Annotated in this window: 49 protein-coding genes, 1 other RNA gene, 1 pseudogene and 3 riboswitches (1 of these 54 running past the window's edge); of the genes and pseudogenes, 11 read left to right on the forward strand and 40 right to left on the reverse strand. The window is 38.6% G+C overall.

Going from position 1 to position 57,671, the window contains the following annotated elements:
• Nucleotides 1-153: 153 nt before the first annotated feature.
• Nucleotides 154-702, reverse strand: a complete 549-nt coding sequence (locus M3206_RS10475; RefSeq protein ID WP_251312474.1) for a GNAT family N-acetyltransferase — start codon at nucleotides 700-702, stop codon at nucleotides 154-156.
• A gap of 199 nt (nucleotides 703-901) precedes the next feature.
• On the opposite strand from M3206_RS10475, the gene M3206_RS10480 reads away from it, so the two are divergent.
• From M3206_RS10480 to M3206_RS10495, 4 genes and pseudogenes are all read left to right on the forward strand, one after another.
• Nucleotides 902-1,051 carry a winged helix-turn-helix transcriptional regulator gene (locus tag M3206_RS10480; protein ID WP_251312475.1) on the forward strand — a complete coding sequence of 50 codons (150 nt, stop codon included), beginning with the start codon at nucleotides 902-904 and terminating at the stop codon, nucleotides 1,049-1,051.
• 243 nt (nucleotides 1,052-1,294) lie between these two features.
• Nucleotides 1,295-3,283, forward strand: a complete 1,989-nt coding sequence (locus tag M3206_RS10485; protein WP_251312476.1) for a bifunctional 2',3'-cyclic-nucleotide 2'-phosphodiesterase/3'-nucleotidase — start codon at nucleotides 1,295-1,297, stop codon at nucleotides 3,281-3,283.
• 241 nt (nucleotides 3,284-3,524) lie between these two features.
• Nucleotides 3,525-4,849: pseudogene (locus tag M3206_RS10490) on the forward strand (gluconate:H+ symporter).
• An 83-nt stretch (nucleotides 4,850-4,932) separates the two neighbouring features.
• On the forward strand, nucleotides 4,933-5,823 hold the full coding sequence (locus M3206_RS10495) for a virginiamycin B lyase family protein (RefSeq protein ID WP_251312477.1): 891 nt from the start codon (nucleotides 4,933-4,935) through the stop codon (nucleotides 5,821-5,823).
• Nucleotides 5,824-6,028: 205 nt separating this feature from the next.
• Here M3206_RS10495 and M3206_RS10500 read toward each other — a convergent pair whose 3' ends face one another.
• Nucleotides 6,029-6,472 (reverse strand): hypothetical protein, encoded by a 444-nt coding sequence (locus M3206_RS10500; protein WP_251312478.1) that lies wholly within the window; start codon nucleotides 6,470-6,472, stop codon nucleotides 6,029-6,031.
• A gap of 944 nt (nucleotides 6,473-7,416) precedes the next feature.
• Between M3206_RS10500 and M3206_RS10505 the strand changes: the two genes are divergently transcribed.
• A complete protein-coding gene (locus tag M3206_RS10505) occupies nucleotides 7,417-8,661 on the forward strand; it encodes a YeeE/YedE family protein (protein ID WP_425590727.1) in 1,245 nt (414 codons plus the stop codon).
• A 59-nt stretch (nucleotides 8,662-8,720) separates the two neighbouring features.
• On the opposite strand, the gene M3206_RS10510 is transcribed toward M3206_RS10505, so the two are convergent.
• Nucleotides 8,721-9,533 carry a serine hydrolase gene (locus M3206_RS10510; protein WP_251312480.1) on the reverse strand — a complete coding sequence of 271 codons (813 nt, stop codon included), beginning with the start codon at nucleotides 9,531-9,533 and terminating at the stop codon, nucleotides 8,721-8,723.
• A 138-nt stretch (nucleotides 9,534-9,671) separates the two neighbouring features.
• Between M3206_RS10510 and M3206_RS10515 the strand changes: the two genes are divergently transcribed.
• Nucleotides 9,672-10,853, forward strand: a complete 1,182-nt coding sequence (locus tag M3206_RS10515) for a styrene monooxygenase/indole monooxygenase family protein (protein WP_251312481.1) — start codon at nucleotides 9,672-9,674, stop codon at nucleotides 10,851-10,853.
• A 115-nt stretch (nucleotides 10,854-10,968) separates the two neighbouring features.
• Here M3206_RS10515 and M3206_RS10520 read toward each other — a convergent pair whose 3' ends face one another.
• The 13 genes from M3206_RS10520 to M3206_RS10580 form a co-directional block, all read right to left on the reverse strand.
• Nucleotides 10,969-12,399, reverse strand: coding sequence for a serine hydrolase domain-containing protein (locus M3206_RS10520; RefSeq protein ID WP_251312482.1), 1,431 nt, complete (start codon nucleotides 12,397-12,399; stop codon nucleotides 10,969-10,971).
• A 5-nt stretch (nucleotides 12,400-12,404) separates the two neighbouring features.
• The gene (locus M3206_RS10525) at nucleotides 12,405-12,962 is read right to left on the reverse strand and encodes a TetR/AcrR family transcriptional regulator (protein WP_251312483.1); all 558 of its coding nucleotides are present in this window, start codon (nucleotides 12,960-12,962) and stop codon (nucleotides 12,405-12,407) included.
• 314 nt (nucleotides 12,963-13,276) lie between these two features.
• On the reverse strand, nucleotides 13,277-16,732 hold the full coding sequence (metH, locus tag M3206_RS10530) for a methionine synthase (protein ID WP_251312484.1): 3,456 nt from the start codon (nucleotides 16,730-16,732) through the stop codon (nucleotides 13,277-13,279).
• The gene (locus M3206_RS10535) at nucleotides 16,725-18,578 is read right to left on the reverse strand and encodes a bifunctional homocysteine S-methyltransferase/methylenetetrahydrofolate reductase (RefSeq protein ID WP_251312485.1); all 1,854 of its coding nucleotides are present in this window, start codon (nucleotides 18,576-18,578) and stop codon (nucleotides 16,725-16,727) included. The genes metH and M3206_RS10535 overlap by 8 nt, the downstream gene beginning before the upstream one ends.
• Nucleotides 18,579-18,637: 59 nt before the next feature.
• Nucleotides 18,638-18,750: riboswitch (SAM riboswitch) on the reverse strand.
• Between the two features lie 6 nt (nucleotides 18,751-18,756).
• Entirely contained in the window at nucleotides 18,757-19,380 is a 624-nt protein-coding gene (locus tag M3206_RS10540; RefSeq protein ID WP_251312486.1) for an NAD(P)-binding protein, read from the reverse strand.
• A gap of 22 nt (nucleotides 19,381-19,402) precedes the next feature.
• Nucleotides 19,403-20,155, reverse strand: coding sequence for a sirohydrochlorin chelatase (locus tag M3206_RS10545; protein ID WP_251312487.1), 753 nt, complete (start codon nucleotides 20,153-20,155; stop codon nucleotides 19,403-19,405).
• Nucleotides 20,156-20,947: a uroporphyrinogen-III C-methyltransferase gene (gene cobA, locus M3206_RS10550; protein ID WP_251312488.1), complete on the reverse strand. Its 792-nt coding sequence runs from the start codon at nucleotides 20,945-20,947 to the stop codon at nucleotides 20,156-20,158.
• A gap of 12 nt (nucleotides 20,948-20,959) precedes the next feature.
• On the reverse strand, nucleotides 20,960-21,181 hold the full coding sequence (locus M3206_RS10555) for a DUF3906 family protein (RefSeq protein WP_251312489.1): 222 nt from the start codon (nucleotides 21,179-21,181) through the stop codon (nucleotides 20,960-20,962).
• Between the two features lie 13 nt (nucleotides 21,182-21,194).
• Entirely contained in the window at nucleotides 21,195-22,823 is a 1,629-nt protein-coding gene (locus tag M3206_RS10560; protein WP_251312490.1) for a nitrite/sulfite reductase, read from the reverse strand.
• A gap of 15 nt (nucleotides 22,824-22,838) precedes the next feature.
• A complete protein-coding gene (gene cysC, locus M3206_RS10565; RefSeq protein ID WP_251312491.1) occupies nucleotides 22,839-23,438 on the reverse strand; it encodes an adenylyl-sulfate kinase in 600 nt (199 codons plus the stop codon).
• Between the two features lie 11 nt (nucleotides 23,439-23,449).
• Nucleotides 23,450-24,601 carry a sulfate adenylyltransferase gene (gene sat / locus M3206_RS10570; RefSeq protein ID WP_251312492.1) on the reverse strand — a complete coding sequence of 384 codons (1,152 nt, stop codon included), beginning with the start codon at nucleotides 24,599-24,601 and terminating at the stop codon, nucleotides 23,450-23,452.
• A gap of 24 nt (nucleotides 24,602-24,625) precedes the next feature.
• Complete coding sequence (locus M3206_RS10575) at nucleotides 24,626-25,330, reverse strand: phosphoadenylyl-sulfate reductase (protein ID WP_285876907.1); 705 nt, start codon at nucleotides 25,328-25,330, stop codon at nucleotides 24,626-24,628.
• Between the two features lie 109 nt (nucleotides 25,331-25,439).
• Nucleotides 25,440-25,562: a YezD family protein gene (locus tag M3206_RS10580; RefSeq protein ID WP_425590728.1), complete on the reverse strand. Its 123-nt coding sequence runs from the start codon at nucleotides 25,560-25,562 to the stop codon at nucleotides 25,440-25,442.
• Nucleotides 25,563-25,672: 110 nt separating this feature from the next.
• Nucleotides 25,673-25,778, reverse strand: a riboswitch (SAM riboswitch).
• Between the two features lie 213 nt (nucleotides 25,779-25,991).
• Here M3206_RS10580 and M3206_RS10585 point away from each other — a divergent pair.
• Nucleotides 25,992-26,903: a sulfite exporter TauE/SafE family protein gene (locus tag M3206_RS10585; RefSeq protein ID WP_251312494.1), complete on the forward strand. Its 912-nt coding sequence runs from the start codon at nucleotides 25,992-25,994 to the stop codon at nucleotides 26,901-26,903.
• A gap of 41 nt (nucleotides 26,904-26,944) precedes the next feature.
• Nucleotides 26,945-27,049, forward strand: a riboswitch (SAM riboswitch).
• A gap of 118 nt (nucleotides 27,050-27,167) precedes the next feature.
• On the forward strand, nucleotides 27,168-28,475 hold the full coding sequence (locus M3206_RS10590) for a homocysteine synthase (RefSeq protein WP_251312495.1): 1,308 nt from the start codon (nucleotides 27,168-27,170) through the stop codon (nucleotides 28,473-28,475).
• A 369-nt stretch (nucleotides 28,476-28,844) separates the two neighbouring features.
• Here the strand turns inward: M3206_RS10590 and M3206_RS10595 are convergent, their stop codons facing one another.
• Entirely contained in the window at nucleotides 28,845-29,738 is an 894-nt protein-coding gene (locus M3206_RS10595; protein WP_251312496.1) for a LysR family transcriptional regulator, read from the reverse strand.
• 97 nt (nucleotides 29,739-29,835) lie between these two features.
• Nucleotides 29,836-30,444 (reverse strand): LysE/ArgO family amino acid transporter, encoded by a 609-nt coding sequence (locus M3206_RS10600; RefSeq protein WP_251312497.1) that lies wholly within the window; start codon nucleotides 30,442-30,444, stop codon nucleotides 29,836-29,838.
• Between the two features lie 34 nt (nucleotides 30,445-30,478).
• Here M3206_RS10600 and M3206_RS10605 point away from each other — a divergent pair, with 34 nt between their 5' ends.
• The gene (locus M3206_RS10605; protein ID WP_251312498.1) at nucleotides 30,479-30,652 is read left to right on the forward strand and encodes a hypothetical protein; all 174 of its coding nucleotides are present in this window, start codon (nucleotides 30,479-30,481) and stop codon (nucleotides 30,650-30,652) included.
• An 82-nt stretch (nucleotides 30,653-30,734) separates the two neighbouring features.
• Here the strand turns inward: M3206_RS10605 and msrA are convergent, their stop codons facing one another.
• Entirely contained in the window at nucleotides 30,735-31,265 is a 531-nt protein-coding gene (gene msrA / locus M3206_RS10610; RefSeq protein WP_251312499.1) for a peptide-methionine (S)-S-oxide reductase MsrA, read from the reverse strand.
• A 142-nt stretch (nucleotides 31,266-31,407) separates the two neighbouring features.
• On the opposite strand from msrA, the gene M3206_RS10615 reads away from it, so the two are divergent.
• Nucleotides 31,408-33,240, forward strand: a complete 1,833-nt coding sequence (locus M3206_RS10615; RefSeq protein ID WP_251312500.1) for a terpene cyclase/mutase family protein — start codon at nucleotides 31,408-31,410, stop codon at nucleotides 33,238-33,240.
• Here the strand turns inward: M3206_RS10615 and mqo are convergent.
• The 8 genes from mqo to M3206_RS10655 form a co-directional block, all read right to left on the reverse strand.
• Nucleotides 33,230-34,747, reverse strand: a complete 1,518-nt coding sequence (mqo, locus tag M3206_RS10620) for a malate dehydrogenase (quinone) (protein WP_251312501.1) — start codon at nucleotides 34,745-34,747, stop codon at nucleotides 33,230-33,232. The two genes, M3206_RS10615 and mqo, sit on opposite strands and share 11 nt — an antisense overlap.
• A gap of 375 nt (nucleotides 34,748-35,122) precedes the next feature.
• A complete protein-coding gene (locus tag M3206_RS10625) occupies nucleotides 35,123-35,638 on the reverse strand; it encodes a type 1 glutamine amidotransferase domain-containing protein (protein ID WP_251312502.1) in 516 nt (171 codons plus the stop codon).
• Between the two features lie 92 nt (nucleotides 35,639-35,730).
• Nucleotides 35,731-36,237 carry a metal-dependent hydrolase gene (locus M3206_RS10630; RefSeq protein WP_251312503.1) on the reverse strand — a complete coding sequence of 169 codons (507 nt, stop codon included), beginning with the start codon at nucleotides 36,235-36,237 and terminating at the stop codon, nucleotides 35,731-35,733.
• A 69-nt stretch (nucleotides 36,238-36,306) separates the two neighbouring features.
• Nucleotides 36,307-38,751 carry a DNA topoisomerase IV subunit A gene (gene parC / locus M3206_RS10635; RefSeq protein WP_251312504.1) on the reverse strand — a complete coding sequence of 815 codons (2,445 nt, stop codon included), beginning with the start codon at nucleotides 38,749-38,751 and terminating at the stop codon, nucleotides 36,307-36,309.
• Nucleotides 38,752-38,764: 13 nt separating this feature from the next.
• Nucleotides 38,765-40,723: a DNA topoisomerase IV subunit B gene (gene parE, locus M3206_RS10640; RefSeq protein WP_251312505.1), complete on the reverse strand. Its 1,959-nt coding sequence runs from the start codon at nucleotides 40,721-40,723 to the stop codon at nucleotides 38,765-38,767.
• 211 nt (nucleotides 40,724-40,934) lie between these two features.
• Nucleotides 40,935-41,342, reverse strand: coding sequence for a CoA-binding protein (locus M3206_RS10645; RefSeq protein ID WP_251312506.1), 408 nt, complete (start codon nucleotides 41,340-41,342; stop codon nucleotides 40,935-40,937).
• A 161-nt stretch (nucleotides 41,343-41,503) separates the two neighbouring features.
• Nucleotides 41,504-43,024 carry a carboxypeptidase M32 gene (locus M3206_RS10650; protein ID WP_251312507.1) on the reverse strand — a complete coding sequence of 507 codons (1,521 nt, stop codon included), beginning with the start codon at nucleotides 43,022-43,024 and terminating at the stop codon, nucleotides 41,504-41,506.
• Nucleotides 43,025-43,116: 92 nt separating this feature from the next.
• The gene (locus tag M3206_RS10655; protein WP_251312508.1) at nucleotides 43,117-43,296 is read right to left on the reverse strand and encodes a hypothetical protein; all 180 of its coding nucleotides are present in this window, start codon (nucleotides 43,294-43,296) and stop codon (nucleotides 43,117-43,119) included.
• Nucleotides 43,297-43,467: 171 nt separating this feature from the next.
• Between M3206_RS10655 and M3206_RS10660 the strand changes: the two genes are divergently transcribed.
• Nucleotides 43,468-43,986: a DUF2269 family protein gene (locus M3206_RS10660; protein ID WP_251312509.1), complete on the forward strand. Its 519-nt coding sequence runs from the start codon at nucleotides 43,468-43,470 to the stop codon at nucleotides 43,984-43,986.
• Nucleotides 43,987-44,039: 53 nt separating this feature from the next.
• Here the strand turns inward: M3206_RS10660 and M3206_RS10665 are convergent, their stop codons facing one another.
• The 13 genes from M3206_RS10665 to M3206_RS10725 all read right to left on the reverse strand — a co-directional run.
• A complete protein-coding gene (locus tag M3206_RS10665; RefSeq protein WP_251312510.1) occupies nucleotides 44,040-46,151 on the reverse strand; it encodes a DUF5054 domain-containing protein in 2,112 nt (703 codons plus the stop codon).
• 82 nt (nucleotides 46,152-46,233) lie between these two features.
• Nucleotides 46,234-46,383 (reverse strand): hypothetical protein, encoded by a 150-nt coding sequence (locus M3206_RS10670; protein ID WP_251312511.1) that lies wholly within the window; start codon nucleotides 46,381-46,383, stop codon nucleotides 46,234-46,236.
• A gap of 9 nt (nucleotides 46,384-46,392) precedes the next feature.
• Nucleotides 46,393-47,520, reverse strand: coding sequence for a CehA/McbA family metallohydrolase (locus M3206_RS10675; protein WP_251312512.1), 1,128 nt, complete (start codon nucleotides 47,518-47,520; stop codon nucleotides 46,393-46,395).
• A gap of 21 nt (nucleotides 47,521-47,541) precedes the next feature.
• Nucleotides 47,542-48,393 (reverse strand): carbohydrate ABC transporter permease, encoded by an 852-nt coding sequence (locus tag M3206_RS10680; protein WP_251312513.1) that lies wholly within the window; start codon nucleotides 48,391-48,393, stop codon nucleotides 47,542-47,544.
• Nucleotides 48,394-48,397: 4 nt separating this feature from the next.
• Complete coding sequence (locus M3206_RS10685; protein WP_251312514.1) at nucleotides 48,398-49,318, reverse strand: carbohydrate ABC transporter permease; 921 nt, start codon at nucleotides 49,316-49,318, stop codon at nucleotides 48,398-48,400.
• Nucleotides 49,319-49,377: 59 nt separating this feature from the next.
• On the reverse strand, nucleotides 49,378-50,700 hold the full coding sequence (locus tag M3206_RS10690; protein ID WP_251312515.1) for an ABC transporter substrate-binding protein: 1,323 nt from the start codon (nucleotides 50,698-50,700) through the stop codon (nucleotides 49,378-49,380).
• A 112-nt stretch (nucleotides 50,701-50,812) separates the two neighbouring features.
• Nucleotides 50,813-51,832 carry a LacI family DNA-binding transcriptional regulator gene (locus M3206_RS10695; RefSeq protein ID WP_251312516.1) on the reverse strand — a complete coding sequence of 340 codons (1,020 nt, stop codon included), beginning with the start codon at nucleotides 51,830-51,832 and terminating at the stop codon, nucleotides 50,813-50,815.
• Nucleotides 51,833-52,239: 407 nt separating this feature from the next.
• Complete coding sequence (locus M3206_RS10700) at nucleotides 52,240-53,385, reverse strand: THUMP domain-containing class I SAM-dependent RNA methyltransferase (protein ID WP_251312517.1); 1,146 nt, start codon at nucleotides 53,383-53,385, stop codon at nucleotides 52,240-52,242.
• A 116-nt stretch (nucleotides 53,386-53,501) separates the two neighbouring features.
• Nucleotides 53,502-53,909, reverse strand: an RNA gene (gene rnpB / locus M3206_RS10705) — RNase P RNA component class B.
• A 76-nt stretch (nucleotides 53,910-53,985) separates the two neighbouring features.
• Nucleotides 53,986-54,297, reverse strand: a complete 312-nt coding sequence (gpsB, locus tag M3206_RS10710; RefSeq protein WP_077364143.1) for a cell division regulator GpsB — start codon at nucleotides 54,295-54,297, stop codon at nucleotides 53,986-53,988.
• A gap of 74 nt (nucleotides 54,298-54,371) precedes the next feature.
• Entirely contained in the window at nucleotides 54,372-54,932 is a 561-nt protein-coding gene (locus M3206_RS10715) for a DUF1273 domain-containing protein (protein WP_251312518.1), read from the reverse strand.
• Nucleotides 54,933-55,339: 407 nt separating this feature from the next.
• On the reverse strand, nucleotides 55,340-56,602 hold the full coding sequence (locus M3206_RS10720; RefSeq protein ID WP_251312519.1) for a ribonuclease H-like domain-containing protein: 1,263 nt from the start codon (nucleotides 56,600-56,602) through the stop codon (nucleotides 55,340-55,342).
• A protein-coding gene (locus M3206_RS10725; protein WP_251312520.1) for a DEAD/DEAH box helicase crosses the window boundary here: on the reverse strand, nucleotides 56,586-57,671 show its final stretch. The gene runs 1,197 nt beyond the window's last position; the window shows 1,086 of its 2,283 coding nt (coding positions 1,198-2,283); its start codon lies beyond the right edge, outside the window; the stop codon is at nucleotides 56,586-56,588. The genes M3206_RS10720 and M3206_RS10725 overlap by 17 nt, the downstream gene beginning before the upstream one ends.

Consider the following 57,671-nt stretch of genomic DNA (forward strand, 5'->3'; position numbering starts at 1 on the left):
GCAAACTGGACATGGCGAGGGCCATGTCCAGTTTAATCCAGGTGTGTTTATTCAAAAATAATACTTAAAAACAACACAAACCCCATTTTCAACAAAGTTGAAATGGGGTTTGTCTACGTTCTGAAACGTTCCTATTCAGGAACGTTTTTTTTATTATACGGTGATCATTTCATTTCTATTATTTCGCAGTACCGTTATAAACCCATCTAAAATATCATGACTGGCAGAAAATCCTTTTCGTTTATAGAACTCTAAAGCATCTATGTTGCCATTTGACACAAAGATAAAATAATCTTCTACATCGACAAATTGTTTCATCCATTCCATAGACATCGTAAAAAGCTTTGAACCGATTCCATACTGTCTGTAATCCTCTTTAATATAGAATTGAGAAAGACAGCCGACATGATCTCTACGGACAGAAGACATAGCAAAGAAGGTGGCAAACTCATTGGAGTAGGTTTCTTTAGGAGAAATGTTGGAATATACATAAGCAACAATCTGATCCTCATCTTTTACGACAATCGTATGGTTATGAACCGCTTTGTTCACGGAAGGGACAAGCCTTGTTTCAAAGTTCATGTTATCAAATAGCTCAGGTTTTATGTACGCCTTTGAATTCTGATAAACCATAAGTTCATTGCAGAGATCTTTACAGCATTCAATTTTTTCACCAGGTATGACTTCAAATGTAAGATTCAATCTTACCACTCCTCCTATGATAAAAATTCTCTACACCTTAACTGATTACGATATAATTTTATTACAATATAAAATGAATACAAGTATGCAGTAATTTATGAGTAAGTCAGAAAAAACTGAGTAAAGGGGAAGAGGGCGTTATCCTATCCATGAGCAGTGAAGTGAGGAAATATGGAAGAAAAGAAGATGGTCCTTTAACATGGCGTTGTGGAACGGCAAAACTCTGCGCTACAACGAACTTAAACGCAGAGTCGACGGCATTACAAACATGGTATTGTCTCAATCATTAAAAGAAATGGAGAATCAAGGACTTATTTTCAGAAAACAGTATTTAGAGATCCCGCCGTGAGTAGAATATTCTCAAAAAAAAAGCGGGAGAGAATTTAATTCCATCCATAGAATCCCTGGCAAAATGGGGGAAAGAGATGCAAAAGATTAAAAAAGAAGATTGATCAAGTCCCGACAAATGCGACTTGATTTTTTTAATTGAAACTTTTAGTTCTTTTGGATGATATGGAGAAAATAGAGGAATGGTATTATTACTTTGTGTCTAAGTGAGTCAGAATCAAATTAAACTGAGGGGTTAGAGGATATGAATAATAATCATAAGAAATTTGTTTCATTTTCATTAGCTTTGAGTCTTTTATCTTTGCCCGTTGCCGAGAACGCATTAGCTAAAAAGCCAGCTCCAGCAAAAGTAAACCTTCGTATTATGGAAACCACAGATGTTCATACCAATCTCTTAAACTTTGATTACTATAAAAACGTTGCTTCAGAAAAAGTCGGTCTTGCTAAAACGGCTACACTTATAAAACAAGCTAGAGAAGAATCGAGAGGGAAAAACAGTATTTTAGTAGATAACGGTGATCTCATTCAAGGTACCCCTCTTGGAACATTCAAAGCAAAAATTGAACCATTAAAAGAAGGGGAAGTTCACCCTGCTATAGCTGCCATGAACCTAATGGGCTATGACATGGCGACACTTGGAAATCATGAATTTAACTATGGTTTAGAATATTTAGATGAAGTTTATGACGATGCGAATTTTCCGTATATAAACGCTAATGTTTATGTAGATGATCATGATAACAATCCGAAGAACGATAAAAACAAATATACGCCATACAAAATCGTTAATAAAAAAGTAAAAGATGAAAGTGGTAAAACAAAAGTAATTAAGATCGGCTATATTGGTTTTGTACCACCTCAAATTAATGAGTGGGATAAATCCAACTTGGATGGCAAAGTAGTAACAAAAAATATTGTTGACTCTGCACAAAAATTTATTCCACGGATGAAAAAAGAAGGAGCAGACATCATTATTGCTCAAGCTCATTCCGGATTTAATGGAAATCTTTCAAATACAGAAGATGTTATATATGCATTAAGTAAAGTTAAAGACATCAGTGCCATCACTTTCTCTCATACTCATAAAGTCTTTCCAGCTACAGATGAAAAGAGCCTTGATGCCTTGTTCAAGGATTCAACCGGAAAGGTGCTTCCTGGTGTAGATAATGAAAGAGGAACGATCAACGGAATCCCCGCTGTACAAGCAGGTTACGGAGGTGGTTCATTAGGATTAATCGATTTAACACTTGTAAAAGAAAAAGGAAAGTGGAAAGTCACTCATTCACAATCCTCTGTAAGAAATGTGGAAAGTGTTAAAGCCAACGAAAAGGTTGTAAAAGCGATAACGAAAGTTCATGAAAAAACGATTCATTACGTAAACACTCCTATTGGAACGACGACAGATGATATTCATAGCTTCTTTGCACTCGTTCAGGATGATCCGTCCGTACAAGTCGTAACAAATGCTCAAAGATGGTACGCTGAAAAGTACATTGCTCTTAACAAACCAGAATACAAAGATCTTCCTATTCTCTCAGTTGGTGCTCCTTTTAAGGCAGGTAGAAACGGTGTAGATGAATACACTGAAATACATAAAGGTGATCTGACCATTCGAAGTGCCGGTGACTTATATCTTTATGACAATACCCTTAAAGCTCTTAAAGTGAAAGGATCAACCGTGAAAGAATGGCTTGAAATGTCTGCAGGTAAGTTCAATCAAATCAACCCAAACAAAACAGAAGAGCAAGAGCTTCTCAATGCAGGGTTCCCCGTATATAACTTTGATGTGATCGATGGAGTGAACTATCAAATCGATATTACACAACCTGCTAAATATGATAAAGATGGCAATGTCATTAATCCTGGAAGTAGTCGAATTAAAAATCTTTCTTATAATGGACAACCCATTGATCCGAACCAAGACTTTATCGTAGTAACCAATAATTATCGTGCCGGTGGAGGAGGAAACTTCCCAGGAATAAAAGGTAGTGAATATGTCGTTGATTCTGCAGATGAAAACCGCCAGATTTTAATGGACTATATTTCCGAAGTGAAAGAAATTACACCTACTGCTGATGACAACTGGTCATTCGCGCCAATCAGCGGCAATGCTAATGTAACTTTTGTTTCTTCACCTAATGGCCAAAACTATCTTAGTGAATATGGTAAAATCACATATACCAATCAGCTCGATGTAAATGGGTTTGGTATTTATAAAATTGATTTGAATTAATCATGAGAAGAGAGCCAAGATTTATGGCTCTCTTTTTTAATTACGATAATAACCTTTAGTAATCCAAGATAGATAAAAAATTAGTGACATGAAATTGTGATGATTTATCAATGGAAATGTAATGAAATATCGTTATCATATAAATAAACGCATCGGTCTATTTTTTTGAATTTACGTATAGATATTACTTGTAATGGTTCCTTTAATGGTTCCTTAACAAGGGAAAGGTGGGATGATTATTTTGGATATTTATTTACTCCTTGTCACCTTAGCCGCCATTGTAATGGTTATCTTAACGGTGTCCTGGCTGAAATGGCATGCTTTTATCAGCCTGACAGTTGCCAGTTTGTTTTTAGCGGTTATGGCTGGATTACCCTTAGATAAAATTATATCCGCTTACGAAATGGGTATAGGAGATGTTTTAGGACATCTGGTTGGAATACTAGCACTAGGAACAATTTTAGGGAAGATCCTTTCTGAATCAGGGGCGGGACTACAGATCGGTAAATTTTTTGTACGATTTTTTGGTGAAAAACGTTTACCATGGGCGATGATGCTTTCAGGTTTCATCATTGGGATTCCAATCTTTTTGAAGTTGGCATATTAATTTTATTGCCTTTAGTCATTTCGTTACACAAAACTACAAAGCAAAATATTTTATTAATCGCTCTACCAGTCCTTGCAAGTCTATCGATTGTAGACGCAATTGTTCCGCCACGGCCGGGTGCCCTTGCTGCAATCAGCATCTATGATGCCAACCTTGGAATGGTTCTTCTTTATACCCTTGTAATCGCATTTGTTGCTGCCGTTCTTGCTGGACCATTGTTTGCAAAATGGGTACATAAACGCGTTGTTCCGAAAAAAGAACCGGAATTAATTCACATCAATACGGCAGTAAATGATCTTCCAAGCTCAAGGTTGTCTTTCTTAATTATTTTACTTCCAGTCATTCTCATGATTCTCGCTTCATTAGCCCCTTATATTCCACATTCAGAAAGCACGATGAACCTCATTGCTCTTATTGGAAATCCAGTCATCGCGTTATTAATTGCGGTATTTACTGCTTACTGTCTTCTTGGTTTCCGTAAAGGAATGGATAGGGAACTTATTAAAAAATTTACAGAAGAAAGCTTACTCCCAGTAGGTTCTATCTTATTAATTATTGGTGCAGGCGGGGGATTCAAACAAATTCTGATCGATAGCGGTGTTGGTGAGACAATGGGCAGGTTATCTGAAAGTCTATCAATCTCTCCGCTCGTAATGGCTTTTGTCATAGCATGCTTAATTCGAATTGCGACAGGATCTGCAACGGTCGCTTTAACGACAGCCGCAGGTATTGTCTCTCCAATTATCACGAACATACCTGATGTCAATTTAGAATTACTAGTCATTGCTACAGCTGCAGGATCCATGATGTTTTCACATGTAAACGATCCAGGCTTTTGGATGGTAAAAGAATATCTTGGATTAACGGTAGCAGAAACCTTTAAGACACTTACCGTTCTTGAAATCATTCTTTCTTTAACCGCATTTGCCAGTGTTTTGCTGCTAAATATCTTTTTATAAATTATAAAAGGAATCGCAAATCTGAAAAGGAAGTTATTTGAGGGATAATGAGTAGTTTAATAAATTTTTTGGAGGGGAATTATATGAGATTTGAGCAGAAAGAAATAAATATTTTACATCCTGATTCAGGACCTTACGGAATCGCAGTCACACCAGATAGAAAAGTTTGGTTTTCACAACATAAAGCAAATAAGATCAGTTGTCTTGATCAAGAAGGAGAGATCAAGGAATATAAAGTTCCAACTCCAGATGCGAAAGTGATGTGTTTAACTGTTTCTTCAAAAGGTGATGTTTGGTTCACAGAAAATGGGACAGACAAAATAGGAAAGATTACAGCAACAGGAATCATTCAAGAATATCCTTTGCCACACTCGAATTCAGCCCCATACGGGATTACAGAAGGCTCCAATGGAGATATATGGTTTACCGAAATGAACGGAAACCGTATAGGTAAACTGACAGAGAAAGGTGAGATTCATGAATATGAACTACCCAATCAAGGATCTTTCCCAGCATTCATTACGCTTGGCCCAGATCGTTCACTTTGGTTCACTGAAAACCAAAACAATGCAATAGGAAGGATAACAGAATCGGGAGAGATAACAGAGTATCCATTACCTACAGCTTCAGCAGGACCAGTGGGTATAACAAAAGGAAACGATGATGCACTTTGGTTTGTAGAAATATTAGCAAATAAGATAGGGAGAATTACTATTTCTGGTAAAATAACAGAGTTTGATATCCCTACACCAAATGCACGCCCTCATGCAATCACTCAAGGGTTGGGTGATGACTTATGGTTTACCGAATGGGGTGCAAATAAAATCGGTAGGATAACAACGAATAGATCCATTGAAGATTATTCAATTCATACTCCGAACGCTGAACCTCATGGAATTGTTTGTGATAATGAAGGAACTGTATGGTTTGCTTTAGAATGTAACAAGATCGGAAAATTAAGCTTAATGAAATAAAACTTCAGTGGGAAATTAAGATACCTACGTTTAAACGATAATCTTGAATACATTGTTACTGGTGATTTGGTTAATAGTAATTTAAATAAATAGATTCAATTATATATCCTTAAGAGCATGATTTGAAAAGATTAATCAAATCATGCTCTTGTTAAAGTAATCATGCTAGTGGCATTCAACCTATTTCCTTTTAAAGTAGTATAAATTAATCATAGGCAATTACAGTAGAATTTCCGCCAGAATATTTCCTAAGATAAAATTCGGCTTGATTGTTAGTGCCATCGACATATTTATTTATATTTTTGAAGACATGACAGCCTTTTGAATCGAAATCTTTACTCTGGGCTGTTTTATAGTAAAGACCTTTAACACCATTGTCATAAACCACATCATCTCTGTTATATGGATCTTCTTCATATAACTCATAATAACCTGATTTACTTTTCTTACTGAGACAAATTTTAAAAGCGCCTCCACCTGATTCAAATATTTCACTTTGATTGGTGAATTCATCGCTTCCTATAATATCCCATTCTCCAGCACCGGCTAAAGTATAAGCTAAGCTAGAAGAGGGGGTGACTAAAAGCGAAACGACCAAAGCAGCGACAATCATTTTAAACTTTCTAATGATTATACCTCCTTTTAACAAGATTAACTATCATTCCAACACTTAACTATAACAATCCCTCCTTTGCTTCTTAACTTTAACAAGACAAAATCTGTATTACGATAACCTAAAGAACTATTCTAGAAAAAAGCTACTAAAGTATTAATTTTGATGAACTATTAAAAGATAGACTAATTTTTCCTTCTAAATTGTTATTTTCCGACTAGTGGAATCATTATAACTGCACTATAACTGGATTATGTTTTTTATTAAAAAGGGATTATAACTAAGAAACGAAGTTAATCAAAGATGATTCTTAGTTGCAAGATTAAGGAGGATATCGATTATGAGCTATGAGCGACATACAATCATTAGGAGACTCGCCACAGTTAGTTTTTGGACAACGATCTAGTAGAATCTGAACGCCGATCTATGGACATCGAACCGAACCATACTTCGAATGTCCTGAATACGTCGAGTGGCTAACCAGCACGAAGGGGGAAGATATAAAGATAAAGATGGATTATATTCTAATTATTTTTTAGTTAACATAATATTTATTATAGGTAGCTATGTAATAAGGAATGAAACATATCTCAAAACTTAAGATTACTTAAGATAGTGAGACAAAATGAAAATTTCGGAAAAGTTCATTTTTCACAACATTTTTTAAATAGTTTTAAAAAAATCATTTCACCAGGATCCAATTCCAGTTGAACACAAATTATTTTCATTTCAATCTCTTAAAATTTTTTCTTTCATGAAAATTTCTTCTTTATTATCTTATTTGTATTTCACATCTATTGTTTATCATTAATGTTTAAACTATCAATCATATTTATTACCTTCGTTTTACCATTATAATTTACTCTCATTATAAAACATGCATCATATCTCTTTATTTAGAATAGGATTCGTTGTATAATATTTTAATTAATTCCGATAAGTTTCATCGGATTAGGAGGGTTATTGTGGCTAATTCATCTATAGACACTCATTTTACTCAAACAAGTAAACGTCATTATACTACAGTTGTTACCGAATTAAGTCCCTTGCAAAAACCTTGGGCTACATTAGGGATTCTGGCAGCATTGATTTTGTTATTCGCGATTGTAAATGTTGCTGATTGGACTCAAGGAATTCTCTTTATTATAGGGATTTTGTTAGGAAACGCATTGTTATATGCTCGATTTGGTTTCACTTCAGCATTTAGACGATTAGTTTCCGTTGGTAATGTGCAGGGATTACAAGCACATATGGTTATGCTAGCCGTTGCATCCGTATTATTTGCTATAATCCTAAGTACTGGATTTAGCTTTACAGGTGCTGCCCCTGCAGGAAATGTGTCACCAGTAGGTATTAGTATTCTATTCGGTTCTTTTCTGTTTGGGATCGGGATGCAGCTTGGAAATGGCTGTGCATCCGGAACGTTGTATTCTTTAGGTGGCGGATCTTCTTCAATGATCTTAACATTGATATCTTTCATTGCAGGTTCTGTTATTGGTGCATATCATTTTACGTTCTGGATGGGCTTACCTTCCCTGCCTCCGATTGCATTTAACGAGATACCTGGATTCGGTTATTTAGGTGCATTGATCTTACAGTTAGCATTGTTTGGCTTAATCTATTGGGTTACGGTTCAAATAGCTAAAAAGAAAAATCCTCCAATGATGAAACCACTGCCAACGACGATTGGATGGAAAAAGATATGGCGTGGTTCTTGGCCTTTATTTACTGCAGCTATCGTTTTAGCCGTATTAAATGCATTAACATTAGCGGTAAAAGGAAGTCCTTGGGGAATCACTTCGGCATTTGCTCTTTGGGGTTCAAAAGCATTGATGGCTACCGGCGTTGATGTATCAAGCTGGGGTTACTTCGCAGGTAGCAAAGGTGACGCTTTAAATAAAAGTGTTCTGACTGATGCAACAAGCGTAATGAATTTCGGAATCATTCTAGGAGCATTCATTTCTGCAGCTTTCCAAGGAACATTTAAACCGGGAAAGATTAAACCAGGAATTGCAGGAGCTTCTATCATTGGCGGTTTACTGATGGGTTACGGTGCGCGATTAGCATTCGGCTGTAATATCGGTGCTTATTTCAGCGGAATTGCTTCATTCAGCCTACACGGCTGGGTTTGGGGTATCATGGCAATGGCCGGAACTTTCTTAGCTCTATTTATTCGTCCTCTATTCGGATTGAAAAACCCAAAACCTAATGATTCTGTTTGCTAAAAAACAAAAAGCTAGTGGTGTGAGATATTAATCTCAACCACTAGCTTTTATTTTTGTTCTCATTTTAAACCCTTCATTTCAAAAAGCAACGATCCTAACTTGTTCATCACTCGTATTGGTTCCTCTCTATTAGGCACGTTCTTACTTAGTACAGAAATCGCAAATGAATGGCCAGGTATATAAAATAATCCTACATCGTGCTCAACCCCTGGTACATATCCTGTTTTATGTGCCAGTTCCCAAATCGGAATAGTTCCGATTAATCCATCATGTTCTGGAAGCAGTTTTGGCAATAAATGATTAATCTTTTGCTGTTTCATAATTTTTATCATTTTTCGACATGCATTCATGGATACGATCTTGCCTAAAGCGAGGTTTTTTAAAAAATGGTTTATTTCTTTCGCTGTGATTAAGTTTGATTCACTAAGTTTCCTTGAAGGTTTAATTTGAAGCTTATGACGTAACTGAGATTGCTTAAAGCCCCAAAGGGTCATGTAAACTTGAATGTTCTCCATACCCACTAGGTCGATTAAAAGGTTTGTTGCCGTATTATCACTTTCTATGATCATAAGAACAACGAGATCATAGATCGTCCATTCCATACCAGGAGTCAGGTTTTTTAAGATACCATCACCTGAGACGATATCCTCTCGTCGGACTTGAATTTTATCAGATAATGAATGTTTCCCTTCAAACACTTGGGCAAAAACAGCTGACATGATCGGTAACTTTATGATGCTTGCCGCATAAAATTCCTCGTCTTGATTATAGACAAACTCTTCTTCCGTGTTGAAGTGGTAAATGGAAACCCCATACGTTCCTTTTCCTGACGCAATTAAATTTAACAGCTTGTTCTCCATCAATTTCAGCATACCCGCTTACCTTCTTTCTTAAATTCTCAATATGTGTTTATCTACCTATATGTAAATTACTTAATTCGTCGTATTTACAAGGATAACTTTTAAAAATAGACTGAGAGCGTTACGTTACTTTAGAAAGGAGAGAAAAACATGAAAAAGCAATTATGTATAGTTGGAAGTGGTATCTCAGGATTACAGCTTGCTTACGCGCTTAAAGAAGATTTTGATGTTACGGTCGTTCATGCTAACTCAACGGAAAAAGTTAGAACCGGACGAGTCATGTCTACTCAAGTGCATTTTGGTCCAACACGAACACGAGAGAGCCGCTTTCACATGCCAAAATGGGATGATCATCAGTCAATCAAGAGTATTCACATGACCATCGGCAAACAAAAATTATTTGCTGGAATGTTAAAAAAAGATGCTTTGTCTGTTGATCAGCGACATTACTATTCCACGTGTATGAAAGACCTTGCATCAAAAGGAGTTACATTTCTTCATTTAAAACTAACGAACGAGCACCTAGACCGGTTAATAGAAGATTATGACCTGGTCATTGATTGTACAGGAAAATCCGGCCCTCTCTTCCCTTTTCCCATTATTCAAGAGCTTTCCCCGTTTGATAAGCCCCAGCGAAAGTGTATCACTGGCTACTTTTTAGGTATTGAGCCAAACGAACCACTTGGAGTAAATGTAACCGTACTTCCAGGTTCCGGTGAAATGTTTGAAATTCCTGCTGTAACAGAGGAAGGTCCAGTCACAATCCTGTTCATCATGGCGGTTCCAGACAAAGAACTTGATACGTTTAAAGGGATCACAAGTTCTAATGAATTCACTATGCACATGAAACAGTGTGTTCAAAACTTCTTCCCTGACATATACAAACGATTGAATACAGAGGAATTCGCTCTAATCGATGAGAATGCCTTCCTTCAAATTGCAATTAATCCAAAAATCCGAAAACCTTATGTTACATACAAGGACAAGTTCGTTGTTGGATGTGGAGACAGTGTTTTTCTTAATGATCCAATCACTGGTCAAGGCTGTAATCTCTCTTCTTATTGTGTAGAACAGTTATTTGAGACGCTGATCGATTATAAGCATGATCAATGGGATGAAAACTTAGGCGAATCCTATTGGAATCGAACAAAAGATTTTGTTACAGAAATTACAGAATGGACAAATGCCATGACACAGCCCCTTCCAGAGCATGTTGTACAGATATTATTGAAAGGTGCAGAAAATCAAGAACAAGCTGATCGTATTGCAGAATGGTTTGAGAATCCGAAAAGAGCTCATGAGGCCTTTTTCCAGAAACAAGAATCTCATTGAATACAAAAACCACCTTTTAAAGGTGCTTCAGCTTGTAGACATGACTTTGTCTACAAGCTTTTTTATTATTCAATTGTAGTCTTTAATTAACCCTTCTGAGATAAGTGTGAAGCATTCAGACTTTTTTCACGAATTTTATAATCTTGTCTTGAAGAAAGAGAACGATAGAAAACACAACACATATAGCAATAAAACACTTGATTAGAATGGCTATATCGGATCCATATAAAGAGATTGTTCTACATGGAGAATCCACAATTAATTCAAGTATGGGGATAATTGTTAGAGCAAGAACCAAATAAATACTGCCTAATATTCTGTTCACAAAGGTAATTAACTTATGTTTACGCAAGTGGAACACCAACCAAAATGAAAAGAATGTAAAAATAATAATCGTTAATAAAGTTATCCATTGGAGCTTGTAATCAGCTGGAATGATATGAGAAACTCTATTTCTTTCAATAATGTTTCTAATACCTTCCCTTATATAAGTCGTGTGCATTACATCTGAAATGTTATTCTTGTTGGTTAGTAAAATAAAACCATACTGTTTACTTGGATGAATAAACAATTCAGCTCGTGAGTCAGGTGTTTCTCCACCATGAAAAAGATAAGAATCTTGCCTTGATGTAGAGATCCGCCAACCTAACCCATAATAAAATTCTTCTTTTCTATGAACCTGAGGAGAAGTATATTCTTTAAAATTTTTCTGATCTAATAATTTTTGATTACCGAGAAGGAACTTTATGAATTTAATCATGTCAGAAGAAGTTGAAGCTATATAGCCATAGGGTACACCACTATTATCGAAGTGGTTAACACTTTTGATAGGTTTTCCGAACCAGGCTTGATACCCAGGTGTATACCCTAACTTTATTGCTTGTCTATAATCGGCTACTGTATGGTCCATACCTAGTTTACTAGTAATCTCTTTTCGAATATATTCGGGAAACTGGAATCCACTAACTTCTTCAATGATCCTTCCTAACAAAAGGTAGTTTGCTGCACTGTATTGATGGATACTTCCCGGTTCATGATTAAGTACTACTCCATTCAGTATCTCTGTTGCTTTTTTGATTGAATCTTTTTCCCTTAGTGTTAGATCTGCTACCTCTAACCCATCTTTAGATGAAATACCACTTGTATGTGATAATAAATGTCTCACAGTTATTTCGTTCTCAAAGTTTTCCTTCTCGTAATTAAATGAGTGTAAGTAAGAATAAATAGATTCGTCTAAATTTATTTTCCCTTCTTGAACCAGCTTCATAATAGCTAAACTCGTGATAGGTTTACTAATTGAGCCGATGGTAAAGAGCGTGTTATTTGTGATTCTCTTCCCATCACTTTGTACTCCCCAATTCTCTTGAAAGACCACTTTACCTTCCTTAACAATGGCTAACGAAGCACCTGGAATCTGATACTCATTTATGGACTCATTCACAAATTGTTGGATTTGACTTTTTTGGTCATTTTCTTGACCATAAGCTGCTGATGAAATGGATACCCATAAAATAGAGGATATAAAGAATGAGAGGAATTTTTTCAACCATCTCACCTCTTATTTTTATGGTCCAGGTATTTTGTAATAATCGTTTCCAATAATTGATAGGAACTGTCCATATCAAAATCTGCATCCATGATCTTTTGAAGTGCTAATCCATCGAAACAGGCTAAAAGAATACTAGCCATTTCATTAGTCTCTTGTCCTCCCATCATTTGTAATGGTTTCGACAAACTCTGTCTTCCATTTTTCAAAATCTGCGCTGCTTCCATTTGAATCTCTTTATTTTTAAGTCCCATTGAGTAAATCTCATACCGAAAACGGTACCAATCCGGGTCATTCTTTGATCTGCTTTTTATTTCTTGTAGAACTTCATGGAGATGAATATCTTGTTTAGATTTTTCGACGTATTGTTTATGATACTTTTCTTGTAAATCGTTTTGCACGGAGAGAAAAAGTTCTTCTTTATTCTTAAAATAATAATGAATCAACCCTGGAGTGATGTTAGCTTCAGATGCAATATCTTTTATCGAAGCATTTTCATAACCTTTATGAGCAAATACTAGATAAGCCGCTTTCAGGATTATTTTTCGTTTACCTTCCTTCACTGTTATCCCTCCAAAGAATATTAATTGGTCAACCAACCAAATTGTAATTCATTTCCTTTTATTTCTCAATGGTTTATTTATAAAATAAGAGTGCCATTCTAAATGAAGTGTAATCTTTTTCGTTTTCAATAAACTAGTTATTTTATTAGAAAATGTGGCGGCGTATGGGCTCACTTTTACTACCCATAAAAAAAATTGTAATATAGCCACGGCAAAATCCATAAATAATGAACAAACCCCATTTCAAATGAAATTGAAATGGGGTTTGTCTAAGTTCTGAAGCACCTTTAAAATGTGCCTTTCTCGTTTTCTTCTTAACTTAACACATTGAAATACCTAGCTTCGGGATGTGCAAAAACGATCGCAGAAACGGAAGCTTCGGGTTCCATCATACAGCCATCTGTTAACTGGATCCCTATATCTTCCGGTTGGATCAACTTAAATAATTTTTGTTGATCTTCAAGTTCTGGGCATGCCGGATAGCCAAACGAGAAACGCTGTCCTTGATAACGTGCTGAAAAACGCTCTCTCATGGTAAAATCTACAGGATCAGGAAATCCCCAACGGTCACGCATTTGTTGATGGATAAGTTCTGCGAATCCTTCCGCTGTTTCAAGTGCCAATGCTTGAAGGGCATGACTTTCTAAGAAACGCCCTTTCTCCTTCATGTCCGCAGCAAGTTCTCTAATGCCAGTACCTGCTGTTACGGAAAAGAAACCAACATAATCCATCATTCCGCTTTCTTTTGACTTTAGATAGTCAGCTATACATAAATACGGTTCTTTGGTCTGACGCGGGAAATCAAACGTCTCGATGATGGTTCGATGATCTACGGGATCATAAATGAATACACGATCTCCATCAGACTGTGCCGGAAAGAACTGATACATAGCAGAAGGTTTTATTAAGTCCTTTTCTTTTGCTTCATCTAACAATGTATCGACGATTGATTTAATATGAAGCGTCTTTTCGTCTTTTTCCTCTAGTAATCTAGATATCTTTCCTTTAATGCCAAGATGATGACCTAATAGCATCTGTAAATTTATATAGGGCTGGATGTGAGACAATGAGTAATTTCTTAAGATATGCCTTTTTGTATCATTTGGTATAAAAACAGGTGTTGTTTGTGATACTTTTGATCTTACTTTCACAGCTGTCGCAGTTGCGGCACTTTCATCTGACCTTGCACCGTTATCTATTGCAATCGTTCGCTTTCTTTCACTAAAATCAGCTGCGAGTCTTTGATGATCCTCAGGCGTTTGAATCTGGTTCGCAAGTGATAAACCTTCCATCGCATCTTTGGCATAAAGAACCATTCCATCATATTCTTTAGAGATTTTGGTGTCCGTAAATTTTCTGGACAATGCTGCTCCACCCACTAAGATCGGTGTTGATATACTCGCTTCACGCATATCATTAGCCGTTAGTACCATCTGCTGCGCAGATTTTACTAACAATCCTGAAAGACCAATGATGTCAGGCTTATTTTTCTTGACAGCCTCGATCAATTTTAGAGGGGTTACCTTAATTCCTAAATCAATAACGTGGAAGCCATTGTTACTTAAAATAATATCAACAAGGTTTTTCCCAATATCATGTACATCCCCTTTAACGGTTGCAAGTAACACCTTCCCTTTCGATGAAGAGGTATCATTACTCTCCATGTAGGGCTCTAAAAAGGCTACGGATGCTTTCATGACCTCTGCACTTTGAAGGACTTCAGCAACGATAAGCTGATTCTCGTTAAAAAGTCTCCCTACTTCTTTCATGCCCTCCATAAGTGGCCCGTTTATGATTTTTAGAGGGGTTGGATATTTTTTTAATGCCAATTCTAAATCAGAGATCAACCCTTCCTTCGTACCTTCTAAAATGTAGTATTGAAGCCTCTGTTCAAGTGTCATATCAGAAAGTGCCGATTTTGTTTCTTTCTTTTTACCGCGATAAAACTCGGTAAACGTGGCAAGCGATTCGTCTGTTGTACGAAATAAAAGGTCTTCTGCCATATCGATCTCTTCTTTAGAAATAGAAGCAAATCGCTCTAGTTTTTCTGTGTTCACGATCGCATAATCCAGTCCCGCTTGTGTGCAGTGATAAAGGTATACGGCATTTAATACTTCTCGCCCTACAGGTGGAAGTCCGAATGATACGTTACTCACTCCAAGGATCGTAAGACAATGAGGAAATCTCTCTTTAATTAGACGAATTCCTTCAATGGTTGCATTCGCTGAACCAATATACTGTTCATCACCGGTTCCTACTGGAAAGACTAGTGGATCAAATATGATATCTGAAGGTGGTACTTGATACTTTTCCACTAAGAGATCATAAGATTTTTCAGCGATTTCAAGCTTTTTTTCCGCAGAAACTCCCATACCTTCTTCATCGATCGTTCCAACTACAACGGCTGCACCGTATTTATGCAGAAGCGGGATCACTTTTTCAAAACGTTCTTCTCCGTCTTCTAGGTTAATCGAATTTATAATGGATTTACCTTGTGAATATTTTAAAGCTAGCTCGATCACCTCTTCATCCGTTGAATCGATAACAAAAGGTATCTTAACCTTCTTAACGGCTTCCTTCATGAATGCTTCCATATCACTTTTTTCATCTCGATCGGGATCAGCTAAGCAGACATCTAATACATGCGCCCCACCTTTTACTTGAGCTCTTGCGATTTCAGAAGCTTCCTCAAACTTTTTCTCCGCAATAAGCCTTTTAAATTTCCTGGAGCCAATTACATTGGTACGTTCACCAACCATGATCGGACGTAAAGTTGGGTCATCAAAAATGAAAGGTTCAATTCCTGAAACCATATGCGTTTCCTCCGTTTGAATGGATCGCGGTGAATAGTCTTTCATGACTTGTGCTAAAGCTTCTATGTGTTTAGGAGTTGTACCGCAACATCCGCCTACAACATTCAACCAGCCTTTTTCTGCAAATCCTGTTAATTTTGCGGCTAAGGATGCTGGAGTCTCATGATAATTTCCTTCTTCATCAGGCAAACCTGCATTCGGATAGCAGCTGACTGCTGTTGTGGCGAGCTCTGAAAGGGAGCGAATATGATCTTGCATGAACTCGGGACCCGTCGCACAGTTTAGACCCACTGCTAGAGGCTTCATATGTTTTAATGAAATATAGAACGCTTCAATCGATTGCCCCGCTAATGTTGTTCCCATCGGTTCAATGGTCCCTGAAACCATAAGAGGAATGCGCTTTTTTGACTCATCGAACGCTCGTTCGATTCCTAGGAAACCCGCTTTAACGTTCAACATATCTTGGCTAGTCTCTAACAGCAGCAGGTCTGCACCACCGTCGATCAGTCCTCTTGCTTGCTCCGCATATGAGTCCTTTAAAGTATCAAATGTCGTTCCGCCCGTAACACTTAACGTTTTCGTAGTAGGTCCCATCGAACCAGCAACAAAACGAGGCCATTTTTCGGACGAAACGGCATCAGCCGCTCTTCTCGCAATTTCTGCTCCTAACTTATTAATCTCATAAGCTCTTTCGCTTAGATCATACTCGTCTAAAACAAGACTCGTACCTCCAAAGGTATTCGTTCCAATGATATCTGCGCCAGCTTGTAGATAGGCTGAATGAATCGATTCGATAACTTCTGGAGCTGTTACGTTTAAAAATTCATTACACCCTTCATATGCCTCGCCGCCAAAATCTTCTGCAGAAAGATTTCTTTCCTGAAGCATCGTTCCCATTGCTCCATCCATAATTAATATTTTCTTTTTTAATTGATCTTCTATTGATGTATTAGGCATTCATCGGCCTCCTTACTAAAAGGGATGGATGATTGGTACGAGCATAGTTTACCAACTCAACCGTTAGTTCATATCGCATAAATGGTGTGATCAGATAAATGCCATTAAAGAGATCCATAGCAGTATCAAGAAGAGACTTGGCTATTTTTAACCCTTCAATACTAGCTTCTTTAGGATTATCTTTATATTTTCCTAACTGTTCCCGTACGGTGTTCGATAATTTTATTCCTGGTACTTCATGATGTAAAAATTCAGCGTTTTGTGAGCTTGTTAATGGCATGATTCCTATGAAGATCGGCCGATCAATATGTTTGGTTGCTTCATAAGTTTCAATGAGCTTTTCTTCAGAAAAAACAGGTTGACTTATAAAATAATCCGCACCATATTCAATCTTCTTTTCCAAACGTTCGACTGCTTTATCGATCACTCTAACATTAGGATTAAAGGCTGCTCCTACACTAAAGGACGTTTTTTCGCCAAGTTCTTTTCCGGATAAGGATAATCCTTGATTAAACTGCTTGATGAGACTGATCAGTTCGAATGAGGTAACATCATAAACGGATGACGCTCCAGGAAAATCTCCAACACTTGCAGGATCTCCAGTCACTGCTAATAATTCACGGATTCCGCTTGTATGAAGACCCATTAAGTGTGATTGAAGTCCGATTAAATTTCGGTCGCGGCACGTTATATGAACGAGCGGGCGAAGGTTTAATTCTGATTTCACAATCGATCCTAGTGCAGCATTACATATTCGCGGGGACGCAAGCGAGTTATCAGCCATAGTAAGCGCATCAATTCCCGCTTTCTTTAATGCTTTAGCTCCTTCTATAAAGCGAGTCGTATCAAGCTTGCGTGGCGGATCTAATTCTACAATGATGGATTGTTTTTTCTTTACTTCTTCACTTAACGGAATATATTTAGACTTTGAATCTGATTCAATAACAAGATCTTGTTTTCTTTGTTTTACGTCTTTTTTCTGTACACGCGGTAGTTTCTTAATCTCTGTCGAGAACGCATATATATGTTCGGGGGTTGTACCACAGCAGCCACCTAGCACACTTACTCCTTGCTTTCTAAACATATGAGCGCACTCTTTAAAATACTCAGCATCACTTTCAAAATGGAACTTTCCATCTGAATAAGAAGGAAGCGAGGCATTCGGAAATGCAGATAAAAATGCTTTTTGAGGAATCGGTACTTCCTCAAGCGTCTTTAACATATGAAAAGGACCTAACCGGCAATTTAATCCCACTACATCAGCACCTAATTCTTCCAAGCGCAGCAAAGCTTCTGAAATAGGTGTCCGGTCTTGCAGAAAACCGATTTCCTGAAGAGAAACTTGAGCAATGATGGGAAGAGACGTTTCTTTTCTAGCAATCTCTAATACCGTTTCAATTTCTTCCAGATCGTAATACGTTTCAAGCTGTATGCCATCAACGTTTTCCATAAGTAAACAATAGAGCTGTTCACGAAAACTCCTTTTAATCTCATCCAGTGAACTACTGTTTGGTTTTATTCCACGAATACCGCCAATCGTTCCTAATACATACTTCTCGTTTTTAGCAGCTTTTCTCGCGATTTGAACCGCTGCTTTATTAATCTCTTTTACCTGGTCTTGGAGGCCATAACGTTCTAACTTTGAATAATTGGCAGCATACGTATTGGTTTGAATCATATCAGCCCCGGCATCGAGGTAAGCCCGGTGAATATTATAAATTTGCTCTTGCTGTGACAGATTTAATTCTTCGTAGCAAAAGTCTGAGCCGTAGGAATAAAGAAGCGTACCCATTGCACCGTCACCGATTAAAATTTTGTTTTGTTTTAAATCTGCAGTTAAGCTCATTTCAGCCTCCTTATATAAAATAAAAAGCCCTCAAGAAGAAGACTTTTTTAAGGTTGGTCTTCTTATCTTTACAAGTCCATAATGGTCTTGCAGGAATTAGCACCTTTTCAACTTTACGCTGTTGGTTGCTGAGGTTTCATAGGGCCGCTCCCTCTACCTCTCTTGATAAGGGTCATATTTAATTGAGTCTACTAGCTTCATTTCCCTTTAATAATGTCTCCAAATAACGCTCACGCTTCTTTTCATCCTGTAAATAAACAGGATCGGTGAGTTCCTTTAACAATGCCTTTCTTTTTATTTTCGAATACTCATTCTTAATAATCGTTCTGCATTCAAATAAGAAATCCAAGTAAGATTCATAGTCTTCCGTGTACGTTTCTTCTAGTTCTTTTTTTATTAAACTAGACAAGCTCGGACTAGCCCCAGAAGTGGAGACTGAGAGTACTAGTTTTCCTCTTTTCACGGCACTGGGAATGATAAAATTTCCGATTTCGGGCTGGTCAGCAACGTTAATCAGCTGGTTTTCTCCTATATTAGCAGCGATCTCGGCATTCACTTCGCTTGAATTAGTAGCTGCAACAACAAGAAAAGCTTTCTCGAAATCATTTTTTCTTACCTTTCTTGCTATCCAAGTGAGCCTTTTTTGCTCATGCAGTTTCTGAATCTCCTCAACGGCATCAATACTAATCACCGTTATGATTGCTTTTTCCTTCAATAGATCTCTTATTTTACGGTAAGCAACAGGGCCGCCTCCTGCAACCATTACTTGTTTGTTAGATAAATCTAAATGAATCGGGTACATAACATCCAACATCCCTCACTTATTACAAATATTCCAATTCTCTTGTTCCAAGTGTTTCATTGATACGAGTGAGAAGTACCTCTCTTAAAATAGGATGGTAGCCAAGCGTTTCACATAGGATTACATCTTGTTGGGTATCTTCTTTATACCGATTCACTGTAAGTTTCATTCCATTAATTAAAAGACCTGAAAACAATAAATAAGGAACGATAACGACTTGATCATAAGAATCTTTGCAACTCCACAGAGCTTCTTCAAAACTTGGGGAGGATCCGGTTAAAAAGCATGTTTGTATATTGGGTATGCCATAATGGTGCTGAAAGTTTGATGCGATTTGTGTTAGATCTCTCTTTACATCGGGATCACTGCTTCCCCTACCCACTAATAATACGTTTGAGTTCTTATTTAAAAGGGCTACTTGATTCCTAATCTTTTCCCACAACAAGTGAGAAAGGGCATCATGTACTCCGAGTTCACGACCGAACGTTACTTCTGTTTCTGGATACTGATTCATTAAATGCCCAAGTATTTTTGGAATGTCTATCTTCACATGGTTAGCTGATAATAAAAATACAGGAACAACGAATATACTCGTCGCTCCTTTTTGTATACATGTTTCAAATCCTTGTGAGATAGAAGGTTCAGCTAATTCTAAAAAGCATACCTCTTTGATTGGAACAGAAACTGAATCTAAACACTGGTTTACAAACTCTTCCGCTTCCTTTTGACCTTTTCGCAGCCTTGTGCCATGACAGATTAAAAGTAAAGCTTTCATTTATAGTGCCCCGCTTACAGCAGTCAGCTTAACGGGTTCTTCGACCTCGACAAGCTGTTCAAACCACTTAAGTTCATCACGTAATCGTACTACTTCTCCAACGATAATCATGCTAGGGTTCTCAATCTTTTCCTTCCGTACGATATTTTCAATGGTATCTAATGTACCTGTTACAGTTCGCTGCTTTTCTAAAGATCCCCATTCAACTAAAGCCACAGGAGTATTCTTATCTTTTCCGTGTTTTATCAGCTGTTTACATATATAAGGAAGGTTGGTGATACCCATATAAATAGCTAATGTATCAATCCCATTCACCAAGCTCTCCCATTTTAACTCTTCTTCTTGCCCCTTTTTTCTGTGTCCTGTCACAATCGCATAGCTTGAAGCGATGTTCCGATGTGTCACAGGTATACCTGCATAGGCTGGAGCGGCAATCCCTGAAGTGATTCCGGGGATAACTTCAAAAGCTATTCGGTTTTTTGATAAGGCTTCTGCTTCCTCTCCGCCTCGGCCAAATACAAATGGATCGCCGCCTTTAAGCCGGGTTACTGTTTTTCCTTTTTGTGCATGCTTGACTAAAAAGCTGTTAATGGTTTCTTGTTTCATAAAATGGTAGTTTGGCAATTTGCCGCAATAGATCAGATCGCACCCTTTTTTCGCATGCTCCAGTAGTTCTTTATTCACTAATCGGTCATATAGGATTACGTCTGCTTCCTGAATGCAGCGCAACCCTTTAACCGTGATCAACTCCGGATCACCAGGACCTGCTCCGACAAGATAAACTTTTCCCATCATCATCCCTCCTTACGAATTTAGTAGCGTTTCCCTTTCATATAGTACAAATCCATTACCGCTTCGGATTTTTTTCTTTTCATAGAGTGAAATCTCTTCAATATCTGGCTCTTTCAGAAAATACTTTTCAAGCTCAACATCCACTAGCTGAAATGCCTGCTCATCTGTGGAAGCGGCTATGACAACAGGTACCACTTCAGATTTTAAGTTGACTTCAAACCGGTATAGATACAAAAGAAGACCTCCTTTATGAAACTTTTTCTTCAAGTTGCTCGGATATTTGATTAAGTTTTTCTTGCAAAGGTTCAAGACCTACCCTGTTGACATAATCGAAAAATGTTTCAAGAGGAAGCTTTGTTTCTTTAAAATAATCCAGTAAACGGACTAGAACTTCATCAAGAAGATCGGCATGGAATTTCCCTTTTAACTTTTCATTAAACTTTCCGCCGCCATCAAGTGTTCCGCCAACATAAATCTCAAAAGCTTGAACCATCTTTCTCTCTTTTGTTTTTAACAATACGCCCTGCAGACCGATATCGGCGATTTGACGCTGCCCGCAGGAGTTAGGGCATCCGACCATATGAATCCTTACTGGGACATCTAGTGAGATTCTTTGATCCAATCCTTCCGCGATTCTACGCATTCTTTCTTTCGTTTCAACCAAGGCCAAATTACAATATTCAATACCCGTACAAGAAACAGAGTGCCCGATGAAAGAAAGAGGACGAGTTGTGATTCGTTTAAAGATCTCTTCATTTAAAAGAGATTCTACATTTTCATGTTTCACATTAGGAATAATTAAGTTTTGGGAGTTAACAGTTCGAATCTCACCGTTGCCGTATAACCTTGCAATCTCTGCAAGCTGCAACACTTCATCCGCATCTAATCGTCCAACCGGAACATTAAAACCGATATAGTTTAATCCCTTTTGCTTTTGAGGATGAACACCATAGAAATATCCGCCGTTCCAGCTTTGCAGGGCATCCGTTCCTTTTGATGGAAGCGGTCCTGTATATTCTAAAAGTTTCTCTTTGAATTTTTCTGGACCCCAGTCTGCCATCAAAAATTTAAGGCGAGCGAGATGTCTTTTTTCTCTATAACCGTAATCACGGAAAATGGTAGTAATCGCAATTGAAATTTCTTTTACTTGATGCGGTTCAATAAAAACGTCAAGCGGTTGTGCTAAGAACGGACGTGATGATAAGCCACCGCCTATCTTAATATGAAAACCAGGAACCTCCTGGCCATCAATTACTTTAAAAGCCGGTGTAAAAGCAACACAATTTATCTCTGCATGGGCACTGTTATTCACGTTGGAACTAATAGACATCTTATATTTTCTTGGAAGGTTAGAGAAATCTTCATTGTGCTGGAAAAATTCATATACCTCTTTAACAATTTCAGAGGTATCAAACAATTCATGAGGATCTAACCCAGCTATCGGATTACCTATGATATTCCTCGTAATGTCACCACAAGCTCCTGCACTCGATAACCCTGCTGCTTGTAATCGTTTAAAAATATCCGGAATTTCTTCAATCGTCAGCCAGTGGAACTGGATCGCCTGCCGTGTCGTGATATCAAATACGCCTCTTCCATAATCTTTGCTGATATGGGCAAGTGTCTTAACCTGTTCATAGTTTAAAATGCCTGAAGGTACATTTACTCTCATCATGAAGTAACCATCTTCCTTCGGCCGCTGCAGATATAGACCAGCCCATTTGAAACTGTCCCACTCTTCTTTTGGAATTGAAGAGAATCCATTTTCTGCGTAATAAGGGATATCTTCAAAGATTTTCAGCCCATCTTTTACAAGCTTCTTCTGCTCTGTTTTATTAAGCTTGGGGTTATCAGCCCACATTTTTTCATAAGCCATGTTCACAGTCTCCTTTTAGATAAGATTTTTTTCTTGCAAATAATCTAAAATAGCATCGACACTCTCAGAAACGCTTTTTTCATTTGTGTGAATGGTAAGTGAAGGAGACACGGGTGCCTCATATGGGGAATCGATTCCAGTAAAGTCAGGAATCTCTCCTTTTCGAGCTTTACTGTATAGTCCCTTCGGATCTCGTTTCTCACATTCTTCGATCGGACAGGAAACAAAGATCTCTATGAACTCTTCTTCTGATATGATTTCCTTTGCTCGTTCACGGTCTTGTATGAAGGGTGAGATGAATGCAGTCAGCACCACTGTTCCATTATCAACAAAAAGCTTAGACACTTCAGAAATTCTTCGTATATTTTCAGTGCGATCTTCATCAGAAAATGATAGATCACGATTTAGACCGTTTCTGATGTTGTCACCATCAAGAACATAGTTTCGGATGTTACGTTCATAGAGCTCTCTTGCAAGTGCATTAGCGATGGTGGACTTTCCTGATCCGGAAAGTCCTGTGAACCACAAGACAAAACTAGAATGGTTGTTTTGTTTTCTTCGCTCTTCTTTTGTAATGGAACTAACATGCCAGACGGTATTATTGTGTGTACTCATTTGCGGCTCCTTTAAGCTGATTTTTCTTTCTGTTTACGCAATCCATTGATCAATACTTCTACTACTTCCTTTCGGCTGAACGTACTCGGAGGTAACTCCCCGTTTCTTAGGAGTTCTCTTACTTTCGTACCTGATAAAATCACATGACTTTCGCTTGAATGTGGACACGTTTTAGAGGAAGCCATCCCTTCACATTTTGTGCAATAAAAACTGTGTTCAAAGAATAGAGTAGTGATTCCGATTTCCTCTTCGGAAAACTGCGAAAAGATCTCTTGAGCTTCATACGTTCCATAATAATTGCCTACACCAGCATGATCTCGGCCAACAATAAAATGCGTACAGCCAAAATTCTTTCTCACGAGTGCGTGAAAGATTGCTTCACGAGGCCCGGCATAACGCATCGCAGCAGGGAATACAGCAAGGAATACTCGATCGCTCGGATAATAATTTTCAAGAAGTACGTGATAACTTTCCATCCGAACATCAGCTGGTATATCATCTGATTTTGTTTCACCGACTAGCGGGTTCAAAAAGAGACCATCTACCGTCTCAAGTGCTGTTTTTTGAATATATTCGTGAGCACGGTGCACAGGATTCCTTGTTTGAAAACCAACAACAGTTTTCCAACCTAAGCTGCTAAACTTCTTTCTCGTTTCACTTGGGTCAAGGTGGTAGTTAATAAATGAATTTTTTTCAATCCGTTTTACAAGTGTGATATCCCCACCTACATATACCGTTGGTCGGTCAAGCAACTTCTTTACGCCTGGGTGTTCTAAATCAGTAGTTTTATAAACTTTCTCTGCTTCATCATGCTTATCTGGGAAAAAGGTATCGCCAACCTGCAATATTCCATAAGTCACACCCTTATAAGTGAGCCGAACGTCTTCACCTGTACTAAGAGATTCGGCAGATTCGTGAGTCACTGGCAAAGTGATCGGCAGGCTCCAAACCGTGCCATCACTCAGTCTCATTTGATCCACAACAGATTGATAGTCTGCTTGATTTAAGAAGCCTGTTAAAGGGCTGTATGCTCCGACAGCGATTAATTCAAGATCAGTTAGTGCTGTTAAATCTAATTCAATTTCTTTTTGAATATGTCCATATGGTGTTTCTGGTTTAAACCGATCAATTAATGTTCCTCCGTGAGGTTGTATTGTTGTCATTTTTCTCTCTCCTCCTATTTTTTCTTAGCTATGAAGACCACATTCTCTTTTTCCAGTTCCCGACCAGCGTCCGGAACGGAGATCATCCGCGTTTATAACTGCCTTTGTACAAGGAGCACAGCCGATACTTGGATATCCATTATCGTGAAGTTTGTTATATGGCAGATCATGCTTATGGGCGTACCGCCAGATGTCTTTCCATGTCCAGTGAATAAGCGGGCAGATCTTAATACTGCGGAAACGCTCATCTTTGTTAATAAACTGAGTTTGCTGCCTCGTTGGCGACTGTTCCCGTCGCAATCCTGAAAGCCAGGCTTTTACCCCTTTGAGCTCTTCTTCTAAAGGGATGATTTTTCTAATGGTACAGCATTGGTTTGAATCAGCCTTCCATAGTTCTTCACCATGCTTATGTGCCTGTTCCTCAAGCGTTAATGCTGGCGTCTTGAGCTTAAGCCGCAGCGATGGATACCTTTTTTTCGCTGCCTCAACCACCTCATATGTTTCTTGAAAGTGCAGCTGAGTGTCCAAGAAAACCACTTTAGCATCAGGTTTAACTCGGGTTACCAGATCGACTAATACACTTCCTTCGATGCCAAAGCTGCAAGCATATACAAGATCATCGCCGTACATTTCATACGCCCAATTCAGTACATCTAAAGCCCCTTTCTCAGGCGTATCGATATTAAACTCTTTGGTGTTGTTGTTATCCCATGTTTCATAAGTTAACAATCTCTTAACCTCCTTACACGAATCACATAGTCCAACAAAAAAAGCAGCCTTAACGATTTAAAGGACATGTTCCCTTACGTTAAAGCCGCCTCTAGTTTTCTAGTCAGCGCTATCTAATTCTTACTTTCTCGTTTTTCTCGAGTTGAATTACTTTTCCATCCTGCACGATTAAAGTTATGGATCCAAATTTGATGTTATTCAACATTTGTTGAAGCTGAGGAAGAAAATCGATTTCACACTTTTCATTCGCCACTCCACTGCCTCCCTTTTTTTACAAAATATCTCTTTACATAAAATAAAAAAAACTTTCCATTTCGGAAAGATAGTGGAGGTAAACGTATTACCTTATCTTCCAAAATGTAAAAACATTCTGCTGGAGTTAGCACCTTACAAATCGCAGGTTGCCGGGTTTCATCGGGCCAGTTCCCTTCACCACTCTGGATAAGAGTTTAATTTTTAAAAATCATATCACATCTGCAAAAGATATCAAACCCTAATTTTATATTTTTTATTTTTTCTGAAAAAATTTCAATCGGCAGTTGACAACTTGTAATCGTGACACATATAGTAATAACTAAAATTTCATCCGTATCGCTGATCGGAAAAACCGAAGGCTCTTAACATCTGGTTAAGGGCCTTTTTATTTTGGAGGAGGAATTTGATGGAAAAGTTAATCATTCTAGCTTTTATTGGACTTTTGGCACAATTGATCGACGGCTCGCTTGGAATGGCGTATGGGGTTACTTCCACTTCTTTGTTATTAGTAGCCGGGATTGCTCCTGCGGCGGCTTCTGCTTCCGTCCACCTGGCAGAAGTGGTAACAACCGCTGCTTCTGGCATATCTCATATTAGATTTGGCAATGTAGATAAGCGAGTGGTTCTCCGGTTGATTATACCGGGATCAGTCGGAGCATTCTTAGGCGCTTGCTTTTTGAGCAGTCTTCCCGGAGATATCGTAAAGCCCTATGTTTCTTTATTTTTAATTGGTCTAGGATTCTACATCTTGTTTCGTTTTCTTTCAAAGATCGGGAATGCAAATCCTAAACCCACACCTGCAGTTCATTCTCTTTCAAAGAAACAGCTCATGCCACTAGGCTTACTCGCTGGATTCCTGGATGCAACAGGAGGTGGCGGATGGGGTCCTGTAACGACACCTGTACTTCTTGCAAAAGATATGAAAGCTCGAAAAGTGATTGGTTCTGTTGATACGAGTGAGTTTGCTGTTGCCGTTTCAGCCTCAGTTGGTTTCTTTATTTCTCTCGGCTGGGCACAAGTTGAGTGGTTATGGGTCGGTGCATTGATGGCAGGCGGTATCGTTGCAGCTCCAATCGCAGCATGGCTAGTCCGAATCATTCCTTCACATATCTTAGGAGTTTTAGTTGGCGGCTTGATCATCATAACGAATGTGAGAACATTGCTCTTACCTTTTGGTTTTTCTTCTAACCTCATGTTTGCTATTTATTTTGTTCTTGCAGCGTTTTGGGCAGTTGGTATTATCTACACTGTTAAAAGTGTTCCAAATGCGAAGAAAAATAAAAATCCGAACTTTTTTAAAAATTCAGTTGACTATTGATTAAGAGGTATGTAATATAATCCTTAATTCAATATTCAATCTTCTTATCCAGAGAGGCGGAGGGACTGACCCTATGAAGCCCGGCAACCAGCAGAGATGCATGGTGCTAATTTCAGCAGAACAATTCACGTTCTGAAAGATGAGACTTCGATCGTTATGAAATCATCGGGACCTCTTCTTTTGGAAGAGGTTTTTTCTTTTGGATAAGTGGACTCTGGAATCGGTATTGAATAAAAAATTAAACTTATGAGGAGAGATTTGAAAATGAGTGAACAAAAAAGAGAGTATGGGTTTGAAACAATTTCATTGCATGAAGGACAAAAAGTAGATCCTGCAACAGGTGCACGAGCGGTACCGATTTATCAGACTACATCTTATCAGTTTAATAACACAGAACATGCGGCTAATCTCTTTGCTTTAAAAGAATTCGGAAATATCTATAGCCGTTTAATGAACCCAACACAAGATGCGTTTGAACAGACAATCGCTAAGTTAGAAGGCGGTGTAGGAGCACTTGCTCTTTCTTCCGGCCAGGCAGCCATTACGAATGCTATTTTCAATATCGCAGGGTCTGGTGATGAAATTGTTGCTTCTACCTCTCTTTATGGAGGAACGTATAATCTCTTTTCAGTGACTCTACCAAAACTCGGCATCGAGACTCGATTCGCGGACATCGATAACCTTCAGTCGTTTAAAGATGCAATTACTGAAAAGACAAAAGCAGTGTATGTTGAAACAATTGGAAACCCCAAAATTGATGTAGCTGACATTGAAGGTCTTGCTGAAATTGCGCACGAAGCAGGTGTCCCTCTAATCGTTGACAACACGCTTGCAACTCCATATCTATGCCGACCAATCGAGCACGGCGCAGATATCGTCGTTCACTCGGCAACAAAGTTCATCGGAGGTCATGGAACATCAGTAGGCGGAGTCATCATCGATTCCGGAAAATTTGATTGGAACAATGGAAAGTTCCCTGGATTAACAGAGCCAGATTCAAGCTATAAAGGTATCGTTTATACGGAAGCTTTCGGTCCGCTTGCATATATTCTAAAAGCTCGAGTTCAATTGCTTCGTGATTTAGGATCATCCATTGCTCCATTTAATTCATTTTTGTTTATACAAGGCCTAGAAACGTTATCCTTACGTATAGAAAGACACGTAGAAAACGCTCTAAAGGTAGCACAGTTCTTAGAAAGCCATCCTTCGGTAGACTGGGTGAATTATGCAGGTCTTCCGAGCAGTCCATATTATGAACTTGCACAAAAATACCTTCCTAAAGGAGCTGGAGCAATTCTCACTTTCGGTGTAAAAGGAGGAGTTGAAGAAGGGAAAAAATTAATCGATAACGTAAGCATCTTCTCTCATTTAGCTAACGTTGGAGATTCAAAGTCCCTAATCATCCATCCTGCGAGCACAACACACCAGCAGTTATCAGAGGAAGAACAGAGAAAATCTGGGGTATCTCCTGAATTGATTCGTCTATCCATCGGAATAGAGACAGTAGATGATCTCATTTATGATCTAGACCATGCCTTAAAAGCAATCTCGCTTTCTCCGAGCGGTTTATAATAAATAAAAGAAGGGGGTGAATCAAAGTGCAAAATCTTTGAGTTCACCCCCCCTATTTTATGAAAAAGGACGTTTTGATAAATCAAAACCACATTAGGGGGTAACTTTGTAAGATTATAAGCTAAAATGACTGAATATCAGGTTGTTTTAGTGTTTTGTAAAACTTGAAATTAGCGTGTAGGCGCGAATGGCTGACCATTTTCGCGAAGATGAGGATTTTCACGCTTAGCTCGGCGATTCTGCGCGGTACGCGAAACAAGGTCTATCTTACGCGAACGTGTAACAAAATAAAAAAACACGTACCGTAAAAACTTCAATAAGAACTAACTATTGATAAAAAAAGAAAGCTAACTATGTCTGCTTTCTTTTTTAGGGGATGGAAACCACCTGATTAATATTTTCATTTAACCATAAGGTGGATGTCGCTATAAACTTTTCTGCAGCCGGCGAAAGATTCTTAAAAGATAATGAACCTATTCCAATAGAAGAAACAGCTTGTTCACCAGAAAGAGGTATTTTTTTCACACCGGCAGGAAGATTATATAATGCGATTTCAGGCAGAATAGCTACACCAAGCCCGTTTTTCACCATAGAGATGATCGCCTGCTCATCATCTAAACGAAACGCAATTTCAGGAAAAGATTTATTTGGTTTAAGAATCTTATGTACCATTTTTAGTGTGGAGTTTTGAAGGATAAGTTTCTCCTTTTTCAGTGCACGCGTCTTTATTACCTTTTCAACACTAAGATGTTGGTTCTCCGGTACAACACAGTAAAATGTTTCGCGCTTTAATGGAAGAACTTCGAAATCAACAGCGGGCAGCATTAAGAATCCAAAATCTATGACTCCTTGAGAAATCCATTGTGAAATCTCTTCCTGCTTCCCTTCCATAACTTCTACTTTTATATGAGGATATTGATTCATGAACTTTTTCAATATTCCCGGAAGCCATTCAACCGAAATAGATGAAAAAGTTCCAATTCTGACAGTACCTATTTCAAGTCCTTGTATTTCTCCAGCCTCCTGAAGCATCTTCTTGTTTAATGTAAGAATATCCCGGATATACATCAACATTCTTTCACCATTCACTGTTAATCTGATACCAGCTTTATTACGAGTCAATAAAGAAAAACCAAGGTCTTTTTCTAAGCTAGCAATAGCATGGCTTACTCCTGATTGAGATATATTTAATGCTTCGCTTGCCTTTGTTAAACTTCCAAGCTCTACAACTGTATGAAATATTTCGTATTTGCCAATCGACAAATTCATCCCTCTTTATATTAGTTTTACTCATAATATAACATAAATTATGAACATCTTTCATCATTTAACGACATGATAAGATGAATTTCACATTTTGCTATAAAAGTAAAGTTGATGCCAGATATAAAGCGATTAACCAAATGATAATAGCTGATCCTTTATTGATTAGCTGTTGAATATAACCAGATGCATTTACCTTCCCTACTATTCTCCCTGCTAAGGCAAGACCAATAAACCAAATCCAAGACACTGAGATACAAGATAAAGTGAAAACAAGTTTGTCCACACCTGAATAAGCAAGTGAATTTGTTCCGATTACACCAACCGTATCTAAAATAGCATGAGGATTTAATAATGAAACAGAAGCAGCAAACATGATCTGCTTTTTAGATGTCATCGTTAGTACTGATTCTTGTATATGAGTTTTGCTAGACCAAATGTTCCACCCCATATACAATAAAAATAGAATACCAGCTGTCATTACAATTAGTTTAAGAGCATGTATGGTTGACACTAATGCAGATACGCCTGAAACGGCTAGAATGATTAATAAAGTATCACATAGTCCTGCTGTTATTACGGATGGCATACATCGCCATATGTTTAACTGCTGTACTCCTTGATTAAATATAAAAATGTTCTGTACTCCTAAAGGTAAAATCAACCCGAATGCTAAAATAATTCCGTGCACTAAAGCAGTGATCAATTCAACCCACTCCCTATTTCATTGGAGGTAAAAAATGTATACAAGTCAAATTCGTACAAAAAACCACGATCGTAAAAATGTAAACACAACATTAAGCCAATCTCTTTATAAAGAGATTAAGCAATTAGCCAAAAAACTAGATCGCCCAGCTAATGAGCTTATTGAAGAAGGTATGGTTCATGTATTGAATCAATACAAAAAGAAATAAGGTTTAATTTCGCATACACAAAAAGAGACTTTGCTAGTCTCTTTTCGTTAGTTTACATAATATAATTATGGTCAATATTACCTTACTTGTCTTTCCAATTTTCTTTAATAAATGTATCTCTTCCTGAAGTGATACGCTCTTCTTTATAAGCTTCTGGGTTCTTTTTATAGAAATCCTGATGATACTGTTCTGCTTTATAAAATATACTTGCCGGCAAGATCTCCGTTACGATTGGTTTGTTAAATCGCCCGCTCTCTTCAAGTTTTTCACGTGATTTCAGAGCTAATTCCTTTTGTTGTTCCGTGTGATAAAAAATCGCAGTACGATATTGACTGCCACGGTCGAAAAACTGCCCTTCATCATCGGTTGGATCAATTTGTGGCCAATATAAATCCAATAACTTCTGATACGGGAAATCATCTGGGTCAAATGTGATCTGAACAGCTTCTCGGTGACCGGTTTCACCCGTTTTAATTTGTTCGTAAGACGGGTTTTCTACATGCCCCCCTGTATAACCAGAAACAATGCCGTGAATACCCGGCATTTCATCAAATGGTTTGACCATGCACCAAAAACACCCACCCGCAAAAGTTGCAAGTTCTTTGTTACTCAACTTACTTTCCTCCTAACTGCATATCTCTTAAACAAAATTTTAACGCTAATGTATCGAAATGAACAATCTTCAGCTTCTCACTCATAGGATAACCATTTTTCCTCATACACTGTAACCACAATAGAAAAGTGCGGTGATGAATATGGATATCCGAAAAATTGAGATAGACGTTCATAAAAGATGTAATGAGTTGCTTTCTATGCAAAAGCCAGATGGGACATGGCGTTTCTGTTTTGAAAATCCATTGATTACAGACGCTTATATGCTGATATTATTAAGAACACTCGAATATAGAAATGAAAAAATAATTAAACAGATTACCGACCGAATACGATCTCAGCAATCACCAGACGGATTATGGCGAGTATATTCCAATGAGGAACCCGCTAACCTTTCTGCAACCATCCAAGCTTATACAGCTCTTCTGTACTCCCGGTATTATAAATCCAATGATGACAAGCTTCAACCCGCAAGAGAATTTATTATTAAGAATGGCGGATTAAAGGAGGCGGACTTAATAACAAAAGTCTTTCTGGCAATGAACGGGTTGTACATGTGGCCGGATGTGCCTATCGATCCTGCTATCCTTTTTTCCTTGCCATTGACTGCACCAATTAATCAATATGACATCAGCAGCTATGCAAGGGGACATTTTGCGCCGGTTTTATTAATGATGGATGCAAAAAAGAAACTTACATCCAAATATACCCCAGACCTTTCAGAACTATATATAAACGGAGACGAAAGTTCACAACTTGAAGAATGGGTAAACTTGTTTTCTCTCTTAAATATTAGGGATTACTACTCTCAATTAAAAAAGGAAAACCTGCTTTCATATATTCAGAGTCACATCGAACCTGATGGGACGTTGTTAAGTTACAGTTTAACGACTATCTTTATGATTTATGCTCTTTTAACAAATGGATACAGCCGTGACTCCGATGTCATTCAGAATGCAATGAACAGCTTAATGAAAATGTTTTGTGAAACAGATGAAACGTTGCACCTTCAAAACTCTCCATCTACTACTTGGGACACTTCTCTTATTCTATATACTTTACTGGAAGCGGGAGTTCCAGTTAATCATACGTCCATTTTGAGAGGATCACAGTTTCTTCTTAACCAGCAACACACTAAATATGGAGATTGGGCTGTTCATAATCCTAATGTTCTTCCGGGAGGATGGGGCTTCTCAATCGGAAATACTATTCATCCTGACATTGATGATACACAGGCAGCACTTCGAACGGTTGCACATTTTTACCAGATGAACCCTTCCTATCAAACTAGTTATGAACGAGGTCTTACCTGGTTGTTATCCATGCAAAATGATGATGGTGGCTGGGCTGCTTTTGAAAAAAACACGAATCGATTCATAATAGGAAATCTACCTATTAAATATGCGAAAGATGCCCTTATCGATCCTTCAACTCCTGATTTAACAGGAAGAACAATAGAGTTTTTAGGAAGATTTCATGGATTAAACTATAAGCATCCTTCTATAAAAAAAGCAGTGAATTGGTTATGGCAAAACCAGGAACAAAATGGTTCATGGTACGGTCGCTGGGGAGTCTGTTACCTTTATGGTACATGGGCTGCGATTACCGGTTTGATCGCTTCAGGTATTGACCCGACGCATAATAGGGTACAAAAAGCTAAAAATTGGTTATTAAGTATTCAAAATGACGATGGCGGATGGGGAGAATCCTGTGAAAGTGACGAGAAGCGAAAGTACGTAGCCTTAAAGGAAAGCACCCCTTCGCAAACAGCATGGGCTTTAAATGCATTGACGGTCATTTCCGATCAGCCAACTTTTGAAATGAAACGAGCTGCTGAATGGCTGCTCAACCACAAAAAGACCAACTACCCAACGGGAGCCGGTCTTCCTGGAGCTTTTTATATTCGATATCATAGTTATCCATATATATGGCCGTTATTAGGGCTAGTTCATTTTTATAAAAAATTTACATCGTAAGCTGTGAATCTAAAACGACCTCATCATTTTGAGTAAGACCTAATGTCTTTGCATAGGACGATTGAATCTCTTTAAAGCGTTCTGGGTTTTCAGCTAAAGATATGCCATAAGATGGAATCATCTCTTTTATTCCTGCTTCCCAATCGTTCATATGTTTCGGGAAGCATTTTTGTAATACTTCAAGCATCACGTGAACGGCAGTTGAAGCACCTGGAGACGCACCGAGCAATGCAGCGATTGATCCGTCAGCTGAAGTTACTACCTCTGTTCCAAATTGAAGTGTACCTTTACCTGCGTCTGTATCTTTTATCACTTGCACACGCTGTCCAGCCACTACAATATCCCAATCCTCACTCTTGGCGTTGGGAATAAATTCGCGAAGCTCTTCCATTCGTTTTTCATTAGATAACAATACTTGCTGGATTAAATATTTTGTTAATGGCAACTCTTTTGCACCTGCTGCTAACATGGTAAGGAGATTGTTCGGTTTTACTGAACCAATCAGGTCAAAATTGGAACCTGTTTTTAAGAATTTTGGTGAAAAGCCGGCAAATGGTCCAAACAGCAATGATTTTTTGTTCTCTATATATCTCGTATCCAGGTGCGGCACTGACATTGGTGGAGCACCAACTTTAGCCTTACCATAAACTTTCGCATGATGCTGTTCGATCACTTCTGGATTATTACATACTAAGAATAGTCCGCTTACCGGAAATCCGCCTATATGTTTGGACTCAGGAATACCTGCTTTTTGAAGGATTGGCAGGCTTGCACCTCCAGCACCGATAAAGACAAACTTGGAACGATGATATTCAATCTTACCAGTATTCAGGTTGTGCACCTTTAATTCCCAAGATCCATCCTGAGTACGTTTAATATCTTTAACACTATGTTTATAATGAACTTCCACGTCCTCGTTTTTTAAGTGCTCAAACAACATACGAGTTAAAGCTCCAAAATTGACATCCGTACCAGAGTCGATTTTGGTTGCAGCAATCGGTTCTGTTAAATTTCGGCCTTCCATAATTAACGGGAACCACTCGATTAATTTTTCAGTGTCCTCCGAAAACTGCATTCCTTCAAATAAAGGATTTTCTGAAAGCGCTTTAAAACGCTTTTTCAAAAATTCGATATTTTGCTGCCCTTGAACCATACTTATATGAGGTAATGGCATAATGAAGTCTTTTGGATTTCGAATAAGATTTCGCTTTACAAGATAAGACCAAAATTGCATAGAAAGTTGAAACTGCTCGTTAATTTTTATCGCTTTGCTAACATCAATCGTTCCGTCTGGTCTTTCGCTTGTGTAATTTAGTTCACAAAGTGCCGCATGCCCAGTACCAGCATTGTTCCATTCGTTAGAACTTTCTTCACCTGCGCCTGCTAGTTTTTCATACACTTTAATTTTCCAATCGGGTGCTAGTTCTTTCAATAAGGATCCCAAAGTCGCGCTCATGACTCCGGCACCAATTAAGATAACGTCTGTTTTTTCTTGTACGTTGCTCATGATAACCTTCCTTATAACCTATATTTGCAGAAACGATATAATGTTCTGCTTAGTGTTACAAAATTCAAGGCGCCACATAGAAACACACCTTAACAATCTTCGGTAAATCATCTTTTAGAGACTCTTTATTATTGATTAAAATTTCTACTCTTTCTGATAATTATAAACTATTTACCAAAGATAAAAAAGAGGTAGTACATCCATAAGCATGCTCCGTCTATATATTATCCATTTTGTGGTATTTAGTAAACCATTTTTTGGAGGGCAAATTTCAAACATTATACGGCTTTAAAGGAATAAAATCCCTCCGTATTAAGACTAAATTTAAAAAAATCGCCCAGGATTATTCCCAGGCGATTTTTACTTACTACTCTTTTATTGTTCTAATACTTTCAGAGATTCTCTAATAAATGCCGGAATATCCTCTGGTTGACGGCTGGTCACTAGATTTCCTCCACAAACTACTACTTCTTCATCCTTCACAGTTGCCCCAGCGTTCTTTAAATCTACGTGAATGGATTTATACCCTGTAATATTTCTTCCTTGTAGCACTTCTGCAGAGATTAGTAATTGTGGTCCATGACAGATGGCTAATACCGGCTTACCCTCATCTGCAAAGTGTTTCGTAAACTGGACAAACTTGTCATCCCCTCTTAAGATATCAGGTGAAAAACCTCCAGGAATAAAAAGCGCATCAAAGTCTTCAGAAGAAACCTCTCCGATCGAAGTATTAGTCGTTATTTGAGCCTCTTTTTGTTTTCCTTCTAAAGTTGCCCCTGTTTCTGAACCGATAACGATGACTTCGTGTCCTGCTTCTCTAAATGCATTTGCAGGTTCCGTATATTCAACATCTTCAAACATATCTGCTAATACTGTTGCGATTTTAGCCATTCTAAACCACTCCTTCTTTTGTGTATTCATTTGTTGTATTACCATTTTAGGTAGGAATTTAAACCCTTTTTTAAGTTATGACTTTAAAAAAACTAAAATAAAGAAACAATATAGATATGTATCATTAAAACAGCAGCTATTAAACTTATGATGGTTGCAATGTTGTTCTCCGTTTTCGTTCCTGTCTTCGTATATAAAGGAAAACGAAAACGAATGGGCAGTGGGTAAAATAACTGTACTCCCCTCGATGTGGCTGCGTCCAAAATAATATGACTGGTCACCCCTACTGTTAACCCGCTACTTAAACTTTCTTCATACATGCAATCCATCCAATTTGGCAACATCATCACCAATAGAATCATAATCCAGCTATGTGTGATCGTCCGATGACCAAATGTTTTAGAAATCGTCTTGGAAAGGAAACTTGTCTTTTTTCCCAAGTATGATCCTGGATGACATAAATCAGGCAACAGGCTTCCAAGAACAGCTGCACCAAAATACGTCAGTTCGTGATATAGAGTATCTGGCGGGAGATCTGTGGCCGTCTTATAAAGTGCAGCAGCTGCAACTCCGCCTAACAAATGTGTATTGCTTTTCATTATGTATCTCTCTTTTCTCTAAGTTGCTATATGTTATCTGATCGAAAGAAAGAAAAGAGCAGCGAAATGCTACTCTTTTGAACTATCTGTTGAAATCAATGATTTTAATCTTGTAATTTGTCCCGTTTCACCGGTATCTACTACAAATGAGCCGTTATTGTACCTGTCGGCAGATTTGAAATTTTCAGCTGAAACGGTTTCTTGTTTACCGCTTGCCGTTTCAAGAACGAATTGTTTCTCCTCATCCGTAACCAATTTCATACCTACGATACGGTGCGGATTAGATTTCAATTCTCTGATCATTACAAGTCCACGTTTGGCACGCGACGTTTTATCAAACTCTGTAATCTTCATCTTTTTCATGGCACCGCGCTGAGTAGCAATTAGAACTTGAGCAGTTTCTGGATGATTTGTAATGGCAAAACCGCTTACTAAGTAATCTCCTGCTTTTAAATTAATGCCTTTCACCCCTGCAGCTCGCTGGCCAACGAGGCTGATTTCTTCTTCATGGAACCATAATCCATAACCAAAGTGCGTGGCGATAAACACATCTTGATTTCCATTCGTTAAGGACACATCTACAACCTCGTCTTCGCTTTTTAGTTTAATGGCCATTAAGGTACGGTTATAGCGTGTAGCCTTGTATTGCATAAGTTCTGTTTTCTTTGTCATTCCTTGTTTAGTAAAGAAAATGAGGAATTGATCTTCCTTAAATTCTTTTACAGGATAGGCTTTGATCAGCTTTTCATCCTTATCTAGACCAACGATACTTGCTAGATGCTGCCCCATGTCTTTCCAGCGGATCTCAGGCATCTCATAGACAGGAAGGTAAATGTAATTCCCTTTATTCGTAAACATCAGCATGGTGTCCGTTGTGTTGAGTTGGGATACGAGCAATAAGGAATCCGTTTCTTTCATTCCTGGCAGTTCACCATTAGATGCACTATAGGAACGAATACTTGAACGTTTAATATAGCCGTCCTCTGTAACCATCACCATTACATCTTCAGACGGAATCATGACTTCCATATCAATCTTGATTTCCTGAATCTCAGCTTCGATCTGTGTACGTCGTGGATCAGCATATTTCTTTTTAACATTAGAGAGTTCTTTTTTAATAACGTTGTATAATTTTTTATCGCTATTTAAGATGGAACGGAGGTGTTCAATCTTCTTTTCGAGTTCTTCCGCTTCTTTCTGAAGTGTAGTAATATCCGTATTTGTTAAGCGATAAAGCTGCAAGGTAACGATAGCTTCAGCTTGTGCTTCAGTAAACTGAAACTTTTCAATGATGTTGTCCTTTGCATTTCGCTTATCTTTTGACGCACGGATTGTTTCGATCACTTCATCTAAGATCGAAATGGCTTTTATTAAACCTTCTACAATATGTGAACGTTCTTCAGCTTTACGTAAATCATATTTCGTTCTTCTTGTTACCACTTCGATCTGATGCTGAATGTAGGCGTTTAATATCGCTTTTAAGCCCATTAATTTTGGTGTCTTGTTATGGATAGCTACCATGTTGTAGTTATACGAAACTTGAAGATCAGTATTTTTAAAGAAGTAGTTCAATACCCCTTCTGCATTTCCATCTTTACGAAGTTCGATAACTATCCTTAATCCAGTGCGATCGGTCTCATCACGGATTTCAGCGATTCCGTCTACCTTTTTGTCTAAGCGAAGTTCATCCATACGCTTCACTAGGTTCGCTTTGTTCACTTCAAAAGGAACTTCAGTGATAACTATCTGCTGACGTCCGACCTTTAAACTCTCAATCTCGGTTTTGGCACGAATAATGAAACGGCCTTTTCCTGTCTCGAAAGCTTTCTTGATGCCATCAACACCTTGAACAATTCCGCCAGTCGGGAAATCAGGACCTTTTATAACGGTCATGAGTTCATCGAGTGAAACATCGGGATTATCGATCTGCATGGTAACAGCGTCGATCACTTCTCCAAGATGGTGTGGCGGGATTTCAGTCGCATAACCAGCTGAGATCCCCGTTGAGCCGTTTACAAGTAAATTTGGATACATAGAAGGCAGTACGATCGGTTCTTCTGTCGTATCATCGAAGTTAGGTGCAAATTCAACCGTTTCTTTGTCGATATCTCTTAATAATTCAGAAGCGATCGCGGAAAGTCTTGCCTCTGTATAACGCATTGCGGCTGCCGGGTCTCCATCGATACTACCGTTATTTCCGTGCATCTGAATGAGGACGTTTCTAACTTTCCAGTCCTGACTCATACGTACCATCGCTTCATAAACGGAAGAATCACCATGCGGGTGATAATTACCGATTACATTACCGACTGTTTTAGCCGATTTTCTATAGGGTTTTTCATTTGTGTTTCCTTCCGCATACATCGCATATAAAATACGGCGCTGTACAGGTTTCAATCCATCTCTAGCATCAGGCAGTGCACGCTCCTGAATGATGTATTTACTATACCTTCCGAAGCGGTCGCCGATTACGTCTTCTAACGGCAGCTCTCTATATTTCTCAAGCAGTGACAATCTTTAAACCTCCTCAGAATGCAGACAAGTTCTCGTTATCAAGTATGTTCGTTTCTTCGTTCAAACCAAACGCCACATGTTCTTCAATCCACTTACGACGTGGTTCAACTTTATCTCCCATAAGAACGGAGACGCGTTTTTCAGCTCTCGCTGCATCATCGATACGAACACGAATCAGTGTACGTGTATCAGGATCCATCGTTGTTTCCCATAGCTGATCAGCGTTCATCTCACCAAGACCCTTATAACGCTGGATGATGTAGCCTTTACCTACTTTTTTCTGTGCTTCTTTTAATTCATCTTCATCCCATGCATATTCTATGATTTCCTTTTTACCTGTTCCCTTGCTCACTTTATAAAGAGGCGGCAAAGCAATGAAAACTTTCCCTTCTTCAATAAGCGGCTTCATGTATCGGTAAAAGAACGTTAAGAGCAGCACTTGAATATGTGCTCCATCTGTATCAGCATCGGTCATGATAATAATTTTGTCGTAGTTTACATCTTTTAATGAAAAATCAGATCCGACTCCCGCGCCGATCGCATGGATGATCGTATTGATTTCTTCATTCTTAAAAATGTCTGCAAGCTTTGCTTTTTCCGTGTTGATTACTTTACCACGAAGCGGCAAAATGGCTTGGAATTTACGATCACGGCCTTGTTTTGCAGAACCGCCTGCAGAGTCACCCTCCACCAAGTACAGTTCGTTGCGTTCAGGATTCTTTGAAGTTGCAGGAGTTAACTTTCCACTCAGCATTGAATCCTTTCGTTTGTTCTTCTTCCCGTTACGTGCATCCTCACGAGCTTTTCGGGCTGCTTCACGAGCTTGAGCGGCTTTAATACTTTTACGAATGAGCATTTCACTTATTGCAGGATTCTCCTCAAGAAAGTAAGCAAGCTTTCCAGCAACCACGGCATCTACAGCTGATCGTGCTTCACTTGTTCCTAATTTACTCTTTGTTTGGCCTTCAAACTGCAAAAATTCTTCCGGGATTCGAACGGATACTACTGCCGTTAATCCCTCTCGGATATCTGAGCCATCTAGGTTTTTATCTTTCTCTTTTAATAAGTTTGTTTTGCGTGCATACTCATTGATGCTTCGAGTAATCGCTGTTTTAGCGCCTGACTCGTGAGTTCCACCGTCTTTCGTGCGAACGTTGTTGACGAACGAGAGTACGTTTTCTGCATAGCCATCGTTGTATTGAAAAGCAAAATCTACTTCAATCTCATTTTGCGTTCCTTCAAAACTGACGACATTATGAAGTGTATCTTTATCTTCATTCAAATATTGCACGAATGCTTCTAGCCCAGTATCGAACTGAAATTCTTCTTTTTCACCATTTCGGGCATCTTCTAAAACGATTTTAATGCCTTTTAGAAGAAAAGCAGCTTCTCGGAGGCGTTCGCTTAATGTTTCATAATTATAATTAATCGTCGAAAACATTTTACGGTCAGGTTTGAAATGAACAGTCGTCCCTGTTTTGCGGGTATTCCCGATAACTTCAAGCGTTGTAACAGGCTTTCCTCCATCTTCAAATCGCTGTCTAAATGTTTTTCCATCACGATAGATCGTAACTTCAAGCCATTCTGACAGGGCATTAACTACAGAAGCACCTACACCATGAAGTCCTCCAGATGTTTTGTATCCGCCTTGTCCAAATTTACCGCCAGCATGCAGAACAGTAAAGATGATTTCCGGAGTCGGTTTTCCAAGCTTATGCATTCCTGTAGGCATTCCACGGCCATCATCTGACACAGAAATGCTGTTATCTTTATGAATCTTTACATGTATGTAATCACCGAATCCGCCTAAAGCTTCGTCCACGGCGTTATCTACAATTTCATATACGAGGTGATGCAAACCTCTGGCATCTGTGCTGCCGATATACATCCCAGGGCGTTTTCGAACGGCTTCTAACCCTTCGAGCACCTGTATGGCATCATCGTTGTAGTCAAATAATGATTTACTTGCCAAAATGTGTTGCTCCTTTCACGTCATACAGTACTTCTATAATAGCATATAATAGCAGAACGTTTGTTTCTATTCTAGCTCTTTCCTCATATTCTCCTCTTATTTCTCGGTCAGAGAACAAAAACCTTTAGCTAAAAAGCGTATTTATTGTGTTTACTAAAACGTAAAAAGACAAACATGGGAAAACCACCCGTGTGTGGCGGGTGGTTCATTCCTACCGGATCATAGCATGTTCCACTTTAATGCACTTATCCATAATATAAGGAATCGTCGCACTTTGCAAAATCTCTTCTGCTTCAGCATTATATAAACCGAGCTGCGCCCAGAAGAAACCAGCCTTTATATTAGCTGCGGAACGTGCGACTTCTGGCAGGTACTCACTTCTTCTGAACACATTAACGATATCTACCTGTCCCTCAATATCTTCAAGTTTTGCATAAGCTTTTTGTCCCAGGACCTCATTGACATTTGGATTTATAGGAATGATCTCATAGCCTGCTTTCTGCATATACTCTGAGACCATATAGGAGGTACGAAACGGCTGATCGGACAGACCGACGACCGCTATGCGCTTTTTTAATTTTAGCAGATTCTTAATATCCTCTTTCGTTGCAATTCCCATGTTTAATTTCCTCCCCAAGTCATTTTATATAAATTGTAGACAAAACCATTGAAATTGAAACATTTGTAAAGAACCCTGTTTGTTTCATAGAACCAATTTATTACAAGAGCATCAAAAAGCCGGCATACTCGGATGATACACGAGAGCCGGCATACAAGGTTTTAGCCGTTTAGACGGTAAATTTCACTGTACTTTTTCTCAAAATATGTGATGAGATGATCGGGATTCAAACCTTCACCTGTTACATCTTTTAGAATTTCGATCGGCTTTTTCATCTTGCCGTATTGATGCACATTGTTTGTCAGCCAATCTTTAATCGGAAGAAGGTTCCCTGATTCAACAAGAGAATCAAAGTCCGGAATATCTTTTATCATTGCGTTTTTAAGCTGTGCTGCGTAAATATAACCTAGTGCATACGAAGGGAAGTAACCAAAACTGCCCCCTGACCAGTGGACGTCTTGAAGAACTCCTTCCGCGTCATTTTTCGGAGTTACACCAAGGTATTCCTGCATTTTCTCGTTCCAGACACGTGGGAGATCCTTAACTTCAATCTCATCGTTAAATAAACCTTTTTCAATCTCATAACGAACAATAACGTGCAACGGATATGTCATTTCATCCGCTTCGATACGAATCAATGAAGGTTCAACGATGTTGATCGAGCGATAAAAGTCTTCGAGCTCGACTCCGTTGAATTGAGATCCCGCGACATTCTTCAATGTAGAATAATGATTTTTCCAGAATCCAAAGTGGCGCCCGACGAAGTTCTCCCAGAACAAGGATTGAGATTCATGGATACCCATGGATGTACCTGAACATAGAGGCGTACCCACGAGTTCTTCAGAAATATTTTGCTCATAAAGGGCATGTCCGCCTTCATGGATCGTACCGAAAACGGCTGTACGAAAATCATTTTCCATATACTTTGTTGTTACACGGACGTCCCCTGGATTAAGACCGATTGCAAACGGATGGACTGTTTCATCTAAGCGGCCGGAGTCAAAGTCATAGCCCATGTCTTTTAACACGTGCAAACTAAATTCTTTTTGCTTTTCTTTCGGGAAATGGTCGAACAAAAATTTCGTTTCAGGCTGGTCAGCTTCTGTAACTTTTTGCAGTAGCGGAACAATACGGTCACGAAGTTTTGAGAAAGTCTCATCCAAGATTTCTACTGTTACCCCTGGTTCGTACATATCTAAAAGCGTGTTGTATTTATTCCCTTCATAACCCCAGTATTCTATAAACCTTTTATTAAATGCTACAAGCTTTTCTAAGTAAGGCTGAAACAATGAGAAATCAGAGTTGTTTTTCGCTTCTTCCCATACATTCTCTGCTTTAGACTGCAAAATGACATATTCTTTGAATTCAGCTGGAGGAATCTTCGCGTTACGCTCAAAATCCTTCTTTACTTCTTCAAGTGTTTTCTTTGTCACATCTGACAGCGTGTCATACACTTCTGGCTTAGATAACTCTTCGATAAAGTTTTTCATTTCATCAGATACGGACATTTCAAATACATCTGATGATAACGTTCCAATCACTTCCGAGCGTTGTTCTACACCTTTTTTTGGTGCTCCCGTACGTAGATCCCAATACATAAGGCCGATCGCTTCATTTACATGAACCATTTTCTTTACATAATCTAAAAACTCTTTTTCGATAATTACTTTCGTTTGCGTCATTATAAATAACCATCCCTTCGCGTGATAAAAACCTACCGCTATAGAGAATTCGGGACAGAATAAAAAAGTCCTGCTGGTCAGTTTTATTTTTATTAAAAATCTTCTTTAAACATTTCTGCATATGGAGCAAAAGTTGGATCGACATTGTTCACATGACCGATCGATTGATGAAGCAACTGGTGGATCTCTTCTTTATGATGATCCCCGAGGTGAGGATAAAGGTTTTGATAAGCTTTTCTAATCCTCGACAAATGACTGAAATGATCGTACATACTAATCCCTTCTTTCTACTTGTTTTTCATTAGTATGTACAGCATTCTTAATCCTTTAAACAAAAAAATACAACCTGAGACTTATACATAAATACTTCCCAAGTGGTTTCATTGCCATTTGATAAAGGATTAAACTTTTTAATGAAATACACGAAGGGAGAACAATGTAACATGAAAACGATCGGAAACAACGGACTAAAATGGTTAAAGATCACACATATCGTTTTAGTAGCCTTATTTTTTGGCGGGATTATGAGTTCAGTTGCTATCCATACTGGGATAAAACTTGATTCTTATGAAGTGACTCTAGAAACCTATAAAAGAATTGTAGTCATCAGTGATTATGTTATTCGCACCGGTGCAGTCGGTACATTAATCGTTGGGTTTATTTATGGGATTTTCACAAAATGGGGGTTCTTCAAACATCGGTGGGTTACTGTAAAATGGATTTTGTTTATCATACAAACCGTGGTCGGCATATTCGTAGTTGATCACCTCATGATGACAAATATGGCTCTTTTAGAAAAAGAAAAAGCACTCGCATTAAGTAACCCCGCTTTTATCCAAAACGATGAGTGGAGACAGTATGCCGTATGGTTTCAGGTTGGTGTAACACTGTTTATTTTTATCATATCAGTCCTAAAGCCTTGGAAAAAGAAAAGAACATCCACAAAAGTGACCGCTGCATAAATGAAAAAGGCTGCCTCAGAAAGGCAGCTCTTTTTAAATATTGCTAGTGTTTTCTAGCTATTCGCTTTCAATTTTATGATAAATCTGCTCTTCCCATCCTCTTCATACCACATCGGGAAGTTTGTGCCCCAAACGTTGTTGTATAAGTTAAAATGAAATCCACCATGCAGAGAAGCAAAAGTATTGTCAAATTGCAGCAATCTTTTTTTTCCTGGAGAGACTAAAGGAGAATCTTTTGGCTCAATAATAGCTTCCCCATCAGCACCTTGATAAGAAAGGCCCGAACACAAGGCATGAAGGTTACGATTCCCGTCTTTTACGACTTCAAGTGGAGATATCGGCTCCCCCAACTTATCCATCTTCCAAATGTTCGGATTATCCACCTCTAGACCAAAGGAAAACCACATCGCCTCTGGTAAACGGTTTGCTTCCTTATCAAACCACTGAAGAGCAATCTCGATCTGTTCATCCATTTTAGGAAATTTGTATTCGATGATGACCATCTTTGGAGCACCGAAAGATTCTACTGCTTTACTCGGAAGCTCGAGATGCACCCGCACGTGATCATCAGTCGCGGTTTCCGTTTTGCTCAAGGAAAGGATACTCGGATGATACCTTTCATGTCTCGGTCTTGGTGTCACCAACTCCATCCCTGGTTTCCCTTGATCAGCCTCCGACCACTGATAGGTTTGGCCAACATTCTCCACATACTCCTCAAACCAGCGATGATAGTTTTCTACTCCAAATGATTCATACTCAAAAACACCCATTCGTTTTTGTTCGTTTACCCAGGATTTTCCTTTACTATCCAGTAAGCACTTTATCGATCCATCGTCTGCAAACACTATAGTAAACTTTCCGAGTGAGTAAGAACGGTTAGTTTGTATTTGCTCAGACAAAATTTCATGTTTTATCGGTTCTAATAACTGAAATGCTTCCCACACTTTCTTCTGTCTTTTATCAGACAATGCATCAATAGCTCCTTGAAGATATCCACGCTGTTCTTTCCAGGATGCTTCAAATAATTGATAGCCTCTAGTGATGGCAGATTCTAAAAAAACTTCTTTCGATAATCGATCATACTCGTCCATCGCAAAGGATCCAATATAGCTGTATTTAGCTGGCACCGAATCAGGTTCGATGGCACTTTTCTGTCTTGCATGTTGAAAATCCAGCTTGGCATAATTTTTATAATCATTTAGATATTTCTTTTCATCTAATCCCCATGTATGTTCTGGGATTAACAGCAGCCAGTCAGAAAACTGTCTATACTCCTTACTGTTTACCTCTAACTCCCCTTCGGTGATCCACTGGTTTCTGAGTCGAAGTAGTTCACGGTATTGAGCTACCTTTTTGGGATCCGTTGCTACCCCGTGGATCCACGAATCCCCAATCTCCTCATGAACGACCGGCAGAGTATGTTTTATCGCTTGGATTTTTGCCGCAAAAGCATCCATGGTTGACGCTTTGATAACGGCATTCGGAAATTTTTCTTGTAAGACATGGAATTCCCTTTTAATATCCTCAACAGATGGAGGTCCACAATTATCCCCTGTATGAGCAAATACCATCACCTCATTCAAACCATCCAGTTTGAGAACATCTCCATAGTTATCCGCATAGTTAACGATAACTTCTGTTTCATCCTTACCTTTCCATACAAAAATAGAAGGAACAGAAGGCACTTTTGAAGCCGGATTAACTCCAATATGTAAATATTGAATGCCACTATTGGCTAAGTGAGGTACGATTGCTTTTGTATGACCAGGAACATCAGTCATTTTTGCTGAAATCGTTCGTTTTCCATACGTCCTGTCTAAGCTTTTCGAGATGGACAATCCATATTGAAGCAAATCCGCATCCATTAATTCCGTATGTGTTGTAAAAGGGAGTCCGTGCCAAGTGATAAACCCCTTTTTTATAGCCCCTTCCATCACTCGCTTTTGTTCATCATTTGCTCTCTTTAAATACTCTTGAATCAACCATGAACCAGTTGTCCATACAAAACCAACAGATGTATCTTCTTGATCTAAACGCTCTGCCAACTCGATCGCCTTTGGTATGTAAGACTTAATATATTGTTCTGTCACATTTTCGGCTAAATCGGTAAAGCCAATATCTAAATGTGTTTTGAAGATCACATGCACTACTTCAATATCCTTCATGTTGCTGCTCCCCACCTTATGTACGTCTCTACATGTTTAGTTGTCACTATTCTTTGTTGATTTTCATGCTTTATCAAGCTCATTATTCAAAACCAGAAAAATAAATAGGATTACTTAATGCCGCTAGTAGCCTTGTTTTTACTTGAGGGAAATAGCGCCATACTTCTACCCGGTAAAAGGAACGGGTTCCAACGGTTAAGGTTACATCGAATGCATCCTCACCTTCCTCCACCATCATTTCCTACTCAACGCCGTTATTTGAAATGATTCTAACCGCATCATTATACTGAACATCTTTCACGTTCACCTGAACCGGTAAATTCTTATTGATACAAACATCACCAACGATTCTGCTTCCACAGGTTAAACTGATGAATGGTCCTTGTGGGGAATAACTTAAAACGACATGCCCTTTATCTACTGAGCTTAAAATCTCAGAGCTTGTTAAATTTTTACTATAAACCCATGTGGTAGGCATGCCATGGATAACATGGGGATCGGGACGATGGGCATCACTGCCACCGACCGCTACAAGCCTTCTTCCAGAAACAAGCTGGTCTTGCCACCAGTCAAGCGCATCTTGGTTATCTTTCCGCCAAGGTCCATTCCAAACTTCCACCCAGTCATAATCAAAATCCCACCCCAATCTCCATCGAGTATTTCGACAGTACGGATGATTTAACGAAATATAGGCTCCCTTTTCCCGGGCTTCGCTTAAGCGGGCATGTAAATCTTCCATATCACTGACTCTAAAATCACGGACAGGATCATTTACTCCAAAAAAGTTGAGATGCCCCCAGTTGGTGGTGAGCTCCATCCCTGGGATATACAAAGTGTCAACATCACGAGGGTAAGCCTCGTTCTGACTTGACGCATTGTGGTCAGTTAACGCAAGAAAATCAAGTCCACCTTGTGTTGCGATCTCTGCTTTTTCCCTTAATGTGAACTTCCCATCACTATGGACACTATGTGTATGAAGATCTCCCTTTAACCAGCGAAGCTTCTCCTCGGTAAACTCAATCGTTAACTTCACGGTACAACCCTTGTTAGCAACCTTGTAAGCACCTAATATAACCGACCATTCTCCTGCTTCGATCGGCCCGTGTAAATAACCAGGAGTGGCCTTGGCTAAATGGATAAAAAACTCCGTACGAGCTCCACCGCTCCACCCTCTGACACGACTCGGATCCTTAACCCCAAGGTCGATGATGCTCGAAGCCACACCTTCTTGAATAACTTCCATTTTCACTTTGATTTGTTCCGTTCCGACTGGAACCTGAAAGGGAACTTCGATATAGAGATTCTCTTCTTCATGCGAGATAAATCTTGAAATACTTTTTGATTTAGAGAAAGCTTGGATGATCGCCATTCTCTCACCTCCTGGACCTTTTTATTCTTTACCTGTTGACCCCATCCCTCCCAATCCTTGTTCAAAGAGAGGTTGAAGTACAAAATATAGGATGATCATTGGAAGAGCAGCCGTTGTCGCACCCGCCATAATTAATGGCCAATCGATATTGTATTGAGTTTGAAAGGCTTTTAAAGCAATTTGGATCGTATACATTTCTTGAGAGCGAGCAACAGTTAACGGCCATAAATATTCGTTCCAATGGCTTAGAAAACTAAAAATCGCGACTAATGCTAAACCAGGTTTGTTTAAAGGCAAAATGATTTTCCAATAAATTTGAAACTTATTGCACCCATCAATGGTAGCTTGTTCATCTAATTCCTTAGGAACGGATAGAAAGTTTTGCCGTAGTAAAAAGATGGCAAAACCGGTAACAGCAAATGGAAGGATTAATGCAGAATAGGAATCCAACCATCCGTTCGGACCAGAAAACGGCATGTTCTTCATCATAAAGAATAGAGGTACCACCATTAAGCCGGAAGGGATCATCATCGTAGCCAAAACCATTAAAAACAACTTATTTCTACCTGGAAACTTTAGTCTAGCAAAAGCAAATGCAGCTAATGAAGCTAAAAATACATTAATTGCCGTTGCTACTACGGAAACAATGAAACTATTAAAAAATGCTCGTGGAAGATTTGTTTCCTGCCATATCTTCAGGAAGTTCTCCCAATGGAATTCTGAAGGTATTATTTTAGGAGGCCATACCATTACATCACCCTGAGTTTTCACAGCTGTCATGAACATCCATATATATGGGCCTAGAAAAATTAGCAATACAATAGACAACAAACCATATATAAACGTATTTTTCATGATTTTAGTTTTTTTCATATTGTTATTCCTTTCCAGAAGATAGCTTCAATTGCAGCCATGTGATGAATAATAAGAATGGGAATAAAACCAATGATAAAGCTGCTCCATATCCAACATAGTTAAATTCGAAGGATTGCTGCCATACGTGTTTGATCACAACCATCGTGCTATCCATTGGTCCACCATTCGTTAAAATATCAACCACTGCCACGACTTGGAAGGAGCCAATCACAGACATAACCATACTGTATACCAAGATATGCATGATCGAAGGTAAGGATATATGAAGAAACTGTTTCCAAGCATTCGCACCATCTAATCTTGCTGCTTCGTAATAAGATTGTGGAACAGATTGAAGGGCAGCCAAAAAAATAGGGGTATTATAAGCAGCACCTCTCCATGCACCGATAAAAATCAAGATCAGCATAGCTGTAGTAGGCTGCAGTAACCAAGCTGGCGGGCTTTCCATGCCAAAGACCTTTAAAAGATAATTAAGAATTCCTAAGTTATTATCAAAGACCCATAAGAAGATCATTGCTGTGATTACTTCTGATGTTATAGTAGGTAAAAAATAAAACACTTTAAAAAAACGTAAACCCTTTAGCTTTCTATTCAGAAGGACAGCAATTCCTAAAGCCGCCGCTAAGCCTAGTACCATTGAGCCAAATGTATAAACCAATGTGTTCCATATACTTTTCATAAACAGCTTATCCTCTAGCATTCTAGAAAAGTTTTCAAGACCGACGAATACAGCTGGATTAGGCAGACTATAGTCTGTGAAACTTAACCAGATTAAGTAAATGATAGGAACAATCGAAAAAACAAATAGAAGACTAAGTGCAGGAAAAATAAATAAATAAGATCCGGCTATATCTTTAAACCTATGTAACTCCCTTTTCTTCTTCCTTTTTACATTCATAGAAGGGACTGTTTCCACTTTCACTATTCTCACTCCCCTAAAGAGAAAGGGTATGTTCAACTGCTACATACCCTTACCATGTATTATTTTGCGTAATTAATCGATTTTTCAGCGACTTCTTGTGCATTATCAAGTGTCTTTTCAACATCAGCGCCATCAAATACGGAGCGAAGCGCCTTACCCCAAGCATCGTTCGCTTCTGGATACGCTTCAAGCTTATATGGTTGTGCATATTTTAATGTTTCGACATATGGCTTTAACAGTGGATCATTGAAAAATTCATCTTTGTATTGATGTTCTTTTACTGGATGACGTCCCATTTCCTTTGCTAACCGAATCGAGTACTTATCGGAAATAAACCATTTCATCAATTCGAAAGAAGCTGCCTTGTTTTTTGATCCTTTTGGAACGAATAAACTTCCGCCCCCAAGTACTGAACCTTTTTCTTTTGCTGGGATAACAGCAGTTCCTAAATCTTTATAAGCGTCCGGGAATTCATTTTTAATACGTGCAATATCCCAAGGGCCTGAGATAAAAGATGCTGCTCTTCCTGTACCAAACATCGCAACAGGATGATCCGTTTGACGCTCCTGTGGTGGCGGTACAGGTGATGCTTTGTGAACCAAGGCTAAATCCGTGTATTTCTTCATGGTATCAACTACAACAGGGTCATTTAGATTGGCCGTAACTTTATCTCCATCAAACTTTAAGATATTGGTTCCTTGAGCAACAACTTGTCCAAAAAAGGACCACCCGCTTGCATTAGTAACAAAGCCGTATTGACCTTTTTCTTTGTTTGTTAATTTTTTCGATACTTCGATTAATTCATCAAAAGTCTTTGGTGCTTCTTTAATTCCGTTCTTTTTAAAGGCTTTTTTGTTATATAAATAGATAAGGGTATTAATGTCAATTGGCACTCCATACTTAACACCTTTCCAAGTGACATCTTCAATTCCTCCTGGTAAGAAAAGGTCTTCTTCTCCCCATTCTTTCCATAAATCATCCACAGGCTCCGCTAACCCTTGTGCACCGAAGGCAAAGGAGTGATTATGAGCCATATCCGGTACGGCACCACTCGAAACGGCAAGCTTAACTTTGTTGGTCATATCTCCCCATTCAATTCCTACTGTTTTTACCGAAATATTCGGGTAAACAGACTGAAATTCTTTTACCGCATCTTGAATAGGCTTTTCATTCGCGTAATCAGCTGCTAGCCAAATTTCTAAATCTGTTTTTGGTAATGAGGCAATTTTTTCGTTAAAAGCAGGAAGACCATCTTCAACCAAGTCTCGATCCGGCGGCTTCACATCCATTTTTTCATTTGATTTCTCTCCAGAATTACCTGCTGACTGACACCCGGACAAAACGAGGAGTACGGCTAAAATGGTGAACAAAAATCTTCTCATATTAATCCTCCTTAAAAAGTATCGATACGCAAACTTTTCAATTTTGTCTGATCTAAGCTGTTATGTAACTTAGTCACTTTCTTGGGTGTCTCACCCCCCTTAAATTGATCTATTAGCGAATCAAGTGCGTTTTTCTACAAGAATCTCGAACGACTAGTTTTGCAGGTATCATCTTATGTCTTGGTGCTAATTGATCATTTAAGACATTAATCAAAATTTCAGCGGCTTCCTCACCTAGTTTCTCAGGGAACAATTCTATACTCGTTAATTGGGGAGTAGTCTCTAGGGCTAGCGTCTCATTGTTACTTAATGCCACTAATGAAAGATCGTTTGGAATATCCATGCCGAGTTCTCTTGCAGCACGAAGTACACCTAAAGCTACACGGTCCGTGTCTGCAATGATGGCAGTATATTTTTTTTCTTTTACCGTTTCTATCAAAGTATAAAAACCATAATCAGAACCATTTTTATATTTTTCCTGGTCGTTATAAATCACATTTTCTTCTAGAAAATGCAGGCCAAAATTCTCAAATGCTCTTCTGAACCCCTCTTTTCGATCTTCAGCTACTGTCATTCCGTAAGAAGCATTAAGAAAGAGGATATCTTTATGGCCACTTTCAATTAAAAACTCTCCTACCTCTTTCACAATCTCAATATTATTGTTATCTACGTATTTTGTTTCTACATCTTCATTATTAGGTCTGCCAATGAGAACATATGGGAGATTTAACTGTTTGTACTGAACAATCCTAGGATCTTGTTCTTTAGGATTCAATAAGATAACCCCATCCACTGGATCCCGTGAAAAAAGAGCAGTATCTTCACCATCATAAACTCGATCTAGAAGAACGCGATATCCAATTTCCGTACACTTTTTAACAACGCCATTAATGACCTTTAAATCAAAACTGCTTAGTTCAGTATCCAATGTAGGCATTTTCAGCCCAATGATCATATTTTTCTTTGTTGCCAAACTTCTAGCTGCATGATTAGGTACATAATTAAGTTCCTTTGCTACATTTAACACTCGTTCTGTAACCTCTGCACTTATAGGTCTTTTTTTACTAAACACACTAGATACAGTACCTTTTGAAACCCCTGCTTGTTTTGCGACATCCGCTATTGTAACCATTGTTATCACCTAAAAATTTTTATTATTAAACCGGTTTAATAATAGTTAAAAAATATAATAATTCCCTGAAACGGAATTATTTTAAAGTTAAGACAAGCTTCTCTTAGGCCGTTAAACCGGTTTAATGAATATTTCCGCTTTCATTATAGAATTAGTGAACAAAGAATACAATACACAAAATTAGATTTATTCAGAATATTTACAAAATAGTAAATTAGTCGATGATCTTTGAAAAATAGTACTTTAATCCTCTTTTCTTTACTTAAGTAGATTGATGAAATCCATGAAAAAGAAAAGAACATTCTCAACAACACCTGCTATATATTGAAAGAGCTGCCTCTCTGAGGCAGCTCTTTCAATATATAGCTTAATTTGTCTTCAAACCCGGATCATTCATAAAAGTTTTCTTAGGAATAATTCCTTGGTGGTCGTTTCCCGAAGAACTGATAATAATCAGTTTTCAGATCTCCGTTATATAGTTTACGTTTTTTAGTGGCACTTCTGCCGTAATATTCTTCAAACTTTTCATTAGAAGTGATAACATACACGCTCCACGTGTCATAAGGTCTCATGGCATTACCAAGATCGCGATACATTTGTGCCACTTCTTCTCTCTCCCCTAAACGCTCACCGTAAGGAGGGTTCGTTACAAGACAACCGTACTCTTGTTTCGTAGTAAAGTCGCGTACCTGCATCTGCTTAAACGTGATAAACTCTTCAAATCCTGCCTCATTCGCATTGTTCTTCGATAGTTCAATCATCTTATGGTCAATGTCTGAACCTTGGATATCGAGCGGCAGATCATACTTTGCAACATCCTGAGCTTCTCCAACTGCTTCATACCAAACCTTTTTATCGATCCAATTCCATTTTTCAGAAGCAAATTCTCGATTAAGTCCGGGAGCAATATTTTGCCCGATCATTGCTGCTTCAATGGGAAGTGTACCTGAACCACAGAAAGGATCTGCAAATGGTTTATCAGGTGTCCAGTTTGTCAGCATGATCAGAGCTGCAGCCATCGTTTCTTTAATTGGGGCTCCAGAATGCAATTCTCGATACCCGCGCTTATGAAGACCTGTTCCGCTCGTATCAATGGTAAGTGTAGCTATGTCTTTATGGATGGCTACTTCAATACGATACAACGCTCCATCTTCCGGGAACCAGGTTTTACGATTGTACGCAGTTTTCATGTTATCAACTACTGCCTTTTTTACAATCGCTTGGCAGTCAGAAACTGAAAAGAGCTTCGATTTTACTGATCGTCCGATTACAGGAAACTCCCCATCTTCGGGAATGAAATCTGACCATGGAAGAGCTTTTGTTTTTTCAAAAAGCTCATCAAATGTTTCAGCCTTGAATTCTCCTACCACCAGTTTTACACGATCAGCCGTTCTTAACCAAAGATTAGCTTTAACAAGTGTTTTTTCGTCGCCATCAAAATACACTTTACCGTTTTCAACTTGCACATTTTCAAAACCCAGTGCTCGTACTTCATTAGCTACTAGTGCTTCAAGTCCCATTGCAGCCGTTGCAATCAGCCTTAGTTTTGTCATATTTGTAAACTCCCTTATTCATCCTCTAATTTAAGTATGCCCAAGTTCTTTTTATGTAAATAGAAAAAGCCCCGTAAGCGGGGCCCTCATTCAGCTTTAATTAGGTACCAATAACGTTCTGTAAGCCATGTTCTGTTCCTTAGTACTGCAAGCGGCTAGTGGCCTCGTACACCGGTGGTAATCATCTATCTACAAAAAGCCTTAGCTTTTTGTTCTCCTATTCGTTCATTTCCGAAATAGGAAACTCCCCTACCATAATTTGGGTTTCTCGCTCGTGGGGTTTACCGCGTTCCACTCCCTCAGTTTCCTTTGGGACTACGTCACTGTGGCACTTTCAAGGTATTAACACCATATCCAAAAGGACTTAGGTGCGTTCCCTGCCGTTAACCCAGTAAGCTCATAGAGCGAACCAAGTTACCCTGGCTTATTTTTTGGCCAGGCACGATCATTACGGTCATCTCAGATCCGTGCGAGCATGGACTTTCCTCTAAACCAGAAATCTGATCCAGCGATTACCCGAACGTTATTGATTTAGTTTTTTAAAAGCAAGATTCATTATAGCATGCCGAATAGATAAAAACAAATGGATAAAAACTGGAATCAATCGTATAATTTGCTACCAAAAACATGTTTTTCCAAGTTAGACAAACGCTGAAGGATATCTGAGTTCGTCGTACTTGAAGTGACTGCAGGCATTCTTCGAGTAGGCTGATCAGAAGAATTCTGAGCTTCACGACGCAAGCGGTTATTTTCTTGAACAACTGCATCGTACTCTTTTTGGAAGTTCTCGTAATCTTTAATAATTAAATCTAAGAACTTATCCACTTCATCTTGATCGTAGCCACGAAAGCCCTGTTTGAAGTCTTTTTCTAAAATTTCTTTTGCTGTTAAATGAAAACGCTGTTCACTCATGTGAATCACCTCACACAAAGATTTCTAAAGTTATTTTTTCATTACATGACGTAATTGTCAAATTCTTTCTCTTTTTACTCATTACGATTCCATTGTTCTTCTTGGACAAGCACATCTAAATCATAAGGTGTAATATATAAGATTTCGTATGAACTGTCCATTTCCTGCTTTTGCTTGGCGGCATCCAAATAATACTTCGGTGACCCATCCTTTTCTTCGTCGTAAAGAAGTAACATCGCATCACTTTTTTGAACAAGAAATTGATTTTTCACCCTTAATTGCTGAGGACTTTCATACGGTTTACGGCTAACAGAATCTACAAAATCTGCATTCAAGAGAATTTCTTGATATTTTTCTTGGACATTTTCTTTCCATCGCGTTTCCTGTTCAAAAAAAGGCGTTAGAACTGCTAATTTTAGCTCTGGATATTCAAGCTGTAAATCAAAAACAACTGCCGCCGTCCACATTTCTACACCTGGCTGACCGCTGATTATTACCCATTCCAGTCCCTCATCTATTAGGGATGTAATTCTTTGCTGCAGAGCTTTCTTTATGTAGTATACCCCTTCGTGATTGTCACTAAATATACCAAGCTCATGCGCCTTATAACCACTGACTAACAGCGTTTGAAGCATTTTATTCCCCCTATAACGAAAACACCCGGCTCTTTCTATAGCCGGGCTTTTTCACTAAAAGTTTTGTGTTGTGTGACTGATTTGATTACCAATCATAACGGTTAAGCCGACGATTACGAAAAATAGAACAACAATCCACTGCTTCACGTGCCATCTCTCCATGCCTAGAATATATCATTTCCCTCTTCCCATTCCGGTTATTTCGCGAAAACAATCGAACCATTCAGATTATTGACGAAAAACAGGTTGAAATTTCAGGTATTATGACGTTTTTTGCGCTTACCCGGGGAATAAAAAGAGGGGAAATTTACTTTTCCGAAAACATTTTCATGTCCTCTCTTATTTTACAAAAAACATAGACAGTTGAGAAGAGATATTTTGAATAAATTCATAAATTTGACGAATATTTACGAATATTGGTTAATTCTTTGTTCCAATCGTTCGATTCTTTTTACAAATGCCTGTTTTTCCTGTTCTTCTTTCCGTTTAGTAAGCCTCTTTTTGTCTTTCCAGATCGCAAAAGCCTGAATGGCAAAATCCAATGCTTTTTCATAATCTTTTTTAACATGTTCATAGTACTTGGAAAGTTCAATAGCCGGTTCCTCATCAAGATTATTTTCTTTTATTAATTCCAGCCAATATTGAACAGAAAAATCGATTTGCTTTTGTTTTTTATATAAAATTGCGAGTGATTTCTTTGATTGGTATTGAAGTGTTGTACCAGTTGAAAGCACTTCATTATAATAAGCAATTGCGCGTTCATGTTCGTTCAAAGCTTCATACCAGCGAGCTGTTTCAAATATTTCTCTCTCGGTCCGAATCCCTTTTCCCTGAACAAGATTAGACATATGCGTATAAAGTGTGATCAAAGAAAGGACATCCCATTCGTTATGCTGAAAGACTCCTTCCAGTAAAGATGGATCTCCCTCATTACAATATTGGAAATATAGCATAGGAGCCAAGTAACCAGGAGTATCATGAATTCTATGGACCCCAAGGATCTCTTTTTCCACAACGGATAATTTCACAGCAGGCAAGGACTCTTTCCAGAGACGTCTAGCTCCATGAAGAAGATCAAAGTGACCAAACTCCGGCAATGAAGGCACATAATCACGAATCAATGTATGTCTCGTTTTCACTTGCGGCCAATCAAAGGATTTACCGTTATAGGTCACTAGGTTCCGAAGTTCTTTGACATGATTTAAAAAATAATGATAAAGTGCTACCTCAGAACCGGGACCAGGAAGAAAAAATTGGTGGACAAGCACATGATCCTCTTTAACTTGACTCATCCCAAGCATAAAGATCGTATTCCCTGCTCCGCCACTCAAACCTGTCGTTTCCGTATCAAAAAAAAGCAGTTGTGATGCATCCAAATCTTTAGCGTTAAGCGGATGAGTTTCTTTACTGTCCTGCCACCTGCTTACAGCATCCTTAACATCTGAAAATCGATACCGTCCCCACATTTGATCGAGCGGATATTCCACTTTCCGAATGATGCAATAATCATCCTCAAAAAAGTAAGGTGTTGCTCCAAACTTCTCCCAATAATGTGCATGATCAATGGTCTTTTGTTCCTTCTCTATTACCGATTGAGAGATTAAAACCTCAGAAGTAACCGGATGGACCATATGCTTTTTTAGTCGTTTCAATTTATTTTGAATCGACATGAGCTGGCACTCCTTTTATCTGAGTAATTAATTTTACAGCTAACGCTTTACTATTGCTTCCTTCTTCCAGTGTTCCGGTGCAAGAAGGGCACCCATTTTCACACGGACATTTTTCGATCATAGATAAAGCTTGATCCAGTACAAGGTCCCATGATCCATAAACCTTTTCACTTAAGCCAATCCCGCCAGGATAACGGTCATAAATAAATATTGTAGGCTGCTGATTATGGACGGCTTTTACTTGAGGAACAACATGTAGATCATTTGCATCACACATCACGAAAAGAGGTGCAACATGACGAAGTACGTGTGCAATCCCCAACAAACCAGCTTCTAATTTTTCCTCAGAAAGATTCTCATTATGAAAAGTAAGCCATGTTGCTGAAGTATGAAGCTCTTCTTCAGGAAGATGAATCGGACCTGAACCGATGTTATCATGGGTTTCAAATTTGATTTTCTTAAAGATCGTTGCTTTTGCAACAACCATGACATCTCCGTATGCTTTTGCATTTTTGTCATCTTTTGATTCTTTATCCACCTCTAAAACGTTCAGTGTAACAGCAAGGTTTGCATCCGTAAAATAATCAACATCTACTTCTCGAACATAAGCCTTCTTCTCTTCATAATCGAGCTTTTCGACTTGATATTGAGTACCTTGATGAAGATAAACAGCCTCTTCATGTAAAAGGGTCATGGAACTAAAACGATCCATTTCACCGATAACTTTCACATCCGCCACATCTGTTTGATCAATAATAACAACATTTTCTTGTGAAGCTGAACGCAGGCTGATGTTGTGTGCAGGAAATGAATCATTCATCCAGTAAAAATGTTTTCCTCTTTTATGAAGTACTTGTTCATCTACTAAAAATTCGAGTACATCTTCGATCTCTTGATTGCCAAACTTCTCGTTTTCCTTAAATGGCAGTTCATAGGCCGCGCATTTCAAATGATCGACTAAAATGATCAAATTATCAGGATTCATCCGGGCCGATTCAGGTGAACGCTCAAAAAAATAATCAGGATTTTGAATTACATACTGGTCAAGCGGCGATGAAGAGGCAACCAT

The sequence above is a fragment of the Fictibacillus phosphorivorans genome, assembly GCF_023715845.1.
In the GTDB taxonomy this organism is placed as follows: domain Bacteria; phylum Bacillota; class Bacilli; order Bacillales; family Fictibacillaceae; genus Fictibacillus; species Fictibacillus phosphorivorans_D.

Excerpts from the sequence above, each read along its gene's own strand:
- M3206_RS10690 (WP_251312515.1), bottom strand. The coding sequence starts at position 50,700 with ATGAGAAGATTTTTGTTCACCATTTTAGCCGTACTCCTCGTTTTGTCC.
- cobA (WP_251312488.1), bottom strand. The coding sequence starts at position 20,947 with ATGGGAAAAGTTTATCTTGTCGGAGCAGGTCCTGGTGATCCGGAGTTG.
- M3206_RS10680 (WP_251312513.1), bottom strand. The coding sequence starts at position 48,393 with ATGAAAAAAACTAAAATCATGAAAAATACGTTTATATATGGTTTGTTG.
- M3206_RS10695 (WP_251312516.1), bottom strand. The coding sequence starts at position 51,832 with ATGGTTACAATAGCGGATGTCGCAAAACAAGCAGGGGTTTCAAAAGGT.
- M3206_RS10480 (WP_251312475.1), top strand. The coding sequence starts at position 902 with ATGGCGTTGTGGAACGGCAAAACTCTGCGCTACAACGAACTTAAACGC.
- M3206_RS10720 (WP_251312519.1), bottom strand. The coding sequence starts at position 56,602 with ATGTCGATTCAAAATAAATTGAAACGACTAAAAAAGCATATGGTCCAT.
- M3206_RS10510 (WP_251312480.1), bottom strand. The coding sequence starts at position 9,533 with ATGCTGAAATTGATGGAGAACAAGCTGTTAAATTTAATTGCGTCAGGA.
- gpsB (WP_077364143.1), bottom strand. The coding sequence starts at position 54,297 with ATGAGTGAACAGCGTTTTCATTTAACAGCAAAAGAAATTTTAGAAAAA.
- M3206_RS10540 (WP_251312486.1), bottom strand. The coding sequence starts at position 19,380 with ATGTACCCGATTCATTTAGATTTATCTAACAAACAAGTAATGGTTGCA.
- cysC (WP_251312491.1), bottom strand. The coding sequence starts at position 23,438 with ATGAGTACACACAATAATACCGTCTGGCATGTTAGTTCCATTACAAAA.
- M3206_RS10645 (WP_251312506.1), bottom strand. The coding sequence starts at position 41,342 with ATGGGAATTGCAACGAAAGAGGATATTAAGAATCTGCTAAAATTAAAA.
- M3206_RS10650 (WP_251312507.1), bottom strand. The coding sequence starts at position 43,024 with ATGACGCAAACGAAAGTAATTATCGAAAAAGAGTTTTTAGATTATGTA.
- M3206_RS10515 (WP_251312481.1), top strand. The coding sequence starts at position 9,672 with ATGAAAAAGCAATTATGTATAGTTGGAAGTGGTATCTCAGGATTACAG.
- M3206_RS10630 (WP_251312503.1), bottom strand. The coding sequence starts at position 36,237 with ATGAAAAGCAATACACATTTGTTAGGCGGAGTTGCAGCTGCTGCACTT.
- sat (WP_251312492.1), bottom strand. The coding sequence starts at position 24,601 with ATGACAACAATACAACCTCACGGAGGAACATTAATTGATCGGTTTAAA.
- M3206_RS10675 (WP_251312512.1), bottom strand. The coding sequence starts at position 47,520 with ATGGCGATCATCCAAGCTTTCTCTAAATCAAAAAGTATTTCAAGATTT.
- M3206_RS10535 (WP_251312485.1), bottom strand. The coding sequence starts at position 18,578 with ATGAGCTTAACTGCAGATTTAAAACAAAACAAAATTTTAATCGGTGAC.
- M3206_RS10625 (WP_251312502.1), bottom strand. The coding sequence starts at position 35,638 with ATGGCTAAAATCGCAACAGTATTAGCAGATATGTTTGAAGATGTTGAA.
- M3206_RS10560 (WP_251312490.1), bottom strand. The coding sequence starts at position 22,823 with ATGGCTTATGAAAAAATGTGGGCTGATAACCCCAAGCTTAATAAAACA.
- metH (WP_251312484.1), bottom strand. The coding sequence starts at position 16,732 with ATGCCTAATACATCAATAGAAGATCAATTAAAAAAGAAAATATTAATT.
- M3206_RS10485 (WP_251312476.1), top strand. The coding sequence starts at position 1,295 with ATGAATAATAATCATAAGAAATTTGTTTCATTTTCATTAGCTTTGAGT.
- M3206_RS10660 (WP_251312509.1), top strand. The coding sequence starts at position 43,468 with ATGAAAACGATCGGAAACAACGGACTAAAATGGTTAAAGATCACACAT.
- M3206_RS10615 (WP_251312500.1), top strand. The coding sequence starts at position 31,408 with ATGGATATCCGAAAAATTGAGATAGACGTTCATAAAAGATGTAATGAG.
- M3206_RS10655 (WP_251312508.1), bottom strand. The coding sequence starts at position 43,296 with ATGTACGATCATTTCAGTCATTTGTCGAGGATTAGAAAAGCTTATCAA.
- M3206_RS10605 (WP_251312498.1), top strand. The coding sequence starts at position 30,479 with ATGTATACAAGTCAAATTCGTACAAAAAACCACGATCGTAAAAATGTA.
- M3206_RS10545 (WP_251312487.1), bottom strand. The coding sequence starts at position 20,155 with ATGAAAGCTTTACTTTTAATCTGTCATGGCACAAGGCTGCGAAAAGGT.
- M3206_RS10715 (WP_251312518.1), bottom strand. The coding sequence starts at position 54,932 with ATGCTTCAAACGCTGTTAGTCAGTGGTTATAAGGCGCATGAGCTTGGT.
- M3206_RS10700 (WP_251312517.1), bottom strand. The coding sequence starts at position 53,385 with ATGACAAAACTAAGGCTGATTGCAACGGCTGCAATGGGACTTGAAGCA.
- M3206_RS10590 (WP_251312495.1), top strand. The coding sequence starts at position 27,168 with ATGAGTGAACAAAAAAGAGAGTATGGGTTTGAAACAATTTCATTGCAT.
- M3206_RS10665 (WP_251312510.1), bottom strand. The coding sequence starts at position 46,151 with ATGAAGGATATTGAAGTAGTGCATGTGATCTTCAAAACACATTTAGAT.
- M3206_RS10585 (WP_251312494.1), top strand. The coding sequence starts at position 25,992 with ATGGAAAAGTTAATCATTCTAGCTTTTATTGGACTTTTGGCACAATTG.
- M3206_RS10495 (WP_251312477.1), top strand. The coding sequence starts at position 4,933 with ATGAGATTTGAGCAGAAAGAAATAAATATTTTACATCCTGATTCAGGA.
- mqo (WP_251312501.1), bottom strand. The coding sequence starts at position 34,747 with ATGAGCAACGTACAAGAAAAAACAGACGTTATCTTAATTGGTGCCGGA.